70 protein-coding genes and 2 tRNA genes (2 of these 72 cut by a window edge) are annotated in these 56,784 nt (G+C 40.9%); 18 read left to right on the top strand and 54 right to left on the bottom strand.

The features are described 5' to 3' along the window. Window positions 1-214: the beginning of a hypothetical protein gene (locus tag MN869_RS10450; RefSeq protein ID WP_033133645.1), read on the bottom strand. It extends 773 nt beyond the left edge of the window; 214 of the gene's 987 nt are visible here — the first part of the coding sequence; its start codon is at window positions 212-214; its stop codon lies off the left edge, out of view. Window positions 215-574: 360 nt separating this feature from the next. Here MN869_RS10450 and gloB point away from each other — a divergent pair, with 360 nt between their 5' ends. The 10 genes from gloB (at window position 575) to MN869_RS10400 (ending at window position 12,492) form a co-directional block, all read left to right on the top strand. Further along, a complete protein-coding gene (gene gloB, locus MN869_RS10445) occupies window positions 575-1,306 on the top strand; it encodes a hydroxyacylglutathione hydrolase (protein WP_033133644.1) in 732 nt (243 codons plus the stop codon). A gap of 298 nt (window positions 1,307-1,604) precedes the next feature. Beyond that, on the top strand, window positions 1,605-1,811 hold the full coding sequence (locus tag MN869_RS10440) for a hypothetical protein (RefSeq protein WP_004771531.1): 207 nt from the start codon (window positions 1,605-1,607) through the stop codon (window positions 1,809-1,811). Window positions 1,812-2,377: 566 nt separating this feature from the next. Further along, window positions 2,378-3,760 (top strand): adenosylhomocysteinase, encoded by a 1,383-nt coding sequence (gene ahcY, locus MN869_RS10435; RefSeq protein WP_005189859.1) that lies wholly within the window; start codon window positions 2,378-2,380, stop codon window positions 3,758-3,760. Window positions 3,761-3,832: 72 nt separating this feature from the next. Next, window positions 3,833-4,669 (top strand): methylenetetrahydrofolate reductase [NAD(P)H], encoded by an 837-nt coding sequence (metF, locus tag MN869_RS10430; RefSeq protein ID WP_033133643.1) that lies wholly within the window; start codon window positions 3,833-3,835, stop codon window positions 4,667-4,669. A 22-nt stretch (window positions 4,670-4,691) separates the two neighbouring features. Next, entirely contained in the window at window positions 4,692-5,405 is a 714-nt protein-coding gene (locus MN869_RS10425; protein WP_004805905.1) for a 16S rRNA (uracil(1498)-N(3))-methyltransferase, read from the top strand. A 122-nt stretch (window positions 5,406-5,527) separates the two neighbouring features. After that, a complete protein-coding gene (locus tag MN869_RS10420; protein ID WP_033133642.1) occupies window positions 5,528-8,404 on the top strand; it encodes an EAL domain-containing protein in 2,877 nt (958 codons plus the stop codon). 191 nt (window positions 8,405-8,595) lie between these two features. After that, window positions 8,596-10,866 carry an NADP-dependent malic enzyme gene (locus MN869_RS10415; RefSeq protein WP_005204811.1) on the top strand — a complete coding sequence of 757 codons (2,271 nt, stop codon included), beginning with the start codon at window positions 8,596-8,598 and terminating at the stop codon, window positions 10,864-10,866. A 96-nt stretch (window positions 10,867-10,962) separates the two neighbouring features. Continuing rightward, window positions 10,963-12,189 (top strand): multifunctional CCA addition/repair protein, encoded by a 1,227-nt coding sequence (locus tag MN869_RS10410; protein WP_033133641.1) that lies wholly within the window; start codon window positions 10,963-10,965, stop codon window positions 12,187-12,189. Between the two features lie 142 nt (window positions 12,190-12,331). Further along, window positions 12,332-12,407 (top strand) — tRNA-Asn (locus MN869_RS10405). A 9-nt stretch (window positions 12,408-12,416) separates the two neighbouring features. Beyond that, window positions 12,417-12,492 (top strand) — tRNA-Asn (locus MN869_RS10400). 111 nt (window positions 12,493-12,603) lie between these two features. On the opposite strand, the gene MN869_RS10395 is transcribed toward MN869_RS10400, so the two are convergent. The 9 genes from MN869_RS10395 to lepA form a co-directional block, all read right to left on the bottom strand. After that, window positions 12,604-13,260 (bottom strand): tRNA-(ms[2]io[6]A)-hydroxylase, encoded by a 657-nt coding sequence (locus MN869_RS10395; protein WP_033133640.1) that lies wholly within the window; start codon window positions 13,258-13,260, stop codon window positions 12,604-12,606. Between the two features lie 4 nt (window positions 13,261-13,264). After that, window positions 13,265-13,993, bottom strand: coding sequence for a pyridoxine 5'-phosphate synthase (pdxJ, locus tag MN869_RS10390; protein ID WP_005189881.1), 729 nt, complete (start codon window positions 13,991-13,993; stop codon window positions 13,265-13,267). Window positions 13,994-14,047: 54 nt separating this feature from the next. Next, a complete protein-coding gene (locus tag MN869_RS10385) occupies window positions 14,048-14,755 on the bottom strand; it encodes a DNA repair protein RecO C-terminal domain-containing protein (protein ID WP_005189885.1) in 708 nt (235 codons plus the stop codon). Between the two features lie 9 nt (window positions 14,756-14,764). Beyond that, window positions 14,765-14,962 (bottom strand): NF038104 family lipoprotein, encoded by a 198-nt coding sequence (locus MN869_RS10380; RefSeq protein WP_243307490.1) that lies wholly within the window; start codon window positions 14,960-14,962, stop codon window positions 14,765-14,767. Between the two features lie 26 nt (window positions 14,963-14,988). Next, entirely contained in the window at window positions 14,989-16,014 is a 1,026-nt protein-coding gene (gene era, locus MN869_RS10375; RefSeq protein ID WP_005189893.1) for a GTPase Era, read from the bottom strand. A gap of 4 nt (window positions 16,015-16,018) precedes the next feature. After that, complete coding sequence (gene rnc / locus MN869_RS10370; RefSeq protein WP_004805889.1) at window positions 16,019-16,714, bottom strand: ribonuclease III; 696 nt, start codon at window positions 16,712-16,714, stop codon at window positions 16,019-16,021. Beyond that, window positions 16,683-17,060, bottom strand: a complete 378-nt coding sequence (locus MN869_RS10365; protein ID WP_004654518.1) for a DUF4845 domain-containing protein — start codon at window positions 17,058-17,060, stop codon at window positions 16,683-16,685. The genes rnc and MN869_RS10365 overlap by 32 nt, the downstream gene beginning before the upstream one ends. 24 nt (window positions 17,061-17,084) lie before the next feature. Further along, window positions 17,085-17,948: a signal peptidase I gene (gene lepB / locus MN869_RS10360; protein WP_005322098.1), complete on the bottom strand. Its 864-nt coding sequence runs from the start codon at window positions 17,946-17,948 to the stop codon at window positions 17,085-17,087. A 73-nt stretch (window positions 17,949-18,021) separates the two neighbouring features. Further along, window positions 18,022-19,839, bottom strand: coding sequence for a translation elongation factor 4 (lepA, locus tag MN869_RS10355; protein ID WP_005189899.1), 1,818 nt, complete (start codon window positions 19,837-19,839; stop codon window positions 18,022-18,024). A 128-nt stretch (window positions 19,840-19,967) separates the two neighbouring features. Here lepA and MN869_RS10350 point away from each other — a divergent pair, with 128 nt between their 5' ends. The 5 genes from MN869_RS10350 (at window position 19,968) to MN869_RS10330 (ending at window position 23,817) form a co-directional block, all read left to right on the top strand. Beyond that, on the top strand, window positions 19,968-20,648 hold the full coding sequence (locus tag MN869_RS10350; protein ID WP_279324141.1) for an SOS response-associated peptidase family protein: 681 nt from the start codon (window positions 19,968-19,970) through the stop codon (window positions 20,646-20,648). A 127-nt stretch (window positions 20,649-20,775) separates the two neighbouring features. Then, entirely contained in the window at window positions 20,776-21,402 is a 627-nt protein-coding gene (locus MN869_RS10345; protein WP_243307486.1) for a S24 family peptidase, read from the top strand. Between the two features lie 15 nt (window positions 21,403-21,417). After that, window positions 21,418-22,713 (top strand): Y-family DNA polymerase, encoded by a 1,296-nt coding sequence (locus tag MN869_RS10340; protein WP_243307484.1) that lies wholly within the window; start codon window positions 21,418-21,420, stop codon window positions 22,711-22,713. 5 nt (window positions 22,714-22,718) lie between these two features. Further along, the gene (locus MN869_RS10335) at window positions 22,719-22,937 is read left to right on the top strand and encodes a hypothetical protein (protein WP_243307482.1); all 219 of its coding nucleotides are present in this window, start codon (window positions 22,719-22,721) and stop codon (window positions 22,935-22,937) included. Window positions 22,938-22,974: 37 nt separating this feature from the next. Continuing rightward, the gene (locus MN869_RS10330; protein WP_243307480.1) at window positions 22,975-23,817 is read left to right on the top strand and encodes a DUF6236 family protein; all 843 of its coding nucleotides are present in this window, start codon (window positions 22,975-22,977) and stop codon (window positions 23,815-23,817) included. Window positions 23,818-24,249: 432 nt separating this feature from the next. Here MN869_RS10330 and MN869_RS10325 read toward each other — a convergent pair whose 3' ends face one another. From MN869_RS10325 to MN869_RS10115, 43 genes are all read right to left on the bottom strand, one after another. Next, the gene (locus tag MN869_RS10325) at window positions 24,250-24,558 is read right to left on the bottom strand and encodes a DUF6527 family protein (protein ID WP_243307479.1); all 309 of its coding nucleotides are present in this window, start codon (window positions 24,556-24,558) and stop codon (window positions 24,250-24,252) included. Then, window positions 24,555-25,133 (bottom strand): glycoside hydrolase family 19 protein, encoded by a 579-nt coding sequence (locus MN869_RS10320; RefSeq protein ID WP_243307476.1) that lies wholly within the window; start codon window positions 25,131-25,133, stop codon window positions 24,555-24,557. The genes MN869_RS10325 and MN869_RS10320 overlap by 4 nt, the downstream gene beginning before the upstream one ends. A 55-nt stretch (window positions 25,134-25,188) precedes the next feature. Continuing rightward, complete coding sequence (locus tag MN869_RS10315; protein ID WP_243307473.1) at window positions 25,189-25,410, bottom strand: hypothetical protein; 222 nt, start codon at window positions 25,408-25,410, stop codon at window positions 25,189-25,191. Beyond that, a complete protein-coding gene (locus MN869_RS10310) occupies window positions 25,400-25,684 on the bottom strand; it encodes a class II holin family protein (RefSeq protein WP_243307470.1) in 285 nt (94 codons plus the stop codon). Before MN869_RS10310 ends, MN869_RS10315 begins: the two co-directional genes overlap by 11 nt. A 68-nt stretch (window positions 25,685-25,752) precedes the next feature. Further along, window positions 25,753-28,242, bottom strand: coding sequence for a phage tail protein (locus MN869_RS10305; protein WP_243307468.1), 2,490 nt, complete (start codon window positions 28,240-28,242; stop codon window positions 25,753-25,755). Further along, window positions 28,239-28,661 carry an NlpC/P60 family protein gene (locus tag MN869_RS10300; protein WP_243307467.1) on the bottom strand — a complete coding sequence of 141 codons (423 nt, stop codon included), beginning with the start codon at window positions 28,659-28,661 and terminating at the stop codon, window positions 28,239-28,241. The genes MN869_RS10305 and MN869_RS10300 overlap by 4 nt, the downstream gene beginning before the upstream one ends. After that, window positions 28,658-28,816, bottom strand: a complete 159-nt coding sequence (locus MN869_RS10295; RefSeq protein ID WP_243307465.1) for a hypothetical protein — start codon at window positions 28,814-28,816, stop codon at window positions 28,658-28,660. The genes MN869_RS10300 and MN869_RS10295 overlap by 4 nt, the downstream gene beginning before the upstream one ends. Further along, on the bottom strand, window positions 28,813-31,500 hold the full coding sequence (locus tag MN869_RS10290; RefSeq protein ID WP_243307461.1) for a hypothetical protein: 2,688 nt from the start codon (window positions 31,498-31,500) through the stop codon (window positions 28,813-28,815). The genes MN869_RS10295 and MN869_RS10290 overlap by 4 nt, the downstream gene beginning before the upstream one ends. A 58-nt stretch (window positions 31,501-31,558) precedes the next feature. Beyond that, window positions 31,559-32,416 carry a DUF2163 domain-containing protein gene (locus MN869_RS10285; RefSeq protein WP_243307459.1) on the bottom strand — a complete coding sequence of 286 codons (858 nt, stop codon included), beginning with the start codon at window positions 32,414-32,416 and terminating at the stop codon, window positions 31,559-31,561. Beyond that, a complete protein-coding gene (locus MN869_RS10280; protein WP_243307457.1) occupies window positions 32,413-33,063 on the bottom strand; it encodes a DUF2460 domain-containing protein in 651 nt (216 codons plus the stop codon). The genes MN869_RS10285 and MN869_RS10280 overlap by 4 nt, the downstream gene beginning before the upstream one ends. Before the next feature lie 9 nt (window positions 33,064-33,072). Next, the gene (locus tag MN869_RS10275; protein WP_243307455.1) at window positions 33,073-36,057 is read right to left on the bottom strand and encodes a phage tail protein; all 2,985 of its coding nucleotides are present in this window, start codon (window positions 36,055-36,057) and stop codon (window positions 33,073-33,075) included. 119 nt (window positions 36,058-36,176) lie between these two features. Continuing rightward, the gene (locus tag MN869_RS10270) at window positions 36,177-36,683 is read right to left on the bottom strand and encodes a zinc ribbon domain-containing protein (protein WP_243307446.1); all 507 of its coding nucleotides are present in this window, start codon (window positions 36,681-36,683) and stop codon (window positions 36,177-36,179) included. A 69-nt stretch (window positions 36,684-36,752) separates the two neighbouring features. Continuing rightward, window positions 36,753-36,986, bottom strand: a complete 234-nt coding sequence (locus tag MN869_RS10265) for a hypothetical protein (RefSeq protein ID WP_243307492.1) — start codon at window positions 36,984-36,986, stop codon at window positions 36,753-36,755. 26 nt (window positions 36,987-37,012) lie between these two features. Continuing rightward, on the bottom strand, window positions 37,013-37,324 hold the full coding sequence (locus MN869_RS10260) for a hypothetical protein (protein WP_243307444.1): 312 nt from the start codon (window positions 37,322-37,324) through the stop codon (window positions 37,013-37,015). 6 nt (window positions 37,325-37,330) lie between these two features. Next, complete coding sequence (locus tag MN869_RS10255) at window positions 37,331-38,098, bottom strand: hypothetical protein (RefSeq protein WP_243307436.1); 768 nt, start codon at window positions 38,096-38,098, stop codon at window positions 37,331-37,333. A 59-nt stretch (window positions 38,099-38,157) separates the two neighbouring features. Continuing rightward, a complete protein-coding gene (locus tag MN869_RS10250) occupies window positions 38,158-38,601 on the bottom strand; it encodes a hypothetical protein (RefSeq protein ID WP_243307435.1) in 444 nt (147 codons plus the stop codon). Then, window positions 38,594-39,076, bottom strand: a complete 483-nt coding sequence (locus MN869_RS10245) for a hypothetical protein (RefSeq protein ID WP_241333937.1) — start codon at window positions 39,074-39,076, stop codon at window positions 38,594-38,596. Before MN869_RS10245 ends, MN869_RS10250 begins: the two co-directional genes overlap by 8 nt. A 6-nt stretch (window positions 39,077-39,082) precedes the next feature. After that, window positions 39,083-39,274, bottom strand: a complete 192-nt coding sequence (locus MN869_RS10240) for a hypothetical protein (protein WP_005312803.1) — start codon at window positions 39,272-39,274, stop codon at window positions 39,083-39,085. 10 nt (window positions 39,275-39,284) lie between these two features. Beyond that, a complete protein-coding gene (locus MN869_RS10235) occupies window positions 39,285-39,668 on the bottom strand; it encodes a DUF4054 domain-containing protein (RefSeq protein ID WP_243307434.1) in 384 nt (127 codons plus the stop codon). Between the two features lie 8 nt (window positions 39,669-39,676). Continuing rightward, entirely contained in the window at window positions 39,677-40,075 is a 399-nt protein-coding gene (locus tag MN869_RS10230; protein WP_243307433.1) for a hypothetical protein, read from the bottom strand. 13 nt (window positions 40,076-40,088) lie between these two features. Further along, complete coding sequence (locus MN869_RS10225; RefSeq protein ID WP_243307432.1) at window positions 40,089-41,063, bottom strand: DUF2184 domain-containing protein; 975 nt, start codon at window positions 41,061-41,063, stop codon at window positions 40,089-40,091. Between the two features lie 5 nt (window positions 41,064-41,068). After that, entirely contained in the window at window positions 41,069-41,539 is a 471-nt protein-coding gene (locus tag MN869_RS10220; RefSeq protein WP_243307431.1) for a hypothetical protein, read from the bottom strand. Between the two features lie 13 nt (window positions 41,540-41,552). Next, on the bottom strand, window positions 41,553-42,752 hold the full coding sequence (locus MN869_RS10215) for a DUF2213 domain-containing protein (protein ID WP_243307430.1): 1,200 nt from the start codon (window positions 42,750-42,752) through the stop codon (window positions 41,553-41,555). A 45-nt stretch (window positions 42,753-42,797) separates the two neighbouring features. After that, window positions 42,798-43,121, bottom strand: coding sequence for a hypothetical protein (locus MN869_RS10210; RefSeq protein ID WP_243307429.1), 324 nt, complete (start codon window positions 43,119-43,121; stop codon window positions 42,798-42,800). 23 nt (window positions 43,122-43,144) lie between these two features. Further along, on the bottom strand, window positions 43,145-43,435 hold the full coding sequence (locus MN869_RS10205) for a hypothetical protein (protein WP_243307428.1): 291 nt from the start codon (window positions 43,433-43,435) through the stop codon (window positions 43,145-43,147). Continuing rightward, entirely contained in the window at window positions 43,428-44,240 is an 813-nt protein-coding gene (locus MN869_RS10200) for a phage minor head protein (RefSeq protein ID WP_243307427.1), read from the bottom strand. Before MN869_RS10200 ends, MN869_RS10205 begins: the two co-directional genes overlap by 8 nt. Further along, on the bottom strand, window positions 44,185-45,519 hold the full coding sequence (locus tag MN869_RS10195; RefSeq protein WP_243307426.1) for a DUF1073 domain-containing protein: 1,335 nt from the start codon (window positions 45,517-45,519) through the stop codon (window positions 44,185-44,187). Before MN869_RS10195 ends, MN869_RS10200 begins: the two co-directional genes overlap by 56 nt. Window positions 45,520-45,527: 8 nt before the next feature. Further along, window positions 45,528-47,054, bottom strand: coding sequence for a phage terminase large subunit (terL, locus tag MN869_RS10190; RefSeq protein ID WP_243307425.1), 1,527 nt, complete (start codon window positions 47,052-47,054; stop codon window positions 45,528-45,530). Beyond that, window positions 47,032-47,520, bottom strand: coding sequence for a DUF2280 domain-containing protein (locus tag MN869_RS10185; RefSeq protein ID WP_243307424.1), 489 nt, complete (start codon window positions 47,518-47,520; stop codon window positions 47,032-47,034). Before MN869_RS10185 ends, terL begins: the two co-directional genes overlap by 23 nt. 46 nt (window positions 47,521-47,566) lie before the next feature. Then, window positions 47,567-48,214, bottom strand: a complete 648-nt coding sequence (locus tag MN869_RS10180) for a putative metallopeptidase (RefSeq protein WP_243307423.1) — start codon at window positions 48,212-48,214, stop codon at window positions 47,567-47,569. A gap of 2 nt (window positions 48,215-48,216) precedes the next feature. After that, complete coding sequence (locus MN869_RS10175) at window positions 48,217-48,390, bottom strand: ABC transporter ATP-binding protein (RefSeq protein ID WP_243307422.1); 174 nt, start codon at window positions 48,388-48,390, stop codon at window positions 48,217-48,219. A gap of 116 nt (window positions 48,391-48,506) precedes the next feature. Continuing rightward, window positions 48,507-48,767, bottom strand: coding sequence for a hypothetical protein (locus MN869_RS10170; RefSeq protein WP_005144933.1), 261 nt, complete (start codon window positions 48,765-48,767; stop codon window positions 48,507-48,509). A gap of 391 nt (window positions 48,768-49,158) precedes the next feature. Next, on the bottom strand, window positions 49,159-49,923 hold the full coding sequence (locus MN869_RS10165) for a hypothetical protein (RefSeq protein WP_243307421.1): 765 nt from the start codon (window positions 49,921-49,923) through the stop codon (window positions 49,159-49,161). 169 nt (window positions 49,924-50,092) lie between these two features. After that, a complete protein-coding gene (locus tag MN869_RS10160; protein ID WP_243307420.1) occupies window positions 50,093-50,521 on the bottom strand; it encodes a hypothetical protein in 429 nt (142 codons plus the stop codon). A gap of 201 nt (window positions 50,522-50,722) precedes the next feature. Continuing rightward, window positions 50,723-51,226: a hypothetical protein gene (locus MN869_RS10155; RefSeq protein WP_243307419.1), complete on the bottom strand. Its 504-nt coding sequence runs from the start codon at window positions 51,224-51,226 to the stop codon at window positions 50,723-50,725. Next, window positions 51,223-51,750 carry a hypothetical protein gene (locus tag MN869_RS10150; RefSeq protein WP_243307418.1) on the bottom strand — a complete coding sequence of 176 codons (528 nt, stop codon included), beginning with the start codon at window positions 51,748-51,750 and terminating at the stop codon, window positions 51,223-51,225. Before MN869_RS10150 ends, MN869_RS10155 begins: the two co-directional genes overlap by 4 nt. Further along, window positions 51,747-52,664, bottom strand: a complete 918-nt coding sequence (locus tag MN869_RS10145) for a helix-turn-helix domain-containing protein (RefSeq protein ID WP_159725119.1) — start codon at window positions 52,662-52,664, stop codon at window positions 51,747-51,749. The genes MN869_RS10150 and MN869_RS10145 overlap by 4 nt, the downstream gene beginning before the upstream one ends. Next, entirely contained in the window at window positions 52,661-53,065 is a 405-nt protein-coding gene (locus MN869_RS10140; RefSeq protein WP_243307417.1) for an HNH endonuclease, read from the bottom strand. Before MN869_RS10140 ends, MN869_RS10145 begins: the two co-directional genes overlap by 4 nt. A gap of 61 nt (window positions 53,066-53,126) precedes the next feature. Then, window positions 53,127-53,981: a phosphoadenosine phosphosulfate reductase family protein gene (locus MN869_RS10135; protein ID WP_243307416.1), complete on the bottom strand. Its 855-nt coding sequence runs from the start codon at window positions 53,979-53,981 to the stop codon at window positions 53,127-53,129. Further along, window positions 53,978-54,274 (bottom strand): hypothetical protein, encoded by a 297-nt coding sequence (locus MN869_RS10130; protein WP_243307415.1) that lies wholly within the window; start codon window positions 54,272-54,274, stop codon window positions 53,978-53,980. The genes MN869_RS10135 and MN869_RS10130 overlap by 4 nt, the downstream gene beginning before the upstream one ends. Beyond that, on the bottom strand, window positions 54,271-54,633 hold the full coding sequence (locus MN869_RS10125) for a hypothetical protein (RefSeq protein WP_241333914.1): 363 nt from the start codon (window positions 54,631-54,633) through the stop codon (window positions 54,271-54,273). Before MN869_RS10125 ends, MN869_RS10130 begins: the two co-directional genes overlap by 4 nt. A gap of 19 nt (window positions 54,634-54,652) precedes the next feature. Continuing rightward, complete coding sequence (locus MN869_RS10120; protein WP_243307414.1) at window positions 54,653-54,961, bottom strand: hypothetical protein; 309 nt, start codon at window positions 54,959-54,961, stop codon at window positions 54,653-54,655. Further along, on the bottom strand, window positions 54,949-55,188 hold the full coding sequence (locus tag MN869_RS10115) for a Cro/CI family transcriptional regulator (RefSeq protein ID WP_004805010.1): 240 nt from the start codon (window positions 55,186-55,188) through the stop codon (window positions 54,949-54,951). The genes MN869_RS10120 and MN869_RS10115 overlap by 13 nt, the downstream gene beginning before the upstream one ends. A gap of 111 nt (window positions 55,189-55,299) precedes the next feature. Between MN869_RS10115 and MN869_RS10110 the strand changes: the two genes are divergently transcribed. The 3 genes from MN869_RS10110 to MN869_RS10100 all read left to right on the top strand — a co-directional run bounded on the left by MN869_RS10110 (window position 55,300) and on the right by MN869_RS10100 (window position 56,662). Further along, complete coding sequence (locus MN869_RS10110) at window positions 55,300-56,007, top strand: XRE family transcriptional regulator (RefSeq protein ID WP_004805008.1); 708 nt, start codon at window positions 55,300-55,302, stop codon at window positions 56,005-56,007. A gap of 57 nt (window positions 56,008-56,064) precedes the next feature. Continuing rightward, the gene (locus MN869_RS10105) at window positions 56,065-56,364 is read left to right on the top strand and encodes a hypothetical protein (protein WP_004805007.1); all 300 of its coding nucleotides are present in this window, start codon (window positions 56,065-56,067) and stop codon (window positions 56,362-56,364) included. 79 nt (window positions 56,365-56,443) lie between these two features. Then, the gene (locus MN869_RS10100; RefSeq protein WP_004805005.1) at window positions 56,444-56,662 is read left to right on the top strand and encodes a hypothetical protein; all 219 of its coding nucleotides are present in this window, start codon (window positions 56,444-56,446) and stop codon (window positions 56,660-56,662) included. Here the strand turns inward: MN869_RS10100 and MN869_RS10095 are convergent. Further along, window positions 56,659-56,784 carry the 3' portion of a hypothetical protein gene (locus tag MN869_RS10095; RefSeq protein ID WP_004805002.1) on the bottom strand. 90 nt of this gene lie beyond the right edge of the window, so 126 of the gene's 216 nt are visible here — the last part of the coding sequence; its start codon lies beyond the right edge, outside the window — the gene reads right to left on this strand; the stop codon is at window positions 56,659-56,661. The two genes, MN869_RS10100 and MN869_RS10095, sit on opposite strands and share 4 nt — an antisense overlap.

Below are 56,784 nucleotides of genomic sequence, written 5' to 3'. Positions count from 1 at the left end.
ATTCTTCAAAAATACGCAAATCCTGAAACCCGATTGGATCCCGAACTTGAGAAACAAACTCTGCAATAACACGCGTCGCCTGCGTATAACCGCAACCCCGACGTTCAGTCTGATGACTAAAATGCTCATTCAGCATTTCTGTAAGTTTGGCAGAGAGCGGATATAAATACTTTTTAAAGATAACGACCACTTCATGATCGATCAGCTCAGACATAACGCCCCCTCTTGTTCTTCAGATTTATCACTTTTCACTCATCGCAAAAGATCTGTATTTCTCTTTTTAAATTTAATCATTGAAATTATTTAACTTTACTTCAATATTTTTATACGACTAAAGATAAATCATTAACTTATAAAACTTTTATCACATCTTTATTGAAAAAATAACACTTGTCAACGATTAAGATATCTATTGAAAGTGGCTGTCAAAATCTGCCCGATAAAGTCATTATTCAGCCCTATAAATCAGTAGGAATTTTGCACTGAACTGCATTTGCACTTACACTACAAATAGGCACTTATATGAGTACCCAAACCGTAATAACCTCACGAAACAAAGCTTTAGGATTCGGCTATGCATTATAAGATTCATGCAATTGACGTAAAAAATGCCTTAAAAAACTATATTTGGTTATTGGAAGATACAGATACACAAGAAGTCGTTGCCATTGACCCCACTGAAGCTGGTTTAGTTACTGATTTCTGTGAGCAGCATGGTCTACAACTTAAACAAATCTGGCTGACGCACTGGCACCGTGATCACACTGGCGGTGTTGAGGGTTTACTCGCCGATCAGAATATAATGGTCTACGGTCCGCGTGATGAGTTGAGTAAAATTTCACTCATCTCCAGCCCTTTGCAAAATGACGATCATTTTCATTTTAATGACCTCAAAGTTGAAATTATTGCGACGCCTGGTCATACCCTTGGCCATATTACTTATTTTATTGAAAAAATTGAAACGCTGTTTAGCGGTGACACCTTATTTGCAATGGGCTGTGGTCGTCTATTTGAAGGTACAGCGGAGCAAATGTATCACTCATTGAATCGGTTGGCTGCGTTACCTATTCAGACCAAAGTATACTGCACCCATGAATACACACTTGCCAATGCTGAATTCGCTTTAACTGTTGAACCAAATAATGTCGCGCTGCAAGAGCGCATGCAACAAGTCAAAGCACTAAGAGAAGCAGATCAAATTACCCTTCCAAGTACGATCGAATTAGAGCTTGAAACCAATCCCTTCCTGCGGACTGAAAGTGCAGAAGAGTTTGCCCGAATTCGTAGTCTGAAAGATCAATTTTGATTAAATCCCATCGCTTCGACTGATTCATTTTCTACTTTCACAGCAAAGTAGAAAATGAAATCATTTTTTACATTTGCTTCAAGAATATTTTCCCTAAAACTTGATTTTCACCACATTTATAAAAAATATTTTTTATAGTAAATTCAACAAACTAACAAAAACACAGATAAGATTCTATCTATAAAAATTACGCTAAATTTACATTACTTACATGTGGAAAAATAAATCTATGCAATCCCCCTTTAAAAAAATTTAACTGACCCTTATTAATAAATACATGTTCACAAGGAGATCTGTCATGAAAAACAGAGTTGTTAAAGCAAAAAACGTATTGGCTTTCCGTATTTGGTTAGAAAAATTAGGATATTCGGTTAAAAATCTGACAGATAACCGCGGTTTCACATTTAGCTTCAAAAAAGAATATGGTTTAGTCACAGGCGATTTATCTGGCAATGCTTTAGCAATGCAACTGGGTGAAGAGTTTGAAGATCATTTAAAAGCCTAATGGCAAATTTCCCTAGATATCAGGGTTTCAAAGGGATTTGGAATCCTTGATTGATGCTCATAAAAATAATTAAGACGTATCTCTCATTTAATCCTTCATTTTCTAACCATTTCAAACAAAATCCTAGGGTCTGCTGATGTTTCACAGATACTTGCGCCAGAGGATATTTTTTAGACGACACAAGGCGGGTTTTGCGTAACTTAGTATTCTAAGTAAGCGAAACGTAACGTGGTAGCGGCAAAAAATATCCCTGTCCCAAAGGGTTATTGGCTAAAACTTCCCTAAACTGTGTTATGAAACTTGACAAGGGGTCCGCCATTGCCAGCGTTTCATGCCTTGTTTATGTCGTTTTAACCAATAACGCAATGTATGGATGAAACTTCAGCAGCCCCTCTTGGAACAAACGCAATTTCCAAGTATCATTATGCCCAGTCGAGGGATGCTGCGACAATTGATCGGCACTAAAGATCAATTTGCCAGGCTCGACGATCGGTTAGACACTCGTTTTAACCAACAACGGCATCCGCGAACAGAATGATCCATACTATTTTTTCTAGGAGATCCTGATGAACGCGGTGAATGCTTCATTTACAGATTATAAAGTTGCTGATATTTCCCTTGCTGACTATGGTCGTAAAGAGATCAAACTTGCTGAAGCAGAAATGCCAGCTTTGATCGGTTTACGTAAACGTTATTCAGCAGCTAAACCACTTGCTGGCGCAAAAATCTTGGGTTGTATCCATATGACAATCCAAACCGCTGTTTTAATCGAAACTTTAGTTGAACTCGGTGCAGAGGTGCGTTGGACTTCTTGCAATATCTTCTCTACTCAAGACCATGCTGCAGCTGCAATTGCTGCAAGCGGTGTTCCTGTATTCGCGTGGAAAGGCGAAACTGAAGAAGAATATGTGTGGTGCTTAGAACAGCAAATCAATGTCAACGGTCAGCCTTGGGATGCCAACATGATCTTGGACGATGGCGGTGACTTAACTGCTCTTGTTCATGACAAATACCCTGCGCTTTTAGAACGTATCCACGGTATTACTGAAGAAACAACAACAGGTGTACAACGTCTGTTGGAAATGTGGAAAGACGGTTCGCTTAAAGTTCCAGCGATCAACGTGAACGATTCGATCACTAAATCGAAGAATGACAACAAATACGGTTGCCGCCATTCATTAAATGATGCCATCAAACGTGCAACTGACATGTTACTTTCTGGCCGTCGTGCACTAGTCATTGGTTATGGCGATGTTGGTAAAGGTTCTGCGCAATCTTTACGTCAAGAAGGCATGATCGTTCGTGTAACTGAAGTTGATCCAATCTGTGCAATGCAAGCATGTATGGATGGATACGAAGTCGTATCTCCATATAAAAATGGCGTACAAACTGGCAAAAAAGAAGATATTAACCAAGACTTATTAGGCAATACTGATCTTGTTGTCACGACAACTGGTAACTACCATGTATGTGATTCTGCAATGTTAGATAGCTTAAAAGCGGGTGCTGTAGTGTGTAACATCGGTCACTTTGATACAGAGATCGACACTGCATACTTACGTGGTTACAAGTGGGTTGAAGTGAAGCCACAAGTACACCAAGTGTATCGTTCAGAAGACGAAAACAACTACCTCATCCTTCTTTCTGAAGGTCGTTTAGTGAATCTTGGTAATGCAACAGGCCACCCATCACGTGTGATGGACGGTTCTTTCGCTAACCAAGTGTTAGGTCAAATGCATTTATTTGCTGAAAAATTTGCTGACTTACCTGCTGAGCAAAAACAAGCAGCGATTCGCGTAGAAGTTCTTCCTAAAAAATTAGATGAAGAAGTTGCCGCTGCAATGGTCCTTGGCTTTGGTGGTGTGTTAACACAATTAACGCAAGTACAAGCAGATTACCTTGGCGTTCCTGTAGAAGGTCCGTTCAAATCTGACGCTTATAAATACTAAGAAAATCAGGGCAGACGTTTTACGGACTGCCCTTTTTTCTAAAATTCCAAGCGATTTTAAAAAGGATTTGAAATGACAAAACGTGTTCCTATTTCTTTTGAATTTTTCCCACCAAAAACTGATGCGGGCGCGGAAAAATTAAAAACTGTTCATCAAGAATTACAACGATTAAACCCAGAGTTTTTCTCGATTACCTATGGTGCAGGTGGCTCTACACGCGAACGTACTCTAGCTGCGATTAGTGACTTTAACGGCAAAGGTACACCAGTTGCGCCTCACCTTTCTTGTATTGGTGATGACAAAGCACGTATTGCTGAGCTCTTAGATTTATATAAATCTCAAGGGATTGATCGTATTGTCGCTTTACGTGGTGACTTACCATCAGGTCAGGTCGGTTTGGGCGAACTCCCTTATGCCCAAGACTTAGTTCGCTTTATCCGCGAGCATTCAGGCGATCATTTCCACATTGAAGTGGCTGCCTATCCTGAAATGCATCCACAAGCTGATACCTTTGATAGTGATATTCAACGTTTTGTTGAAAAAGTAAATGCAGGCGCGAATGCAGGTATTACTCAATTTTTCTTCAATCCAGATGCGTATTTCTATTTTATTGAACGTATTACTAAAGCTGGCGTGAATATTCCAGTTGCACCAGGTATCATGCCAATTACCAATGCAAGCAACCTGATCCGCTTTGCTGACGGAACAGGTGCAGAAATTCCACGTTGGATCCGCAAACAACTCGCAGCTTATGGCGATGACAGTGCAAGTATCAAAGCATTCGGTCACGAAGTGATTGTGAAACTTTGTGAACGTCTGATCGCAGGTGGCGCACCAACGCTGCATTTTTATTCAATGAACCAAACTGAACCGACTCGACAACTGGTTGTCGATCTTGGTTTAAACTAATTTGTACGAGCACAACCCAAGCATGAATCGTTTTTATATCGAAACCGAATTAAATACTGGCAACACCGTTGAATTAACCGAATCGGTATTTCATCACTGGGTACGTGTGCTACGTGCAAAAGAACAAGAACAAGCCATCTTTTTCAATGGAAAAGGTGGCGAATATATCGTAACACTGACTCAAATCAATAAGAAAAATGCCTTGGTTTCTGTTGATCAATTTGATCCAGCCGATCGTACAGCACCTTTCAACGTTGTTTTAGGTCAAGTGATGAGTAAAGGTGATCGCATGGATTATGCGATTCAAAAAGCCACTGAACTTGGTGTTACAACGATTCAACTCTTGACCAGTGAACGCTGTGAAATGCGTTTAAAATACGATCGTGACCAGAAAAAATTAGACCATTGGCAATCTGTGGCAATCGCCGCCTGTGAGCAATGTGGCATGAATCGAGTTCCTCAAGTTTTGCCACCCATCAGCTTAACTGAGTGGCTAAACTCGGAGTTACCGTCATCACGCTTTGTGCTGGCTCCAAACAAAGACCAAACGAATGTCCTACTTAACAGCCTACCAGACATTGCCCTACTGATAGGTCCAGAAGGTGGCCTGAGTGAAGCAGAAATTAATACTGCCAATCAACATCAATTTAAAAATTGGTGTATCGGAGACCGTGTTCTAAGAACTGAAACAGCCCCAGTAGTTGCTTTATCTATTTTAAATTATCACTTTGCATAGAAGTAATGTCGTGACATTGCTTTCTGCTATGTTTAGCGTTAATTTAAAATAAAACGTTGCTGTGTTTACAAAAAAACAAAGACTGTGAATATAGATAAAAAATGAAAAGGATTATTCTTTGTATGTTAGGGGCTCAGGAAAAAAATTTGCCACAGTTTATCTACACAGATCAAATCGATTATCCAAATCATGTACGCTTATTTGTATTAAGTGTCTTCTGCATTTGTCTTTTAGATTACGCCCTATTTGGTATTTTTTATTCATTTGAATCAAATATTTTCACGACTTGGATGAGCATTACCCTCATCCTTTTATTTAGCTTTACCTGTATCTGTCATTTTTTACTCAAACGCTACTCTTCAGTTCGTTATAGCAACCAGACCAACATCATTTTTCAAGTGATCTGTTTTTTTACTGGTTTACTGATCGGAGTCAATACAATTGTCATTAATCATTACTTGGCTGTCGATATTCCTCATTTGATTGGGTCACATATTTTGACCCTAACTGCGTTACTACTCACTGCATCTCATATCATTGCACTGACCTTTTTAACCCAACATATTCGCTATTTCTTCTTATTTTTTATTCCAAGTATTGCACCTTTAATCGCATCTCAAATTTTACATCGAGATCATGATCACACCCTATTCTACCTTGCATATTACTCTTCATTTTTCGCAACCGTACTCTGCGCGCAAGTCACCTATAAAATTCATAAACGCTTGGCCTTAGTTTTAGATAAAAATAAACAACTGATTGATGTCGCTGAGCAGCACAACCAATGGACTGAAGAATTGTGTCAGCAATTACAGCGTGAAGTGAATAAATCCAAAGATATTGAAGCGCAACTGCAATTCAATAATCACCTATTGGAACAAAAAGTGCGTGAGCGTACATTCGACTTGACGCAAATGAATGAAAGCTTAGAAGAACATCGTCAGAACTTAAGTTTTGCCCATGAAACCGCAGGCATTCGCCCTTGGGACTGGAATCTTGAAAGCCATACCGTTGGAGTCACCAATGCACATAGTCAAGCAGTCACGCGCAATTCTGAAAACCATTACACCCTCCTGCATAAAATCATCCATCCAGATGATATCGAGCGGGTAAAAAACACCTTATATAATCATTTATGTGGCCAAACCAAGCGTTATGAAGAAACCTTCAGAATTAAACGCCATAATGGTGAATGGACCTGGATTCATGATGTTGGTCAGGTGATTTTAAGGGATCCAAAAGATGACACCCCTTTACGAATGGTCGGTATTCACCGTGATATTAATCAGGAAAAGAAAGATCAGGAACGTTTAAAGCTTGCAGCCAGCGTATTTGAGCAGGCCTCAGAAGGTATTTTCATTTTAGATGAAAACTTTAACTATGTTGAAGTGAATCCTAAATATGAACAGCTCACAGGCCTTGATAAACAAGCAATCGTGAGTAAACAGTTATTTGAAATTACCAAACAAAATAAGCAGCATCATCATAATTTTCATTTATCAATTCTTGATACACTGCGTGAAGAACAGGAATATGAGGGTGAATTTCAAGAAACTTATATTTCTGAAAAATCTTGTTTTTTGTGGATTCATATCAATGCAGTGAAAGATGAACAAGAGCGTGTCATCAACTATATCGGTATTGTTTCAGATCAGACTGAACGTAAGCATCAAGAACAACGCTTATCCTATTTGACTAATTACGATACGCTCACCGATCTCCCTAACCGCTTTTATTATCAACAGCAGTTGCATCAATATTTGATCAATGAAGCGTCGATTCAGCATCTGGCTGTCATCCGTTTAAATATCGACCGCTTCCGTGCCTTGAATGAAATCATTAGCAATCAAGCGGGTAATGAGCTCCTCAAACAAGTGGCACAACGCTTACGTATTAGTAATATTGATGCGCTACTAGTCGCCCATTTAAGTGCAGATGACTTTGCGATTATTTATGAAATTTCACCACTACATCCACCGATTCACCAATTGTGTAACAACATCGTTGAAGCCTTTAGCAAACCTTTTTATCTGGCAGAGCAAGAATACTTTGTCAGTATCTCGATCGGTGTCGCCATTTATCCAGAACATGGCCGCCAAGTCGATAATTTAAATACCCATGCAGAACAGGCATTGACCGAAGCCAAGCGCTTAGGTGGTAACACCATTCGCTACTACTCCAATGAAAGAGCCAATTTTGTAGCCAAATACACTGATCTAGAACTTGATCTCAGAAAAGCCATTCAGAATAACGAGCTGGTTGTGTACTATCAGCCAAAAATTAATGCACATAATCACCAAATTAATGGTTTTGAAGCCCTAATCCGTTGGAAGCATCCAACGAAAGGTCTAATCATGCCAAGCATTTTCATTCCTTTAGCGGAAAGTACCAGTCTGATTTCTGATATTGGACAGCTAGTTTTACATGAAGCGGCTAAGCAACTGCAAACATGGCAAAAGCTTGGTTTTAACAATATCAATATTGCAGTCAATATCGTGGCACAGCAAATTTTACGCGGCCAACTACTGCATGATATTGATGCTGTGTTAAATACGTATGAGATCTCAGGAAAAAATCTCGAACTCGAAATTACTGAATCGGCCTTTATTGAAAACACTGACAGTGTCAAAACCGTGTTGTACGCCATTAAAGAACGTCAGATTTCAATCGCACTGGATGATTTCGGTACAGGCTACTCCTCTCTTGCTTACCTCACCGAATATCCAATTGACATTTTAAAAATTGATCGAGCTTTTATCTCGAAAATTGGTAATGCCAAACAAGATGCGATCGTTAATGCCATGATCGCCATGGGCAAGACCATTGGCTTAAAAGTTGTGGCTGAAGGCGTTGAAACCGAGCAGCAGTATGGGTATTTAAAACGACAAAATTGCGACATATTACAGGGTTACTTATTTTCACAACCGCTTACTGCCGCCCATGCGACAGAATATCTGCAAAAACAAAAGCAGCTGTCAACTGCAAGATATTCCATTTAAACGTGAATTTTAACCTTTTTTGCTGTTTATTTTTCACGGAATAGCAACTGTCAATAGGTATGCAGTTCAGTGAAAATAAGCTTTTTTGACTGTGCGAAAGCATGAACTAGTGCTATATTCTTGTGCACTTATCTTAATATCGTAATTAGACAGCTATATGTCTGATTATTATCGGAACAAACGAGACTCAGATGGACGATCAATCTTTAAAACAAGCCGCTTTGTATTACCATGAATTTCCAACCCCAGGAAAAATCAGTGTGACACCTAGCAAGCAGCTCGTTAACCAACGAGATTTAGCGCTTGCCTACTCACCTGGTGTTGCTGCGCCATGTTTGGAAATCGAACGTGACCCTTCTGCCGCTGCCAAATATACAGCGCGCGGTAATCTGGTTGCCGTCGTGAGTAATGGTACAGCCGTGCTTGGTTTGGGAAATATTGGTCCGCTCGCGTCTAAACCTGTAATGGAAGGTAAAGGCGTTCTGTTCAAAAAGTTCGCTGGTGTTGATGTCTTTGATATCGAGATTGATGAAAATGATCCAGACAAGATCGTAGATATCGTTGCTGCATTAGAGCCGACTTTTGGTGGTATCAACTTAGAAGATATCAAGGCGCCAGAATGTTTCTACATCGAGAAGAAACTTCGCGAACGCATGAAAATTCCTGTATTCCATGATGACCAACATGGGACCAGTATTATTGTCGGTTCAGCATTGCTGAATGCTTTACAACTGGTAAATAAAAAAATTGACGAAATTAAAATCGTTGCATCAGGTGCCGGTGCAGCAGCACTTTCATGCTTAGACTTGCTTTGCGCTTTAGGTGTGAATAAAGCCAATATCGTTGTTGCCGATTCTCGCGGTCTGCTCACTACATCACGTGAAGGTTTAGATGAATCGAAAAAGCGTTATGTACAAGACATTCAAGCAACACAATTGCATGAAGTGATGGCTGGTGCAGACATGTTCTTGGGTCTTTCAGCAGCAGGTATCTTAACCAAAGAAATGGTTAAGGAAATGGCTGAAAATCCAATTATTTTTGCACTTGCAAACCCAGATCCTGAAATTCTACCTGAACATGCGCACGAAGTACGTCCAGATGCAATCATGGCAACGGGTCGTTCAGACTATCCTAACCAAGTGAACAACGCACTTTGCTTCCCTTATATCTTCCGTGGTGCACTCGATGTTGGTGCAACCACCATTAATGAAGAAATGAAGATTGCCTGTGTACATGCAATTGCACGCATGGCACATGTTGAAGCGGATGCTGCAACCTATGGTGAAAAATCTGCGTCATTTGGCCGCGACTATTTGATCCCTCGTCCACTCGATCAACGCTTGATTTTGGAAATCGCACCAGCTGTTGCCAAAGCAGCAATGGACTCTGGCGTTGCGACTCGTCCAATTGAAGATTTCTCTGCATACCGTCAACGTCTTTCTGAGTTTGTGTATAACTCAGCATTCTTGATGAAACCAATCTTCTCTCAAGCGAAGACTGATCCGAAGCGTATTGCGTATGCTGAAGGTGAAGATCAACGTGTATTACGTGCTGTTCAAATTGTTGTTGATGAAGGCTTAGCGAAACCAATTCTAATTGGTCGTACTGCCGTGATTGAAGACAATATTCGAAAATTAGGTTTACGCTTACAGCATGGCGTGAACATTGAGATCGTCGATCAGGAAAAGAATCCTTCGTATGATGATTTCTGGAAAGAATACCATCAAATCATGCAACGCAAAGGCGTAACAGTTGAATATGCACAACGTGAAGCACGTCGCCGCTCAACACTCATCGCAGCAATGTTGGTTAAATTTGGCAAAGCCGATGGTATGTTATGTGGTACCTACTCAAGCTATGACATTCATTTAGATTTCGTGAAAAACGTCATTGGCTTAAAAGAAGGTCGCAGCACGTTCTTTACGCTGAATGCATTGATGCTTGAAGATCGCAATTTATTTATTGCAGATACTTATGTAAATACCAATCCAACTGCGACTCAACTTGCTGAAATGACGATTTTAGCGGCCGAAGAAGTTCGTCGTTTCGGGATTACACCACGTGTTGCCCTGCTTTCTCATTCAAGCTTCGGTAGTGACCAAACCGATGCAAGCGCTCAAAAAATGCGTGAAGTCTATCGCCTACTTTCAGAGCAAGCACCTGAGTTAGAAGTTGAAGGTGAAATGCATGGTGATGCAGCATTGGATGAAAATATTCGTCATTTTGCATTCCCGAACTCACGCTTCAAAGGTTCGGCAAACTTGTTGATTATGCCTAACTTAGATTCAGCCAATATTTCATTCAACTTGTTAAAAGCAACTTCAGGTAATAATGTGACCATTGGTCCTATTTTATTAGGTGCTGCAAAACCTGTTCATATTCTGACACCTACAGCAACGACGCGTCGTTTGGTGAATATGACTGCATTAACGGTTGCCGAAATTCAGCAAAGTCAAAACTAAGTTCACTTAAGCCCTGCTTTTCTTGAAAAGCTTCGCTTAACCCTTGAGAAAACCTCTATTCTGTAGCATGATTGTGTGAAGAATAGAGGTTTTTTCATGCAAGTTTATTTAGTAGGCGGTGCTGTCCGAGATCATTTACTCGGCCATCCCTATCACGAAAAAGATTATGTGGTGGTTGGAGCAACGCCCGAGCAATTACTCGCCGAAGGCTATCAACCCGTGGGAAAAGATTTCCCGGTATTTCTACATCCAATAACAAAAGAAGAATATGCACTTGCACGTACTGAACGTAAATCTGGTGTGGGTTATCACGGGTTTCAATTTTTTACCGACACTACAGTTAAGTTAGAAGAAGATCTCATTCGTCGTGATTTAACCATTAACGCAATGGCAATGGATGATGCAGGTACCATCTATGACCCCTATGGTGGGCAGGACGATTTAGATCAAAAAATTCTACGCCATGTTTCAGATGCATTTACCGAAGATCCTCTGCGCGTACTTCGTGTAGCGCGTTTTGCTGCTCGTTATGCGAGCTATGGCTTTAAAATCGCAGATGAAACCCTAGAATTAATGCAGGAAATTGCCAAATCTGGTGAGCTTGATGCATTAACGCCTGAACGTGTCTGGAAAGAAACTTCACGTGCATTGCTGGAAGATCATGCTGATGTATATTTCCAAACACTCAAAGCGTGTGATGCCTTAAAAATCTTGTTTCCAGAGATTGATGCGTTATTTGGTGTACCACAACGTCCTGAATACCATCCTGAGATTGATTGTGGTATTCACACCCTCATGGCGCTTAAACAAGCCTGTTTAGCAAAATATGCGCTTGATGTGCGTTTTGCTGTGCTTGTGCATGATCTTGGCAAGGCACTCACCCCTGTGGACGAACTACCACGCCATATCATGCATGAAGAACGTGGTCTTCAGCCTGTAACGGATCTGTGTGATCGTTTAAGAGTACCCACCCATTTAAAAAGCTTAGCTTTAATTGTGTGTAAAGAACATTTGAAGTGCCATCAAGTCAAGAATCTGAAACCAGGCACTTTATGGCGTCTTTTACAACGCTTAGATGTATTGCGTCGACCTGAAAAAGTGGAAGCTTTTGTTCAGGCCTGTGAGTGTGATGCCAAAGGTCGTTTAGGCTTAGAGCAACGCCCGTACCCACAAGCGCAATACATGTTAGATGCGATGCAAATTGTCAGAAATATTCGTGCGCAAGATTTACCTGAACATGTGACTGGTCCAGAAATTGGTGAAATGCTGATTCAGTATCGCATTGAAGCACTAGCTAAGTTTAAAGAGTTGCACAATAACTGATTAATTTTTAAGTAAATTAAGTCTTTTTTGTACAGATTCGCTTATCTATATGCCAAAAAGATTATTAATCAAGCAAACGATTAATTTTATTTACTATTGTTGTTGACGCATCTGCTTTTCATGCCTAAAATGCGCATCAGATTCTCCAATAGCTCAGTCGGTAGAGCGACGGACTGTTAATCCGCAGGTCCCTGGTTCGAGCCCAGGTTGGAGAGCCAATCTACTAATCTCCCATAGCTCAGTCGGTAGAGCGACGGACTGTTAATCCGCAGGTCCCTGGTTCGAGCCCAGGTGGGAGAGCCAAGATTCTAAAAAGCCCTGATCATTGATCGGGGCTTTTTTTATACTATTTAAAAGAATACCCAATAAAAAAAGACCCGTGATGAACACAGGCCTTTTCACTTATAATTTAGATTAAGCGGCAACTTCTGCTGGCACACCACTATGAAAACGGAATGTATCATCTGGGCTTAAAATCAGATTTTTTTCCACTTCACGAATATGCTCGATGCGTTGCTGGATCGTCTCTTCTGGATCTTTAAGCTTCGCTGTTTTTGCAACATCCAAAGCTAAAGCCAGATAGTCCTCAAAATGACGAGATTCAGACTTAAGCAAGTAGCGGTAGTAACGCCCCAATTCATCATCCACAATCGGTGCTAGCGCATAGAAACGTTCACACGAGCGTGCTTCGACAAATGCACCAATAATCATCACATCAATTAGAGCCTCAGGCTCATAAGTACGGATTTCTTTACGTAACCCACCTGCATAGCGCCCTGCGCTTAAGCCCTTCCACTCTTGGCCACGTTTGTTCATGAATTCCAAAACCTGCTCATAATGCAGCATTTCTTCACGCACCAATTGCGCCAATTTCACTTGCAGGTCCGTAAAGAAACTATAGCGGAACATCAAGTTCATTGCTGTACTCGCTGCTTTTTTCTCACAGTTAGCATGGTCTTGCATTAAGATGTCCAGATTATTAATGGCTTCATCCAACCACGCCTGAGGAGTCGCACAACCCAAAAAAGCGATGACAGGTTGCATCAACTCATCATAATTTACACTACTCATCAACTTATCTCGCAGCAGCCTGAATCGCTGCTTTCATATCTGTTACTGCTTGAGCCAAACCAACAAATACACTATCGGCAATAATTGAATGCCCGATGTTTAATTCATGAATTTGTGGAATTGCTGCAATCGCTGCAACGTTATCCAGATTCAAACCATGCCCTGCATTCACAACCAAACCTTTTGCCGCTGCATATTCAGCACCTTTGATAATACGAGCTAATTCAGCTTGTTGTTGCTCATCCGTTTCCGCATCTGCATAAGCACCCGTATGGATCTCAATGGTTGGTGCACCACATGCGACAGCAGCATCAATTTGAGCTAAATCTGCATCAATAAACAAAGACACATCACTGCCAATAGCTTTGAGTGCTTGGGTCGCCGCTTTGACTTTTTCAAAATGACCAACCACATCCAAGCCACCTTCGGTTGTCACTTCTTGACGACGTTCAGGTACAAAGCACACATGTTGCGGCTGAATCTCTTTGGCAAATGCAACCATTTCATCAGTCACAGCCAATTCAAGATTCATACGTGTTTTTAACAATGGACGCATGCGACGTACATCATCATCTTGTATATGGCGGCGATCTTCACGCAAGTGCAAAGTAATCCCCTCAGCACCTGCCTGTTCACAGACCAAAGCCGCCTGAACTGGATCAGGGTAAGTTGTACCACGTGCTTGCCTTAATGTCGCAACATGATCAATGTTTACACCCAAGATTGCAGCCATAAAAATATCCTATCGGTTTAGCCCTGAATCATTATTTTCAATACATCAGGAATATCAATTTTGTGTACTTTGAATCCAAAGTTGCCTGCTTTTCAGCGGCCGATCACCCAGCAAAGAGCTAATCATTTGACGGTATAGTTTACCCAATAATTGCAGCTGTTCGTGAGAAAAATCCTGCCCATCTTCGTAACTTTGCATGGAGGTAATCAATGCACCATCAAGTGTTGAACGCGAAGCTTGTGAAACTGGTAAAAAGCCATCATTGAGCTGAAATTGATAGTGCTGAGTGACCTGAATGTCTTTTTGGCTCGCATCTACTGAGAAATCAATGGCATAACCAAGTTCAGGTAATAATACATGCTCAAATTGACGTAAAATTTGTCGAAGAAACAAAGCCGCTTGCTCATGTGTAGCCAATTGCTGTAACAGCGCGAGAATCAACTGATATTGTTCGAATGTTTGCGGCATCATCTCTTCTAAAGGACACAGTCGCAATAGAATTTCATTTAAATAAAAACCGGCAAAAAATGCATCACCATGAAAGAACACAGGTTGATTCAGGATTTCTAATTTTGTGAAATTTTTAAGTTCCGACTTACCAGAAGCTTGCAGACGAATAGGTTGGTATTGCGGCGGTGGGATCTGCCTAAGAATCCCATCCACCCGACCATATTCTTGTGTAAATAAATGCACAATATGGCTTTTTTCACGATATTTACGATGATGAATCAAATAGCCATGCAGGACTTCATTACGCATCATAGAACGATACTAGTCCCTCTTTTTCTCATCCTTTTCTTCATCATCGCCATCAGGAATGACTGCACCTACAACCGCAGCCGTCCCTTTAACAACACCTTTAGTGGTCTTATAGGCAACTTTCACAGGTACAGTTACAAGCTTATGAATACAGCCCTGCAACATGAATACACACGTCACGATTGCGAGTACACGGATTGTTATTTTCATACCTGTTTCCATTGTCAACAAGACAGTTAAATATCGCTATAACCTAAGCTTTTTAGTGCACGTTCATCATCAGACCAGCCACCTTTGACTTTCACCCAAAGTGTCAACATGATTTTTTGTTCAAACATCTTTTCCATGTCTGCACGTGCATCCATACCGATACTTTTCAGCTTCGCTCCTTTGTCGCCAATTACAATGGCTTTTTGGCCTTGACGTTCCACAAAGATGGTCGCATCAATATAGGTACAAGGTGGCTTTAAACGGCCTGTTTTTTCGTTTACAGCCGCTTCTTCAGTTTTAAATGATTCAATCTGAACCGTTAAATCGTACGGAAGCTCTTCACCCAACTGACGCATAATTTTCTCACGAATGATTTCACTCGCAAGGAAACGTTCAGAACGATCGGTAATCTGATCTAATGAATACAAAGGTGGTTGATACGGCAGATACTTCTCAATCGTGTCACGTAAATGATCTAGGTTCGCACCACGCAACGCTGATACTGGAACAATCTCAGCAAAGTTCATTAACTTGGCACGCTCTCGAATCAGCGGCAAAGCTTCATTTTTATTTTCGAAGGTATCTAGCTTATTGATCACAAGGATCACAGGCATATCTGCATTTTTAAGCTTTTCCAAAACCAATTCATCGTTTTGAGTCCACTTTTGTGCATCAACCACAAATAAAACCAAGTTCACATCGCGCAATGCTGAGTGAGCAGCACGGTTCATCATCTTATTGATGGCACGTACTTCTTTTTTATGCATCCCAGGAGTATCTACGAATACTGCCTGTGATTTCTCACGTGAATCAATCCCCACGATCTTATGACGTGTGGTTTGTGGCTTACGTGAGGTAATGGATAGCTTCTGACCCAAGATATGGTTCATCAAAGTTGACTTGCCCACGTTTGGACGGCCAACGATCGCAACAAAACCGCTTTTGAAATCTGAAGGAATTGTGCTTCCTTGAGAACTAAAAAATTGATCAACTACATTATTGCCATCTTGCTGTTCAGTTGCTTCTGGCTTATTTTCTTCTGAATGAGACATCAGGTTATTGCTCCAATAATTTTAAAATCTCTGCCGCTGCCGTTTGTTCGGCAAAACGACGACTTGAGCCCTCGCCTATAATTTTTGGCAATCCCGCTACATCACATTCCACTTTGAAATGTTGATTCGGGGCATCGCCCTGAATATCTACAACCTCGTAAACTGGGAGAGGTTTTTTACGTGCTTGTAAATACTCTTGCAAACGTGATTTAGGGTCTTTCAGTTGATCTGTCGGTTCGATATGATCAAGATATGGTTCATACCATTTTAACACAATGCGCTCGAGCAAGTTGAGATCATTACTGTCTAAATAAATAGCACCAATAATGGCTTCAACCGTATCAGCCAAAATCGATTCACGGTGATGTCCACCCGATTTTAACTCGCCTGTGCTTAAAATTAATGACCGACTCAATTGTAAGTCATTTGCAATTTTCCCCAATGCTTCCTGTCGAACCAAAGTCGCACGCATACGTGTTAAGCGACCTTCATTTTCTAGGGGATAGGCATTGTACAAATAATTTGCAACGATCATCCCTAATAATGCATCGCCTAGAAATTCTAGGCGTTCATAATTATGTTTATGGCTGACCGAGCGATGGGTCAAAGCCAGTTTTAACAAGTCAAACTGTTTAAACTGGTGACCTATTCGCCCTTGCAGCCGTGTATCATTGAGCTTGTTTTGCAGATTTTTGGTCAAAAGTCTTCTCAAAGGTCATCACTAAACTGATATTCAGCATGAAAGGCTTACGTATTTCATACTTCTTCATCACCACAAGATCATCTTTATAAGTCACTTGCGCAATATCTTTAAAATGTAGATCGCGAATCCCGTTCATATCAAAACGTTGATCCATCTGAGATGCAAACTTACTCGGTGTAATATTTGCAGGACTATCTTTTAATAGCCCCTCAATTTGAGTATTAATCAGTTTGTCATCCCAGTATGCTGGCCAAATCGCAATTGCTGCTTTCACAGCAACTGCAAATAAGACTACCCCAAATAAAATTGCAATATACGAAGTCCCTTGTTGAGATTTACGCATCTGTCTATTTCCTATATATTTTTATTAGTCAATCTTACCATTTCGGTTGAAACTTGGAAGATTAAAACCAGGTTCTTTATGCATCCATACATAAAAAGCACGACCTGTTAGGTTCGCTTCAGGTACAAAGCCCCAAAAACGACTATCTGCACTTTGATCGCGGTTATCACCCATTGCGAAGTATTGTCCCTTTGGCACTGTTACTTCCCAATCTTGACCGTTACTTTGGATAAATACATCATTCTCTTTTGCGACAAATGGCACCAAAGCTTCAGCACCTCTCAATTGTGCAAACTGGAATTGTTCAACAAGCGGATTGCGTCCTTCCAAGTAGCGGATTAAATGCTGATGTTCACCTAAAGTTTCTTTGAAATAAAGCGCTGTAGGCGTATCTTGCTGATCTTTCTCACGCGAGTATTGAGTCTCTACCTTTGCAACTTGCTGGCCATTAATCATTAATTGACCATTTCTAAATTGAACATGGTCACCTGGTACACCAACGACACGTTTAATATAGCTAATGGTTGGTTGTGGCGGATAACGGAATACAATCACTTCACCCCGTTTTGGCTCACCGACATCAATGATTTTAGTATTTACGATTGGTAAACGTACACCATAATCAAACTTATTCACCAAGATAAAATCACCTGTTTCTAAGGTCGGAACCATAGAATCTGATGGAATATTAAATGGTTCATATAAGAAAGAACGTAGCACCAGCACAACAGCCAACACAGGCCAAAAGTCATATGCCCAAGTAATGACAAAGTTCTCTTGATTACGCCCACGTGTTGCACGCTGTTTCAATACCAACTTATCCAGTAACCACACTAAAAAGAAAATTAGTGTTGCTGGTACCAGAATCAAGTTAAAATCAAAATCCACAAACCCTCTCTTGCAGTTTCACTGCCCGTCATTCGACTGGGTAAAGCGGCATGCTCCCCCAGCCTGATCTTTTTTATCGATCAACTTTCAATACAGCTAAGAACGCTTCTTGTGGAATCTCAACACTTCCCACTTGCTTCATACGTTTCTTACCTTCTTTTTGTTTCGAAAGAAGTTTCTTCTTACGCGAAACGTCACCACCATAACATTTTGCCAATACGTTTTTACGCATCGCTTTTACGGTAGAACGTGCAATGATTTGCGCACCAATCGCAGCTTGAATCGCAACATCATACATTTGGCGAGGAATCAGATCTTTCATCTTCTCAACCAATGCAATACCACGATGACGTGCATCTTGACGGTGACAAATCATTGCCAAGGCATCAACCTTTTCGCTATTAATTAGAACATCAACCTTAACCAGCGCTGAACTCTCGAAACGAACGAAGTTATAATCCAGTGAAGCAAAACCACGCGAACATGATTTTAATTTATCAAAGAAATCCATGACCACTTCAGCCATTGGAATTTCAAACGTGATTGATACTTGGTTACCCAAGAATTTCATATCTTTTTGAATACCACGACGTTCGATACATAAAGTCATGACATTGCCTAAATACTCTTGCGGTACAAGGATATGACATTCAGCAATCGGTTCACGTAAATCTTCAACTGTTGAGCCATCTGGCATTTTTGAAGGGCTGTCGATATAAATGATATCGCCTTTCTTGGTTAATGCTTCGTAAATAACAGTCGGTGCAGAACTGATCAAATCAAGATCATACTCACGCTCTAAACGCTCTTGCACGATTTCCATGTGCAGCATACCTAAGAAGCCACAACGGAAACCAAAGCCTAACGCATCCGAACTCTCAGGCTCAAAGAATAAAGCAGAGTCATTGATCTGTAGTTTTTGCAGCGCTTCACGGAATGGTTCAAAGTCACTTGAATCAATCGGGAACAGACCTGCATAGACCTGTGGTTTAACCTTTTTAAAACCTGGTAAAGTCGCAACATCAGGTGTGTTAGAAAGCGTAATGGTATCACCAACTGGCGCACCAAAAATGTCTTTAATCCCTGCAATAACGAAACCAACTTCACCTGCTTCGAGGATGTCAGTTTCGGTATGCTTTGGATTGAACACACCAACTGAAGTCACAGGATGTGTTTGGCCAGTTGATTTCACCAACATCTTGTCGCCCTTGCGGATACGACCTTGTTTAATACGAACAAGCGATACCACACCAAGGTAGTTATCGAACCATGAGTCGATAATCAATGCTTGTAACGGTGCATCACGATCACCTTCTGGCGCAGGAATCACATCGACCAAACGCTCTAGAACACCTTCAACACCTAAACCAGTTTTTGCTGAACAGGTTGGTGCATCTGTCGCTTCAATCCCGATAATTTCTTCAATCTCGTGAATGACACGCTCAGGCTCTGCTTGAGGTAAATCAATCTTGTTCAAGATTGGTAAAACTTCTAAGCCCTGCTCAATCGCGGTATAACAGTTTGCAACTGACTGCGCTTCTACACCTTGAGCAGCATCAACCACCAACAGCGCACCTTCACAGGCAGCTAGAGAGCGCGATACCTCATAAGAAAAGTCAACGTGCCCTGGAGTATCAATGAAGTTCAATTGATATTCTTGACCATTTGGATGTGTGTAATACAAGGTTACCGATGCAGCTTTAATGGTAATCCCACGCTCACGCTCAAGCTCCATAGAGTCTAATACTTGAGCTTGCATCTCACGATCTTGTAAACCGCCGCACATTTGAATAAAACGGTCCGCCAAAGTCGACTTACCATGGTCAATATGAGCAATGATCGAGAAATTGCGTATATTTTTGATATCTACGGATTTTTTAGCTTGCGCCATGGGTTACCTTAATAATATGTACACAACAATGTACTCAATTAAAAAATTGCTTATTGCTGTGAAAATTAATGTACGAAAAGTTCGGCACAGTATAAGCAGAACAATGTTAAAAATATAGTGTTAAAAGTATGTGTAGTCTTTACTGTATTACCTTGGAGAACGCTATGTGTGCCAACTACGAACCAATAAGAAGAAGTCGTGCTCAATTCCTAAATTTATACGAGCCTACATTTGACTATAAAGCCGACCTTTTCCCAGGTTACGATGGTCCTATCATTATTTCCACTGATCAAGGGTTAGAGTGGCGAGCTGCCCGATTTGGTCTGGTACCGAATTGGGCTGATGATATTAAAAAAGTAAAAAATACTTATAACGCCAGATCCGAGACAGTGGCCACAAAACCAAGCTTTCGCCATGCATGGTCAAAGAATCAATTTTGTTTAATTCCAGTAGAGACAATTTTCGAACCTAAGTACATAGAAGGTAAATCGCATTGGTACGGTATCTATCGAGAAGATGACATGCCTTTTACCGTAGCCGGTATTTATGAACACGCCACATTAAACGGCGAACCGGTTATCTCGATGAGCATGTTAACGATCAATGCAGATGACCATCCTTTCATGAAGCAGTTTCATGCGCCAGACGATGAAAAGCGCTCTATTGTTGTCATACCTAAAGGACGGCGTAATGATTGGCTTAGCTGCAGCCATGATCAAGCTAAAGACTTTTTAGTAGAGATGCCAGTTGATGAGTACACTGCAGCACCAAAATCTGATATGCATAAATTCCGACCAAACACACACTGACTAGCGACAACTTTTGACTTGTCCTTGTTTATCCACAGATAAATAAATTTGAATTTATAATGATAAAAATCTTATCCTAAAAAGGTAAATCAATTCCCAACACGCCTCGTAGCGTAGGAGTTAGAAAATGTCTAAGAAGTTGCCTATTTACTTCTCTGACGGTGCCTGGTCAAGCTTACAAGAGCTCATGGGACCTGATGGGAAACCAAGCCCCACCGTTAATGCTGTTTTTGAACAGATCTCAATGCAAGCAGATCTGATTGAAAAACTCGGGCTTACCCCTATCCTTCCAAAATCTAAAGCATCGATACCGATGTCATTAGAGCGCATACCTGCAGGTCCTGCTTTCGCCACTAAAGATGATTTAGACACTACTGTTGATCTAAATGAATATCTTATTCATAACCCAATATCATCATTTATGGCACGTGTAGACAGCGAATCGATGCTTGGTGCTGGCCTTGAAATTGATGATCCAATTATCATCGATCGCAGCATTGAAGCTGCACACCACGATATTGTTGTGGCACTAATCGATAATAAAGACTCAACAATTAAGCGACTCATGATTACAGCCAAAATGTCGAAAGCTGATATTAAAGAGATCTTTGGTGATGAAGATTATCCGCTGCCTAAACTCTGGCTTAAGGCTGAAAATCCCGCTTATGAGCACATCATCCCTGCAGACAATCAGACTGTAGTTGTATGGGGTGTGGTGACATTCAACTTAAAGCGTATGCATTACCGCTCATAATAAGAAGAATTAAAAATGAAAAGTAATACTCGCATATTCGCCTTGGTGGATGTTAATAACATGTATGCCTCGTGCGAACGTGTTTTTAATCCCGCGCTTAATGATCGGCCAGTAATTGTGCTCAGCAATAATGACGGCTGCGCTGTGGCCAGAAGCCAAGAATCGAAGGATCTAGGAATCAAAATGGGTGTTCCCCTATTTCAAATTGAGGACATCGTTAAAAAGCATAATGTACAAGTGCTATCAAGCAATTACGCACTATACGCTGAAATGTCACGGCGTTTTATGATGCTCTTAGGCCAATATGTTGCACCAGGTGAACAGGAAATTTATAGCATTGATGAGTGCTTTTTAGAGCTCACAACGTTCGAAAAAAACTTTGATCTAACTGCATACGCTCAAGAAATGAGAATTAAGGCCCAGCAATGGTTAGGATTGCCCTGTTGTATTGGAATTGGCCGCAGCAAGACAGAGGCTAAAATTTCCAACCATATCGCGAAGAAAAATAAGTATTTCAATGGGGTGTGTAATTTGGCAGACATGGACCCGTGTTCTGCAGAGCAATTACTCGCACACGTGGACGTTGGTGAAGTTTGGGGCATTGGCCGACAAAACTGTAAGAAACTTAACTTAATGAATATTAAGTCTGTTCTGGATCTGATTGAGTCAAATCCGAAAGAGATTAAAAAATCATTTTCTATCGTAATGGAAAAAACCGTCCGTGAGCTGCAGGGCGTTTCATGCATTGATATCGAAAATGAGAACCCATCAAAACAGCAAATTATAAGTAGCCGGTCTTATGGCCAGCCAGTTTATGAGAAGGATGACATTAAATCATCGGTACGTTTATTCGTGACTCGTGGTGTTGAAAGAATGCGTCATGATGGCTCTATCTGCAAGATGATTGGTGTGTTTATTCAAACTGGCCGCTTTAATAAAGATGAGCGTTATTCACCGTATATCATTGTTCAGATGCCTGAGCATACAGATGATTTGTTAGAAATTACCAGGGCAGCAATGAAAGGAATCGATCAGATCTACAAGAAGGGTTTCAAATACAAAAAGGCTGGCATTGTTCTGCTCGAGTTAATTCCCAAGTCAAAATTTGTTCCGGATCTCTTCACGGACTACACACATCGAAATCAACGTGAAAAGCTTTCGCAGACCATGGAAGCAATCAAAGAGAAGTATGGAAAAGATCATGTCTCCCTTGGCCTTTGTAATGATACCAAAGCCATCTGGCAGATGAATCAAAATCGCCGCTCACCTTCATATTTAACGAATTGGAACGAACTTTTTAGAATCGGGTAACCACTATGCATATTTTTAAGCTAACGAACGAACAACTTGCACAGATCCTTATTCCAAAGCGGTTTGTTCCTGAAAGGCCTGCAGATTTGGAAGGAAAGAATGTCGAGTATGTTTTTGATAGTGAAGATAAATTCGAATTATCTTATGATGAGCTTTTAGAGATAATTGGAAAAGCTAGATTAGCTGGACCGCAACTAATACCAGTAATAGGCACCATTGCTTGATGCCTATGGAAAATTTAAAAAATATAGGTTTTTTACAATGAAAAGAGCAATTATTACAGCTAACTACGGATCGTTTCATAATGAAAGAGGTCAAGCCACTGAGAAAATAACCATAGATGACTTGCTGTATTACTCGTTATATTGGGACCAAATTGTTATCCCGTGTAACCATTCTTTTTATAACGAACTACCTCAGGAAAATGATTTTGTAAACTCTGGTATAGTAATTAGACCAGTAGCTCAATCAAATTGGATGATGGGTGGCGATTTCCAAAGTATTGCAACTCAGGAACTTATCAACACCTACAAATATTTCAAAAAAATACAAACTGATTCAGATTTTACTATACATCACAATATTATAAATACATTTGATGGTTTCAGTGGGGCACCTTTCATCAAGCAATCTGCTATAAGGGTTGGATTAGCAAATTGCTTACCTTACCCAACTAATATAAATATCTATGATCTTTTGGAATTTAAAGAAAAAAGAAAAGATGAATTGGCAAGTTTGCACAAGTATCTTACAGAATTATATTTAGATATAGTCAACACGCAACATTCACAAGATTTAAAACAACTACAAGTTCTCAATGATTTTGAAAAATCAATTAACGACTTAAAACAGTCTATGAATGAAAAATTCCCTAACAAATTATTTTTCAAAAATTTGATTTCTGAGCTCAAGTTTGATATTGCAGAAGTTGGTTCAGTAGCGACTGCAGATATTGCATTGTCAACGTTCCCGAACTTAACTGTTGTAAGTGGAATAACCGTAACAGCTAAAAGAGTAATTACTACAATTTTAAAAGAACAGACCGCAGATACACACTTAAATTATATTAAATCAAGTATTAAGGATGGAATAGTTCCTAGGTAATTTTTCTGTACGGAATTTTACTATTTTCAGAGTATTCCTTTAATTTAGTAAAATTCTGTTCATTCAGAAGTACAATTAAAGTTCCATGCTTTAGGCCTAAAAATACTTTATAGATTGGTTCTTCAATTTTAACCACGTCCGAAGCTACTTCCGAAAAGCTATAGAAATCTAAACCAGCCACTATAAATAGTTTTCCTGTTAGGTTTCGAAGAAAAAGTCTATTTCGTAAAAGTCTTTCAAAAAATTTCATATTGTCTCCGAATCTCAGTATGTACTGCCCTCATCAGAGGGCTTTTACACATACGCCGATATGAATATTGCTGTTGATAGTGTGAGCGGTACAACCAGGTAATACACACAAAACAAAAACGCTCAGAATCAATGATGAAAATGAGCGTTTGCATTTAACTTTTTGGATCTGACCTTTCATAATCACCCATCCTCAATAGGTACCATTTCAACTGTTTTACCTGCCAATTCGTGATGACAATCAGATAAGAATTGAATCTTTCCATCTGTTAGAAAAAGATGACAACGACTTTCTGGATGGTGATCATTTACGAGTAATGACGGCGTGAATGTTGGTTTATTGACATCACCATTAAAATTCCATTTGCTGCCGTTTGGATGAGACTTGACATGGAAAGGATGTAAATATTTACATCCAGGGCACTTAAATAAGTACATCCCACTACTCCAATACTCAAGATATGGGGTTAATTCAGTAACTGTTACGCTCATGACAACCAGCCTTTAATTTTACTTAGTTGATTTCTGCGATCTGAAAGCCCATTAACACCACCATTGATGCGCCGTGTGATTAAGTTAATATCATCTTTATCTGCCAGCTCATTTAGCCTATTGTCGTACCAGTACTTACAAGCAACCAGCATCCCAATACTCGGCAATGCTACGATCTGCGGATTATTTTCAAAATCAATTCCTAGTGCGCGCCCATATTCACGATAATTTGCACGGCCAGTTAATTGAATTGGTCCACGGCCTTTGTATCGAGTACCATCCCCTTTTTCTGTGTTGCCAAGATCCTTACGACCTTCGTAGGCCGCTCCACTGGCGATCTCCTCCATGTAGCGAAAATTACCAGACTCATGCGCCAGTTGAGCCATGAAATGTGCCAGGCGCAAATCATTATCTAAAATATGATATGTACGCATGTGTACGTTCGCTGCAAGTGCAAGCTCTTCCGCACGTGCCTGAGAAGCGCCTAGTTTTTTGAATAAGGCGGTTAAAGTTCCACGGCCAACGATACCATCATCATTAACACCTAATGCTTTCTGTAATTTTGCAATACTCATCATTTTTCCTTATGCGAAAAAACCGCCCGAAGGCGGTCATGTTGCTAAAAGTTAATTACTGACTTGGGGCATCCTTGTCCCGCTTCTTTTCCTGATCTGAACTACCGAAATAGAAACCACATGCAGTTGTCATTGCCCCTGCAATAAAACCCAAAGCCGTGTTTATTAAGTTACTGTTTTCCCGTGGCATATCGACAAAGAATAATGCGATTACCAGGACAAACATTAAAGCAACCAAGGCAAAGGCCAAATAAGCCCTAGTTTGTTCACTTGTCATCACAATCACCTTTTAAACGTTCTTTAGTTTGCTCATATTGCTTCTTACGCAATTCGTGGATTTCCTCTGCTCGCTTGTCATCACGCCGTTTAAAATACAACGTCATGAAAAAAGTGATTACACCGATAAAGACCGAAAACCAAACGGCCCAATCTACACTTGCTGCATACGCTGCCACTGATGTCACCCCTGATACATAAGGTACTTTTGGTACTACTGCTGCTGCGATTGTGTTTGTAGCAGCTTCAACCGCGCTTGCTGCTTGTTCTTGCATTTTCTGTCTCCAGAAATAAGAAAGCCTCCGTAAATAGGAGGCTAATTAATTAGATTAAAATCTATTTTTTATGCTTCAGATGTACTTTGAGTAATCTGATTTGAATAGTTCCATGTTGTTTCTTTCCATACGTCTCTCGCTGCGAAACGGATATAATATGGCGTTGTTGCTTGTAAACCTCCTAAGGTGGTTGTTAATGCTGTACCCGTCCAAGACGGCGCTGTTGTTGTTGGATCAAAGTCTGCAGTCGCACTCAACCAAACTGCATAATCTTTAAGATCAGGTACATCACTTGGCACCCAATTGATCGTGATTGAATTGGCATTAGATGCAGTATAGATATTGCTCAATACAGGTGGTACCGGATTGCTAATACTCAACTCAGCAAAGGTGCTTAAATTAGAACCTCTTTTACTGGCCACTCGAATTGTATAAGCACGTTGAACGCCATCGACTTTGGCCTCTTCAATTGAATAACTATAATCCGTGTTAGTGTTTTCAACCTCTCGCAACTTCACACCATTGGACCATATCTGAACAATATAACTATTTGCCCCTGCAGAGCTTTGCCACTGAACTTTAAAAGCAGTTCCAACAAATGGTGATTGTAGCGATAAACCAATCACACCAGATGGACGTCCACCGTTTAACGTGTAGCTATAAGCAGTGACTTCATCCAAAGTTTGTTCTTTCTGCTCAAGTCCATTAAAGCTGGTGAACTTTAAATAGATCTGTTTACCAACAAGATTACTGTTATAACTATGTTCAAAAATCGCCCGGTCTAAACGAATAAAACTTTCGCCTGCATTGTGATTTTGAGCATCATTAAAACGGCCACGCAAAACATCACTTAATGTATATAGTCCAGATCCATTCAAAGTTGCTTCTTGATAATTGAAATACTCGTCACCTACTTTGCATATCGTCTGATCTGTTTGTGCATCAAGCAAGGTGCCACTGAATAACTGACTTGCTGTATTTAACTGGATCTGCATGGATGTGGCATTATTTGTTATTGGTGCAACCAACTGACCGTATCGAGCTGAACCATACGCCGTTCCGATGAGTTCATACGTGGTGTTATCGAGACTGGCCCATACATTGCAGCCGCCCCAATTCAAGCCACCAGACACCGCCATCCATACTTCATTCTTACCATCTGTCATATCTAATGGCGGTTCAAATATAGCTGGTGCATTTACATTGCCTGGCTCTTCATTACCGCCTTGATAACCATTGGATGCCTGCAGGTCATATTCAATTGCTGATCTGGAACCCTCTGCGACTTCCTCTGCAGTAATGGTTAACACCCCATCATCATCTTCTTCCACCCGAGTGATACGAACAGCAAACTGATTTAAGCCTAATGATGCATCTGTGATGGTCACTATATCCATCGGCTCAAGCAGGCAGTACTTCCACCCAAGTTGAAACTCATATTCATTACGAACATACAGCAAGCGCTGTAAACGTAGTTGAGCCACATGCCTAGCGATCTTTGGCTCACAAAAAAACGTTAGCTTTTTTGGCTCTTCCGATCGTAAACCAAACATTTCAATATTGGCCTGATCTTTGGCTTCAACCGTTTCCGTGTTGTACTGGTTGTATCGATTAATGTACTCAATCTGGACGTGATTATATGCATCTGTGTCACGACTACGGCGAACCTTAACAGGCTCATCTTCACCCAGAAAATCATCATCAGTTAAATGGTAAACTGGTGTAAGATCTGGTGTGAACGTTACTCCGTGGCCAGTCAAAGCAGCATCTCCAAATGACTTAATTTTTAGCCCATCGGGGCTTGGTACCACAGCACAATTAACAGACTCAACGATCTCATTAATAATCTCATGTGCTTCTCGTTGCTCTGTAAATGCGGGTGAAATTAAAAGGTTGGCTGCTCGGCAATAGGTTCTAAACTCGTCCAAATTGGAAATATTAAGACTCGGTGCAGCCCCATATCGTGGATTCTTAATAAAATCTTCGATCACATCCGCTGGATTGGCATCATGTATCGTTGAAGATAGGGTTATAGTGCTAATCACTTCAAAATTATGATTAGACAAACTGGCACTACCACCCAAGTCATAGTTTGCTGCAGCAACATAACCAAGAAACGGATAATTCAAAGCCTGGTTAGGGTGAGCGCTCGAGATATAACCCCACATCGGATTGTTATTGCCATCAAACAACTCGAAGCCAAGTTGATCGATCGGCTGAAGAATTACACCACCTTCTTGCTTGGCTACAAGCTGATCTTTATCCACCCATATCATGCCAATATCCTGAATTTGGTTTTCACACAGACCAAGCATTAATGAGGCGCTATAAGTATATGTAGTATTCTTGGTTTTAGTCTTGCCACCTTTACCACCAGATTTTGTCGTGGTGGTATGGGCGATTGCTTTAAAATCGCCATACCAGAACATATTCGCGGCCACACGGGTTTTTCCATAAACCAATGGCTGACACAATCCATAAGCTGATTGTTGGATCCGCATTGAATTAATACGGGTATCTGACATGCTGATTGTGGTACTTCCAAACACTCCACTCATTCTTTCAGCCTCTTCATACGAAAAAAGCCCGCACAACGGCGGGCTAAACTTCCTTTTGTGCCATCCTGCAGGATGACGCCTAAATGAATATAGGAATGGATAATGGTTGGCCATTCCACAACAATTGCACCATGACTGATGCATTTGCCAAAATGATATAAAACCAGATCACCTGGTTGAGGTTCTTCCACTTCATAACACACGCTAAGGACATGTTCTAAATAGCGCTGTCCCATCTGATGCATGTGCCAATCTGGAGGATATGGCCGAGGATCTAAGTGATCCATCAGCCCTACTTTCTCATAAACCTCACAAATCAAAGTACCGCAATCAACACCAACACCTTTGACGCGGCCCTGATGATGATATGGCGTGCCAAGCCAGGACATCGCTTCTTGAATGACTTTTTCCAATATCATTGATTAGCTTCCATATATCCTATGATTGGATCTTCATCAATACCGCAGACAACCTCATACTCAGACTCTCCATCCGTGATGATGCATCTTTTTTGAAGTCGACCTCCGACAGTAAACGGAAACTCATAAATCACTCTGTAATCTTCATAATTCATAACACATTACCTTTTACGAGATAAGAGATTATCATAGAAGCACCTGTTTGATTTGCAATGTAAATATTCCCATCCGTGTGAGTAGAGAGAATTAGATTACCAGCAGTGCCGTTCGAACCATCTAATGGTCCTGTTGTTACAGAGAAATTCGTGTGTCCACTTATTTTCTGTGTATTTGCGCTTGTACCTGCTCTAAACCATGCCTTTCCTGAGATAGCTGTTGCTGAAGAACCAAAAATTTCAATTTCACCAAACACATAAGCTAAAACAGAGGATTTTCTTAAAGCAACAACACTGCCATTGGTAATCGTTGTATATCCGGTATGAATTGCACCATTTAACTGAAGTGATGCTGTTGTGCCAAAACCTGAAACAACCCCTCCCTGCGTTGTCACAACATTGTTAGGACCATAATTGCCTTGCGCATAACCATTTGTTCCAATAACTTGAGCTAAATATTGCGCACTAACACCAGACTGACCATTTTTGCTAGTGTAAAAATTCCTTGCGGCAACACGCGCAGCATCTAAAGCAAGAATGCCGGCACTCGGATTGCCAGTGGTTGTACCTGCAAACAAACCGACTTGCGAATTATTTGCTACTACGCCAGAACGCCCAGATAACGCCCCAGATCCAGAGCCTGAAACCCAACATTGCCCAGCTTCCACCATTGAAGCTGTAAACGACATCCCATGGTTTTTATTACAAACTGCCAAGTTTCGAGTATATCGTCCTGTGCCACTATTTTGAGTGTTGATGCCATTACCGCCGTTGCACATTGTAAAACCATCAACAAATTGGCCACCACTGATGTTAACAGCCATAACTCCATGCGAAGCACAACCGTAGATAAATCCACTATCCGAGTAATAAAATCCGCCCGCATCGGACCTTAAAGCTTGTAACTTGCAACCGATGATTCTGCATGTCGATAGTCGAACGAAATTACCAGCAATAAACGACCCCATTCCGCCCGCACCAGCGATAACTGCCCCTCGCATATAACCAGACCCACCATCACCAAGATGAACCGCATGTGAAGTAGAACCAACAAAGTGTGCAGAAGGCGAATGTATATGAGAGCCATTAAACCCCCAAACTGAATAGTTAAATCCCCAAACCGATACGTTATTTCCAAGCCTTAACTTGGATACTTTTGCATCATAAGCACCACCTTCTCCTTTTAATAATAATCCTGTACCAGTAGCTGTACCCTCTAACACCATGTTATCAAGAAACTGTACATGCCCTCCTTGCTCACCTGCAAAGCCATTTCCACCGTTTTTTGTTTGGCGCAATACAGTTTTCATTACTTTAACTTCTGCGCCCATCCAACCTTTTGTCGTTGGGGCGAATCCTGCAAATTTAGGCGCTACAGTGTCGCTGTTTGCATGGTATCCATTCCAGCATTTAAGCCAAACCGTGACATTATTCCCAGACTTAGCTGTAACTTTCCAAGTACCCTCATGTACAATGAGGCCAGATTTGATAACAGAATAATCTGTAGCAGCAATATTATGAAAACTTAGATTGATTGTAAGCTGAGTATTACTATCAACAGTTTTAACCTGAACAAAACAACCATTTACTAAAACAACATCTCCTTCATTGACGACTGACAAAAAGTTAGTCCCAATTCCAGTAATCGTGCTACCCGATATGCTAATTGTTCCAGCATTAGGCTTTGAGTAATACCACCACTGGTATCTTAATGAATCAGTATCAAATTCATCATCAGCACTACCTGATTCAAATGCAGATGCAACCGTAATTGTCCTTGCTGCATTATCAAACCCTGTAACTTTACGTGTTTGACCTTTAAAGTGGATAAGATCACCAACATCTAACCAATTCCCTGGCACACCATCGGGACGAGTACCGCCTAGGGTGATGGTATTTCCTGATGTTGTCGCCGTACCCATTTTGTTCATACCTACCGAGATTTCCCCCACATAGGCTTTGCGGACAGGACTCGCTTCGAACCAAGCTGCGCCACAAGCTACTTTATCAATTTTTAAGAAATCACCTACATTGATATTTGATGCATCTGCAAATTGATAGGTTACATCCCAAGAACCATCTCCCCCCACAGCACTTACTACAGAATTAATGGTTGCAGGGATTGGTTCTGCACCTTTGATAGTCAGTAATGCGTGATCTTGTGTGTATTTAGCGATGTAATCTGAATTAAAACTGATAAGAGTTGCAGGCAACACGATTGTAGTCGGTGAGCGGATGATTAGATTTTCTAACTTGCTCAACAAAGCTGATGCTTTCAGTGCATCAGTATACACAGCTACGATTGGCTCCCTAATCTCAATCAATCGATTAGAGGCAAGTCCAGTTAGCAAACGTTCAGAAATATCCGCACCATTAAAATCATTAACGGTTGCATACTCTAAGTTTTTATCTCTTTGAGTACGATTTCCTGATGTAGAAACTAATAAGTCTGACCAACCATTAGATCCTGCCGATATTTCCGAGATTAATTCTAAAGCACGCTCAAACTCTTCTAAATCGTTTTCGTAATCTCGTCTTAAATTTTCTACTGCTTGATATAAATTAGTAAAATCGTATGATTTTTCACGAATATGAGCTAAAAGTTCAACAAAGGATTTCTTAAATCCCCCCTCTGTAACATATGGATCAACAAAATCCTTATCAAGTGGCACCTCAGTTACCATAGTCCGCTCCAGGCATAAAAAAACCTCGCATAAGCGAGGTTTAAAAATAGAAATAAATTTAAATGGATGTTTCTGGAATAGGCACGAATGGCGCCCCTCTGAAACGTACTCGGTTGTTAAAACGGTTTTGACAGGTCTCTAAGCGTTTATCACAACCAGGATAAACCTTGATTTGCTCACCAATGGTTGGCATCTCTAAAAGTGGCAAAGTCAATAACAATGCACCAGATTCATGCAATCGCACAGTTCGTTTAATTCCACGGTTCACACCTTGGGTAAATTCGACCACACCTTGGGTAAACCAACCTTGCGGCTGGTTTAAGGTACAAGTGATGCGACTTGGAGTGCTGTTTGCTTCAATTATGGAATTGACCACATAGGACGAACTCAATAAACCACAACCACTATCAAACAGAGTGTTTAAACAACCTGGCTGATAAAGATTTCGCGGCATTTTGACGTTGAGAATGTCGGTATCTGAGGCAGCATTAACATGGATCTGATTACGATCCATTTCAGGCTCAATCAAACTTCCTTCAAACAATGTAATTGCACCGGCACTGGTATCTGTTGGAGTATTACTATCCATAAAAACTCGCTCCAATTTGAACCGCACCCCATCCAGAATGCCGTTGTGAAATGCCTGGACAATAGGTACATCACTAAAATGAGTATCATCATTCACCATGATAGTGATAGATAAGCTATCCACCTCAATGCCAAGGTTTTGGGTGATGCCTTCACGCTCAATGATGGGACCATCAGCTCGGTACACTTGGCTGGCAATCGTCAGATCAAAATCAAAGTTTGTATATCGATATACATCACCTTGAATGGTAGTAAAGGTGTACAAGTCAGCCATTAAAAACTGACCTGCATCAAGTAATGCTATTAGTTTCGGTGAGGCTTGTCTCATATCTTATTCCCCAAGGAACCCACAAGCTCAACTTTGCTTGCTTTCCAAAGTTTATGCATAAAATTAACGTATTGCTGTTCATCATCTTTGAATCTACAGCGATAGTAATAAACACCAGTGATATGAAGCCCAACACCCTCATCTAAAGGCTCAGACAATATTAGTTTTCCATCATGGGTAATATGAGCTGTTGTATTGTTCCACATTGGCTTATTTTGATTTAAGTCCCACATCTTTTTGGTTGCTTGTACATTCCACATATCTGGATTCGCAGGTTTCCAAATTTCCTGTGTATTAAGTAAAGGAATCTGTAAATTATGCATCTGCTTGTACAACTGAAAAGTTGTAGTAACGCCATCACCAACGAAATAACACTCAAACTCGAAATCACCTGGCATCTTAAACAGAAATGAATCAAAGGCACCACGGCGTTCAAGAAAAAAACTCTCAAGGATCTGAAACTCTTTTCTGTTCTTATTCTCTCGGAGGAAGGCATAAGACAAAGAGATCTCATACTTTGGCACCGCCTGATAACTGGCCCGCAACTCACGACCGTTGACTGATGTCATGATCTTGGTGTTAAAAGTGGGTGTCTTCGTTAGATCCCACTCTAAACCGGGTAATTCTGGAAATAATTCATTCGACATGCTTCATCCTTATTTACCAAAGTTACGGTTATAGCCTTTTAAGCCACCTGCCAATTCACGCCCATGTTTTTTCATGAAACGTTTTAAGTCTCTTGAATCCCATGCTTGAATGTTGATTGACGGCGGTGCGCCGACATCTGAATAAGCCATATCAGGATCTTGACCACCACCCGCCATAGATCTACCTAAGGCACGAATAGTATTCGCATGTTGCTTAGGTAATACCATTTCCTCTTCATGCAGCTGAGTTACTGGATTAACCCCTGATGGAATGTCATAACCTCCTCGAGCAGATTTGATTTTGCCTGCCAGTCCACCCACCAATGCTAAGGCCGATGCGCCTGCAGCAATTGCAAGCACTGGACCCACGTATGGAATTGATACCATGGCTTTAAATGCCCCTGCCATCGCTTCCCATGCATACATCATAATTGACTTGATTGCCTCACCCGCTTTTAGCCCTAATCGCGCCAAAACACCCATACCTGTTGCCGCAGTTTTAGTGGTCTCACCAGCAACTACTGCAGTGGTTTGTGCCGCTTGGCCAGCAACCTCCATGGTGGTTTCAGCCTTAATAAAACCCATACGTACCAATAACCGTTGAGCTAAACCTTTTGCATAAAGCTTAATAGGCTCACTAATCATTTTCTGGATAAAGAAACCAGCCATATCAGTTAAAACAGCATTGGTTGCATTACGCCAGGTTAATGTGCCATTCATCATGGACTGTATGCCTTGGTCCCATAGGTTAGACATACGAGATGTAAAACCGCCAAACATAGATTCAAAGTCCTTAATCTGAGCTTTATTGATTAACTCAGGAGTTTTGAGATTTGCAACAGTTTGCTCTGTATCTAAACCAGATATATTGTTAAGGATCTGATTTTGATTGCCCTGCTTTCCAGACTTTTCACTCATCTGGTTTTCCAGTTCAAAACGTTCCTCCAAACCTTGGCGTTTCAGTGCGCGTAATCTATCTTCAGCCTCTTTTTCTAGCTGATACATTTGCACATTTGAAATCTTTTTGGCATCAAAGGCAGCTTGTATTTGCTCCATTTCAATTTCATAACGGCGTTGGGCTGCAAGTTGCTCATTCTCTATCCGTTGTTCTTGGAGTTTTTTTACTTCCTCAAACTCCTTGACACGCAAAGCTTTGGTTTTATCACTGGCTTCCTTTTCAGCAACGATTCTAAATTTTGCCTTTTCAGCATCAATTGCTTTTGATTTCTCAATTTCGCTTAAGGCTTTTTGTAGATCCAGCGCAATCTTTTCTTCTTCAGTTGCGTACTTGTATTGAATGTCAGCAAGGGCCTTAGCTGCCTGTTCAGCTGCTCTCTGTTTCGCCTTGGCATCTGCATCCGCTTTTGCCTTAGCTGAAGATCCACCGGATCCACCTGCATTTTTAACACCGGTACCTATACCAATGTTTGGGTTAAATGTTGGTAAGGGCGCCTGCATAGTTTTGGGACGATTTGCAGCAGGGAAAAATAAATTAGTAAGTTGATCATTACCTTTGGTTGCAGATTGAACTGATTTATCTCTGAATGAGCCCCAAGAGTTTTGGGTGGTCATAACACCTGCATTCCATGCGTTCTTGGCCTCGGTAGCTCGATTTTTCATCTGAGATGTATATCGATCTGTTATAGACCCAATCTGTGATAGCCCACTTTCCCATGATGCTTTCGCACCAGAAAAATTAAAACTCAGAACGTTACTGACCACATTACCAAATGATTGAAATTTCACCGACAAAACATCTAATCCATATTGGATAGTGTCTCTAAATCCTCCAAACACATTGATAACTGTATTAATGGCAATATTAATTGCCTGACATACAGTTGATACAACCGCCCGGATTGCTGAAAATGCAATCTCAATACTGACTCTTAAACCTACTGCTACAGCAGCAAATCCTTTCATTGCACCAGAAACCAAGTCCATAAAGGTTATTTGTGCAATTGCACCATCACTAATATCTGCTGTTAAGTCACTCCATATGTCAGAAATCAATGTAAATACTGATTGTACAATTCCAAGCAAGTTTTCAAAAATCGTGATAATTGCTGTTACGGATCCATCAATTTCTTCTTTAACTCTCGCAGCAAAATCGAGAAACATGTTGACTAGTTCAGTTAATATTGGTGCAGCCTGTGCAGCCATATTATTCAATACACCCTGCATAGTTGCCTGAACAATTCCAAGCGCAGAACTAAACTCTTTTGTGGCGCGAATGGCTTGCTCGTCCATCACCAAACCTAGGTCATGCGCTTGTTGAGAATATTCTTTTAGTTTTTTGGCATTATCTTCCAACAATGGAGATAATAAGGTTGCGTCATCTGCTAATTTCTCCATTTGCGTAGTAATTTCGGCTTGAGAAAGACCCGCTTTTTGTAGAGCATCATAATATTTACCAAGAATTTGCGGACCTGACAGCCCTTTAAACTCTCTGGCAGTAATACCGATCTTTGGTGCAATTTTCTCAAAGAAGTCAGCCATTTCCCCGCCGCCAGTAAGCATGAATTCACCAAACTTATCATTTACATCCTTCATGATGTCTGACAGTTTTTCTTGCTCAACTGAAACTTTCTTTGAAGCAAAGGCCCATTCTTGAAATTCTTTCGTTGTAGCATTGGCTAATCTAGCTTGATTTTCCAACTCTTTTGAGGCTTCACCAACTTGATTAGTTAAATTTGCCAAACCAATCATTGCTGTGCCTACAGCTGCAGTGATTCCAAGCCCAACCATGGCAAAGCTACGGGTGAAGCTTGCTGATATTGATGTCCCTACCTCTTCAAACCTTGTAGTGACAAGTTGAGAAATTGAATCAATGCTACTTCTAAAACTTGAAAAATCAGGAACAAAATCAATATTTCTTCCTGTGTCCTCAATATTGTCCGCCGCATTATCAACGATTTGCTCAGCATCATTCATGCCTTGTTCGAGTTCTGAGGTTCTGGCGCCAACACGCACCTCAATACGATTGTCTGCCATTTCACTTTTCCTCAGGCAATAAAAAACCGACCTAATAAGGTCGGTTATAGAAACCATTAATAAACTTTTGTTTTATATAGGGCTACATTCGTTAAAAATGGACCATTAGAAGTTTTGAATTACATAACAACGAGATCTATTATTCCACAGCTAGATGATGCTGCCTGACTATGAATGAAGCCCATATTAAATTCTTTCATTTTTTTAGTTTCTCCAGCTTTGACAACTTCATAAACTACACGTTTATTACTGTCAATTTTGGTACCACTATTTGATGAATGATCGCATTCAACTGTAAAATCTTTTATATCATTCGTTCCATTATTCTTGATTGTCATATCGATCATCATAATGTTTCCAAAACCACCTTTACTCCAATCAAATTTAAATTCTAGATCTTGAAGTGCCTGTTCTTTTGGTGATAATGCAGGTGCAGTTGATGCGGTATTTCCATTAGAACCATTACCACCGCCAAGCATTGCGCCAAAGACGCCAAAAACTACTAAACCTAAAATAATCCAAGTGAGAACAGATGTGGGCTTTTTAACTTTTGCTCCACAACTTGGGCAAGCTTTTGCTTGTGTGCTGACTTGTACCCCACATTCTTTACAATTAATTAATGCCATTTTTTAAAACCTAATATTAATAAGGGTAAAAATGCATTATACATTTAAATAAAAAAACAGGATGGCTTATTAACCACCCTGGGGGAAATTATTTAGAACTTCCATCAGTTCATCTTCATCATCTGAGATATCTGACATAGGGGTATTATCTTCAATCCCCATGAATGCCTCTAAAATACGGCAAAGCCTTTGAACACCAATATTTGTGGGAGGGTATTCTCGTTGATACGCATTTAGTGCTTTAAGCCTTATTAAATCGACCTCATCTCGGACATAATCATAATCGCGCCCTAACGTAAGCACTAAATGGGTATACAACTCCTCCCAATCTATTCCCCCTGCTGGTCCTCTTTAACCTCTTTGCTTTGCAAACCAGATACCGACATTACAGCACCCATTACCTCTTCTAATTGGTCCATATAGATGAGATCTGCAACATCATCACGGGTGATGTCGGGATAATTCCGTTTAAGTGATTTATGCGCCACATCGATCACTAAACCAACATCGGAGGGCTGAAAACCTTGCAATGCAGGTAAAAGCTTTTCAATCGCACCCAAGGATAATGGTGCAAACATCAATGGTTTTCCGTCAATAAGGATCTCTTGTCCACGTGGATTATCAACTTGTTTAAATTGCATCTTCTGTTACTCCGACAATGTTGCTTTAAATACGCGGCCCAGATCATCGGCCATGGGTTGAAATTCAAACTCAGGGATATCGTAATCATCCTGCTTTGAACTAAAACCAAGCTTGTTACTAACATTACGGAAGAACTCCATGCCCATAAACTTGCCCTTGAAATCACGCTGCAGGTTTACGGCGAACTCTGGCGTATACCCCATATCAAGGTTAGATACGGTGATCTGCTTGGCACCTGCCACCGTTGCCGAGTATTTAAAGCTGATAAATACCGTTTTACCTACGTCTGCAGTAGCAAAGGTATATGCACCTGTTGCAGCATCAACACTGTATTGCCCTGTTGTTGGTGCACTTGCAACGCGCTTCATTGGTACCGCTTTTGAATCAGTAACACCTAAATCTTTAACGTAAGTTCCGGCATTCGGTACCACCGGAGTAACCAAGCCTCCTGCAGGGATAATTTCGCCGTTAATGGTTTGCGCAATAGTCTCAATACCACCCTCGGCAATTACACCACCAAAGAAAATCGAGTTAAGTAATGCACCATTGATACGTCCAAAACTGGCCTTACACTTAATGGAACCTTTGCCACGCGCTGCATCAACAGCAAATTGGCCACGGCCAAAGAGTTCCTTTAAGTCATAGCTAATATCTACAGAAACAGACTGTAAGACGCCAACTTCAACGGGTGTGGGATTACTGATCGGCTGACCATATACATCTTGAATTGGCGTGGCAAAGATCTTGCCAGCACCGAATAAATACTGAGCCATTATTTTGACCTCTCAAAAATGACAAAACCGCCAAACGGCGGTCATTGAATGAATTGTGTTTAATTGGTTGTAAGGATCCTGACAGGAATAATTGCAATTGCCTGGTCATCAAGCATATTCTCAACCGCCTCATATACTTCAATTGTTCCGTCAATCCAACAATGCTCAACCAATCCTCCTAAGGTCTGGTATTCACACATTTCAGGGAAATCTGGTTTAATTGCAGCACGCACACGATCGACAAATACATTTAATTGCGCAGATGGTGGTTTATCCTTATCTGCTTCATGAATATAGAGATATAACTCAGCAGCAAGCTCTATCTTTGCATTTAAGCCCTTTACTGGTCCCTCTTGTTGGTTGCCCTGGGTGATAAACAATGCAGGGCGTTCAATAGGCTGAACGTTATTAAAATGACGTAAACGGCGGCTGATCGTCACCACCCCATCAACATGGGTACTCAATCGATCAAACAACGCTTGATATATTGCTTCACTATCCACCTGCTAGACCCCTTTGAATTGCGGCATCAATATTACGTGGCGCAATCCGACCAATCATGTCCAGTGAATCACGCATAAAACGCAACTCCCTAAATCTGACATTCCTAGAATGCGCTCGGACGCTGATCTGCGTTGGTGATATCGGTTGACCAAAAGCTTGTTTAATCATTCTCAAGTGCGCTTTAACGCCTACGGAACCATTTAAACCAAACTCATGCACAAATGCATAAGGAACCAATGCACCTCCTGCTCCAACTGTACCCTCGATCCAGTCTTTATCCTCATCCACTTTGGATGAAACAGATCCACGCAAGCGACCAGATTGGACCTTTAGCCTCTGGCCACTCAACATATCTTCCTGAATGGTTCGCTGCAGTCTTAAAGTAAGAGCGTTAATCGTGCGTCTTATTTCAAATCTAATGCGATCATTCATATTGTCAAAATTGACATGGACATCAACACGAGTATCGCTCATAGCTTTTTACTCTTTAGCTGCAGCAGTAGTTTTTTTGGTTTCTACTGCTTCAACATAACGCTCAAAACCTAAAGGCTTAAGAAACTGGATGATGTCATCCTGTGATTCAACAACGCCGTTATTAACTTCCAGATCTTGGCCTGCAATTGCTAATGTAGTTGCTTTATATCCTGGCGGTGCTTGATATTTAAAACGCATGTATTTTCTCCTACACAACAAAGGCACCTACACCCAAACGGTTTGGATTGGTACCTTTGTCATCAATTGGAATGGAATTTTTTAAGGCAAGGTAACGCTGGCCATAAATGCTCTGATCAAAGAAGGTTTCTTTTTGCGATCGTGAATAACTCACACTCTGGCCAGCAATGGTCATGCTGGATGCATTTGAAAACGCACCACCGCCCTTACTGTTGGTTTCAACTTTAAGAATATGTGCTGCATACAGACCTACAGCACGCTCCTTTAATGCGCCAAATTCAAGCTGTGACACAACCAGCTCAGCCTCATCCAATGCATCCTGAATCACAGGATCTGATAGGTTGACTAAGGCTGTATCATTAGCAAACTTTTGGCGAAACGTTTGTACGTCCATAACACACCTTATTCCTTGGCTTGATCCAATTTAGCTTGCAGTTGTTCAAGTGATTCATCATCGCTGAACGTTACTCCAAGCGTTGCAAGCTCAGCTTTCACCGCGTCTAAGGTGGCTTTCTGTGCATCATCTGCAGCCTTAGCAGCATCTGTGGCTGCATCATTTTGCTTGCCTTTACCACCCGTACTACGCCCACCAGTGCCGCCAGTTGATTTAGACTTGCTTGGCTCATCAATTTCTTGAACATCAATTTCACCTGACTCAATCAAATGCTGTGCGAATTTGTTGTCTTGAAGTTTCTTATGGATATCAGCATCAATTGACGTGGGTACACCTGAAGGTAAAACAGCAAGGCCTGAAAAAACAAAAGCGGCCTGAGAGCCGCTATAGATATATAAATATTTCATGTTGTTTTAATCCTTATACGTGGTCCAGATAACGAAGTGAATCAACGCGCTTCAACCATACGCCCTGATATTTGTAATGACCAGGTACTTTGATATCCAGTCCTACAGGTTGGGCAGCCAAGAAAGTCACATCATTACATTTCATTTGAATGCATGATGGATCACGGCGGTAAATGATAGAACGGTCAGCACCTGCCGTACCCTTGCCATTGGAGCGACCTAAACCACGGATGGTTAATGGCTTATTTTGGGTGGCAAAAATGTTATTTTCTTCAATGAACTTTAAGAAAGTTTTACCACCAGAATCTGGAACGATTCGGGTTGAAAGGTGCTTATATTGATTTGATGCCATCAAATAAGTATCGGGTTGTACTGAGACATCCCCGTCGATCTGATCTTCAGCATCGGCCAAGCTTGAGTTAAAATCGCTCAGAACTTCTTCAATTGTTGCGGTGGCCCAATTATGTTGAGCTGTAACAACGGTTACCCCTGTTTGATTCAGAAACCCCTTTATACCCGTATTTGCATTGCCATACCAAGCAATTTGACTTAAATGTTTCTCTGCTGCCAAACGCGCTGCCTGAACCTTGTCCGCTTCAAGCGTTAAATTCATTTTTTGAGCAGTTTCCAACTCAAGTATAGAATACCAATAACTAATGGTACCGACTTTAATTGGTAATGACACGGTGTCATAGTCAACTTCAGCCACTGGAATATCATTACCAGTTCCAGAATACTCCTTACCGATACCAACGCCCTTTTTACGGGTTAAGACTTCGCCACCACCGTAAACGCCGCTTACAGCTTTAACTGGTATGTACTTTGCATAATCCATGACTTGCTGAAGCTGTGGATCCATGTCGTTAAATTCTTCCAACTTAACGAACAATTGAGCCAAAGCATCAATGTTAAAAGCATCGCCAATATTAGCCTGAACCATTTGAGCTACGGGTGTTAAACGTAGCTTCATTGCTGCCAATTTACTCATAATAATTAAGCCCCACGTAAGCGAACAGCTGCTAAGCCCTGTTCATTTGAAATTGTTTCCCAAGATGCGTTTGGTAACTCTGTACCGTCTGCTGCAGTTGGAGATAATGAACCTAAAGGCGCTGGTACTGTGCCATTGGCGGTTTTGACATATACCTTGGCGTTGATGTCTGTTACTGGCGCTATGGTTTTCACCCAAATTGAACCAATGGTCATGACAGGTGCTACATCAGTTGCCTTATAGGCTTCTTTGCCGTCGGTGGTTTTACCCGACTTGCCCACGCCGTGGCGCAAAATAATTCCAAATTTGGTATTGGTCGCGCCGGTTACAGAAGATACTGTTTTACCATCAGTACTGCGGACCACCACATCACCATCATTCAGCAAGACTGAACCTGCAACTGGTAGGGATAAAATATCCTCTGGTCCAATTAAGTGTAATTTCATGCCTGGTGCGGCATCATATTGCTTAACCATGATTTACATCCCCTTAGATTGTTTTGTATGCATCTTCTTTACTGTAGGTCTTTTCTTCCCCATCGCCTGCAGGCTTACCATCACCAACTTTTTTGTGTTGTTGATCATTTAAGGCATCACCCACGGAATTGGTTGGTACCGTACCTTTAACTGCAGACAGTGCACGGAAAGCGGTATCAATCTGCTCAGACTTGGCGTCACCTACTGAAACAGATCCCAATAATGCACCCACCAAAGCATCACCGGCTTTAGCTGCAATCACATCACGCTTGATCTGCTCACAACTGCAACCATCCGTTTTTATCGTTGGTACCAATGCTTTGGCATCGGCAACTACGGCGGCGCGTTCAGTTGCAGCCTGTTCCAACTTTTCAGGTGTAATCTGGTTTTTTTCCAAATCCCCAACTTTTTGCTCAAGCGTGGCTTTATCGGTATGGAGTTTATCTACAACCGCTTGAACGGCCGTTAATTCATCCCCAATCGAAAAATGTTGATCACCTACTTTTAATTTTGCAGCCTTAAGATTCTTCAACTGCTCTTCTTGAATCTTTAATGCATCTGCCAAGGCTTTATTATCGCCAATGTCAAAACGCATGCCGTTTACTGATACTTCCATTGTTTTATCCTCGTTTGGATGATTGTGATTTTGGTCACCGATACGACAATCACCACCGCAACGGCCGTATTTAACCAATGCCATGTGATCTCCGTAAAAATTGATAAACTTGGCTTGATAAGGCGTGCCATCTGGTGCCGTACCTTGCTCAAGAATTAAAATTGCTGCGTAACCGAGTGACATCTCGATACGCTCATTACTTTGAATAAGATCGATACTGATCTTGTCCTTGATGAGTAAATCCCCGACCAGGTAATCACCCTCTTGGCGCACGTTCTCACAGTAGCCGATGTGGTAATCCTTCCAGTTAGATGCATTAATCTCATTCTTGGGTGGGTGGTAGTCAGTAACATCTACGCCATTGAAACTTTTAATAGTCTCGGGCTTAAAGAGCTCCTCAGCTGGTGTATAGACATTAATGTTCTGATCAGGGGTAAACCCTTCCAGACTAGGAAACTCGTATGCGTAGTACTGGCGTACCTGAGGTGCTTTGGCCAAGCGAACATTGACGCATTTCAAATACCCTTCTTTGGTAAATGAACGTGAGGATTCGCTTGGCGCAAAGTCACCAACTTTGAGTTGATAAATTATTTTCATGAATTGCGCCCAATAAAAAACCACCCGAAGGTGGCTTGATTGATATTACATCCGAATCTTAATGGTTGTTTCAGAACCACATATTCCAAAATCTTCAACTCGGCCAAAATCACAGCCATCCACCAAAAGATGTGTACGTCCTGTTTGAAATTTGCTAACCATCGACGCTTCAAGTGCTTCACCTACCTTCTTCAGCCTTTCTGCTGCTTTACCTGCTGCTTTGGAAAGATCAGGAAATCCCGAATATTGCAGTTGCCAGATTGGTGGAAACCTTCCACCTCGAACATATCTACCTGCCGCATACTTAGACAATTGTTGAGCATTTAAACGGCTGTAAAATCTCACTTTTGAAAACTTTTTACGTCTCATGACTTTAAATCCTCAATTTAAAATTAGGCTTTAAAAGCCATGATGATTGAATCTAATTTCCAAATCAGAATAGGAATTGAAATTAAAAGAACTGACAAGAAAACCTTTTTCAAAGTTAGTTCTCGGATCTGGTACATTTGTTCAGGTGTCAATGTTTTAGAGCTTTCGATACCATCAACTTTAACTAATGGAGGTGTACAAACGATTGGTGGTGTCGGTTTTCTTTCCGTATTGCTACAAGGCTGGTAACCACTACCATCATTTGAGCCATGGCATTTCCCACACTTCCAGCATTTCTCATTTGAATTAGTCAATTAAAATATCCTCATAGTTAGGCAATGCAGTACAACGGCAGCGGATAGGCTCACCAGGATGGCCACCAGCTGGAGGGTCATCCCATCTAAATGTCTCACCCTGCTTATGTCGATGATCTAATCGCACTCGCTCATCTTTGGCCGTTTGCCATGTGTATGTCTCAACCCCCATGGATAACTGCCGAGCCTTGTTGATCTGGCCATTAATCTTACCCATCTGATCTGCTGCAATTAAACGCGCACGGTAATCGGTAGTTTGGCCGAGCTTTGCAATTTCCTTTGCTAACTCCTCATTTGTCTGGCCTGTCTGTAATGCATTTAATACAAGAGCCTCAACTTTGTCCGAGTATTGCTGTGGTATCGATTTGATTAAAGCGACATTGGCCTCGATATTGGTATCAACCACATCTTGAATATCTGCAGCACGATAAAACGGCGTTAGGTCCACCCCAATAATAGACTTGGTATGTTCAGCAATTTGCTTGTCCACTTCTTTGCTTGTGTCACCCACAACTTTCTGAGCAATTGGCCTAGCAATCTCGATTACATACTTAGTAAGCTTTCCTTTAAATGCCGCAATCATGTCAGAAAACCAAGCATCACCAATATTTTGACCAACTGTTGGAATTACTAATTCCTTAGTCTGATCCTGACAATATTTAGAAATGGCCAGTAATTGCCGCATATAGTAAAACTCAATACGGCGATTTACTTTTACTGACCTTGGCTTGGTTGCCTTACGCCCCTTTTTACGTTTCTTCGTTTCCTGCAGGTGGGGTTTCAGAATCTGGATTATTGTCGTCATCTGGTGTCACCATTAATTCAAGCTGTTTAATATGCTGCTCATCAATGACTGAATAAACCTCGTCAATTAAAAGCTGCCGTGCGATCTGAGGCTCTGTTATAACGCCCATTTCCAGATATTTAGCATCTCGTTCCGCATTGGCCTTTTCTACCTCAGCACGAACTTTTGCATCAAGCTGCCACAATGGATTAAACACAATGCCAAGACCAGGTATCTGGCGGCCAAATGTTGCCTGACAGATCACTGCCAATAGTTGCAACATGAAGGGTTTAAGCGTCCAAGTCTGCTTTGTGGCTATGCTGTCGTAATAGTTGCGGGTGTCGTGCTCACCTGTGGCATTCATGCCTGCAGGTGATTGACCAAATAAAATCGTGTATGGCATTTCGGCAGCACCAGACGTTTGTATTGAGAACTCACGCATCATGTCTGGCAGACCTGCAAAGTTATATGTCTTAGAGTTATATTCCTCTTCCTTATCTAAAACGATCATGCCATTCAGGCTCTTTAACAGGCCTACACTTAAGAATCGCTCGGCTACTGCCTTCATATCCTCTTTGATCTTGACCACTAATCCAGGTGTACTAATCACATCGATTTTAGATTCATGGACCAAACTTGCTGATGCCTTTTTAACTGATGCGTGGTCTAGCAGTTCCTCATACACTTCCTGTAGTACACTTTGTGGCTCTTCATTCACCACATCGGCATGGCTAAATTTAATAAGGCGAGTGTGGTGGATCCGTTGTGTCGATTGCCCATCTAGTTTGAGCTTGTAAAACTCAGGTTGCTTAATGAGCCCCCCACTTTTACTCGGGGGTAAATATTTAGTGGTGTCTGCCTCAATGTACTTTTTCTTAAGGACAGTGAAGAACTCTAAACGGCCAATGCCTAACTTATTTAAGTCAAAAGGCTGATCAAGATCACCACCATCAACTGTACCTAGCAGAATGTATGCAACGCCGTACAAGCGAGATAAAACCAAACTAGACAATAGAACATTGTCAAAATTAAACCGCTTACAGGCATCTTCTAGCTTGGTCAGGTCTTTATCCTGAATCCCTTCATAGAACCATCCTGCACGCAACATATCACTGGCAGGACGGTTTACAATTCGCTTGGCTAACCAATGTTGATAGACCGCTTCAAGTTGATCATCGAGAATAACTTTCTTAACGAAATGTCCATGTGATGCCTTGTCACGCTCAGTACCAATGTTGGAAACAAAATTTGTATAAGCCCCTGCATCGCCAATAGCATCGGGCTTTTTAGTCTCAGACATAAATTTTCCTAATCAAATACAGTTGGCTTGCTTGCTAATGAATCATTAATCGCATCAATGGTCGGGTCCCATTGGTCATCATGGTCATGTGTCCAATCAGCGGTTAACCCTTCAATCTCTTCTATGTAATTCAAAAGCCAAGATGCGTTTGCAGGCAACCAGACACGGCGATCTTCAACATAGAGAATAACGTCCATAGTCCGTGACAGCTTATCTTCATCACGCTGAATCGCTCGAATAGGCAATGTCGTCTCTTTAACAACAGTCTGAATCAATCCAGTACCACTGGCTTTATCCTCAACTGCCATATATCGAAGCTTGCCTATTTTGGTATTGCTTTCCTTGTGTTTATTAATAAAGGACTTGGCCTCTTTTAATAATTGTGGGGCTTCCCATTTGCCGCGCTTTACATCAATGATGTATAGGTTATTGTCATAACCAAGACCAGCACATAGGAACACGGAAAAGTCATTATGTTTTTTAACCTTCTGTGCCGTATCTGCCCAGATCCCACGCCATTTAAGTACTGGTAATTCCACATAACGTGGGAACCACTCAGCCTTAACAAGATCACCACCCAGCTTTTTAGGTTGCTGCATATACTGGCTAGCAAACGTATAACGGGAAACAATAGCGCCGTCTTTATCCTCACCACCCTTTTCAAGCTGCAGTAATGATTGAAGTGATTCTTTTAATGGCCAATAGCTTTGGCGACCTTGTTCATCACGTTCTACATCTCTTGGGACCTTGGCTTGTATATGCTCAGGTAATTGGCTGATGTAATCGTCATCGATCAAAGCAGGAATGCAGATCTGCTCCCAATCACCAGGCACATTACCCGTCATCACAAAATTAGTCGGATCTTCAACGTGTAATCGCTGCATGATCAAAATAATTGGTGTATCGGATTTTGCTTTACGTGAATTGACCGTGTTTAGGATCTTACGATTTGCTTTCTTACGTGCCGACTTACTAAATGCATCCTCAGGCTTTAATGGGTCATCAAGAATGATTGCACCCGTAAAGCCATCATTAGCCAATGTACCCGCACGGCGACCTGTAACCTGCCCACCCATCGAAGCAGAATAAACATGGCCTGCATCGTAACCATCTACTGTTGTTTTCCAACTCGACTTAGCATCCGTACTGGATGATATCTTAACTGGCCAAAGGCTCTGGTAATCTACCGATTTGACAATGTTTCGCGCTGTTGCTGATACATCTTCAACCAGTGACTGTGAATAAGACAAATACAGAAAGCGGGAACGTGCGTTACGAGCCAATCCACGGGCAATTAGATTTGTTAGTAGTTCTGTTTTACCCGAACCTGGTGGAACGTTAATAACAAGGTTCTTAACCTTTCCAGATATGACTTGATCAATCTTGTCAGCAATGTATTCATGATGCCAATTGACTGAAAACTTAAAGCCCATACGCGGCAAGAAAAAACGCCGTGTAAAGAATAAATGCTCTTTCTCACAGCGTTCTTTTTCTAATTGCATATCAAGAAAGCTAGTATTTACTTTCGAGTTCATCCATTGCCTGCCTTATCTGTTCAGGCGTTGCTACAACATGGGTAACATGCTCAGGGTTAAGAGGTTGACCGTCTGCGCCAGTTAATTGGGTTTTGGTTGTATTGGTATATAACCCACCTATTTCTTTCGCGGCCTGTTGCAATAAGTTCGGAATTAAAATCGGGTTTTCTTTGTACTGTGGATGATCAATTAGTTTCTGCAGTCGCTGCAATCGATAGAAAATATTCGCAATTGGTATTGAATCAAGATTTTTGTTTATTTCTTTGCGAACTCGATAAAACTCAGTTTTTAGATCTTCACTTAAATCCTGTCCAGTTTTCTTAGTTGGGTCATATGCTTCACATTGCTGTTTTGACACAGTGATCCCAAATTCTTCTTGGACGGCCTTTACTGTTTCTGTGGGTGTATCAAACATCGCAAGCGACCGTACTATATAGAGTTTCACCCTCTTATTAAGTCTTGCCATTTATCTATATCCGTCCAAGTACGTCCAAGAAGAATGGCAAAAAAATTTAAACCACTCTCAAAAAGCATGTTCCACACGCATTGTAGATATCAGCCCGAGATACCTCAGGTCGTTGCTTAGCTGCATCAATCATCTGCTGAACTTCCTTGTTTGCCCCATAACGGCGAACTACACCAGTGAACTCTTCCACATCATGGGCTTGCATTGTTAGATTAGGTTTGCCTGTCTCACGATTGTATGAAGGGATACCATATTGATCTTTTTTATGGGCAATATGATAAAGCTCATGTTCAATTAAGGCGCAGAAATCAATATCATTTGCCTGTTGAGCGTATGTAGCATCTATTGTTATTAGATAATCTGGCAGATCATTGAACCATTGATAAAACTGTTCTTCCTGGCGTTCCTTCTTCCAGCCACTTGCATTGATCATGATTTTTTCAGCCGTGCCAGCAACATTTCTACCCTGCTTTTTATATCCAGCTCTTGCCCACATAACTGCTATCTGTGGATAGCGGAATAAACCTAAATGGCTGTGATCTGGATTAAATAACTGACTTTCTGGATTTAAAAAGTTGGCTTTAATCCATCGCCAAAGTTCTGGTGCAGGCACAAAGTCTGGTGTATCCATCAAAAAAATATGTTCAGGTGGATATGGCCTTGCCTTAACCACGAAACCAATTTCATTTTTCATAGTCAAACTCTGATATCACGGCGACCTTTCAGCCAGGATAATTTTTCAACGGCTAAAAAAAATCGCTCGTCTAATTGAGCGATTTGTTCAGATGTTAAGCCTTTGGTTGTACAACTACCTACATGCTTTAATTCTTGTTCGGTTTCCCGAATCTCATTCTCAATATTTCGATTCATGGTTTCTCCAAACAGGAAAATAAAAAGCCCCGCAGTAACTAGTATGTTAGCGGGGCTTTCATGTGCCGAAATACGCTCGGCTAGTTGACTCGCATTGCGCTAATGCGAGTGAGGGTTTAGTTTAAAAACTTAGGAATATCGTCTAGGGAAAAGCTCTGATCAATATGCTTATGTACTAACTTAAGAAGTTCGTCAATAATTCGCTGATTATTTTCTAACTGAGTGTTGCTATCTTTCATTTGCTTAACAGCATCAACCGCAACAAAAGTTAATTTCTCGTTTTCTTCTTCTAGGTCTAAATAATCTATATATAGAGACTTATATAATTCCTCTAACTCTTCCCTAGAAAGATCTTTAAGACTTGGTAACTTTGCCATAATTGTTATTCCTGTGTTTTTCCACAAGATAGCATAATGATATGACAGAAATAAAAAGCCAAACATAAAACAGCCCAGCTATCCAAAATGAACAACTGGGCTGAGTGGTACCGTAGTTTAAGGCTGACTGATGTGTTAAGGGGTCGCCAATCCGCAAGTAAATACTCACCTCTTTAGGTGGTCAATCCAAGGGTAGTGTTTTATCTATCAAAACTCCGCACCCCTCTCTCACCCCATTGACCAGATAAGATGCCTATTAACTTAAAGATCCCTAATAGGTAGGACCAGAAACGTAAAAAGCCCGCATAAGCGAGCTTTGGAAACCTTAGAGGGCATCTAATTAATAAAACGCCCATTATAGAAACACTTATACTGAACCGTTCTGTTTATGTCAAGTCACTGCAATATAATTGGTTTGCTCTAAAGTAATGTCATAATCACTTTCTTCATAGTGAAATGATCGCTTTAATTGATCTCGTATTATGTGCTCCCAAATTGTGATTTGGGATTCAGCAATAAGTTCAAATCGCTCATAACGTTCCGAATATCCCGATTTAGAAACATCCAACTTAGCTATCGTTATTTTTTCAAAAAGTGTGTAAGGCCTCTTTCCTGTCGCATTACATTTATTGCATGGTTTCGCACCGCATGGATATCCTTTTGAATCGTATATTTCTAACTTACCCAGTCCTTGACACCCACCACACATACTTTTAACAAATAAATGACCACGTAAAACGACCTCTGCGATACCTTTGGCCACATTGGTTAAATCACCTTGACAATTGTTCGGTTTAAAATTCTTCTTAATCATTTCCTTGTGAATCTTACCTGCAAGTAAATTCCTAACACGGAAAAAACCTGCTGAGTTAATGTTTCCTTTCTTTATTTCTACTTTGCCTGGTATCTCATCAATACGTTTTTTTACTTCAACGCCGTTTATGATATTTGTTTCATAAATCTTTTTAGCTTCTGTAACTATTGCAATCCTCTCAAAATCAACACGTTCAATAAGTAGTTCAGCCCACAACTTTGCACCAGGTGATAATAATGCCATTTCGCCCAAAACAATACTTTTAGTGATCTTTCCCTTACCCTCACTTTGAGCAATAGCTAGTCGCAATAATTCTAAAAAATCAAACTTTTCAATCAACATACTTTGCGCTCCTATTACTTCAACCATCTGCAGCTGTACTGGGTCCCTTTAACCCAGTAAACATCTGCTGTCTTACAAACCTGTACGGCGTTATATGTATTTAGTGCTAGACATAAAACCGCCAATACAATAAAAACCGCTATGTAAACCCAATCGTTATTTTTCTGTCTCATTTAAACCGCCCATGCACAAGCATTCCTGCATCACGGCCGTGCTCGCTTGTTCTACCGAGCCAGCCAGTAATTTTTTTAAAATAATCACTCTTTGTTTTTGTCATATTTGCAGCGGGATGAACCAATTCATATTTAACTCCCTGCTCTATACAGAATTGCTCCCAAATACTGCAGTCACGTTTAACAGATCCAACACCTTCACGTACACCAGCCCCCGACTTAGCTTGTCGCGCATCTGCAGATCCGAACCAGGTGCGTAATCGTGCATCTTCAATTCGAACAACTAAATCAGGATCTTGGGCATGTAATACTTTGACCTCATCCATAGCTTGCGTAATCGTTAATGTTTCTACACGAGTTAGAACACCATTTACCGCAACGGCGAAGCCAGTCTTAACGCCGCAATCGATACCAACTCGAATCATGCTTTATCTCCCATCACGTAAACGTATTGTTCTAATTGCTTGGACCAGTAAACTGTTTTGCCTTGCTTGCTTAATTTGCGTTTACGTCTGCGGGAAATTGGGCGTTCTTTAACTTTTACACCGTATTCACATTCCTCAGGTCCAGCGTATCCCCAAAAACATGGCAGGTCGTTTGAAATATTCACAAGACAATCTGATCGATTACATTTCATTGGCTTTCACCTCTTTGGCCTGAAGCTCAGAAAATGCTTTTAAGTAATCACTGGGGTTGTTTAATTTTCTACTTAAAATCCAATCAAAATTAGGGTATCCATCCTCATCCTCTGTACCTGGAATAGCTTCATAGCAGCCAATAACATTAAACACATGAACACTGAAATAATCCCAAGTGGTTTCTTCCTCCCATTCAGGTTCGTAATACCCAGATGTCCAACCAACCATTTCAGTATTTTCCCAAGGATGGATGTATCGCTGGCTAAGCAAGACAAAGCCCTCGCCATTTCTCACTTTTGATTTGATATCTCGATGGCTTAGTAAATCACCATGTTTTGAATGATTTCTTTCCCAGTGTTTTCGATCGTGTCTACCTGTGTTTGTGTAGTTATAATCTTTCTCAGCCTTAAACAACGCATCAGGATCCTTGATTAAATCAACCACCAACGGCGCAACACGTTTTGAAAGCTTTTTTAAAATTCGTAAATTCATAGCCCATGCTCCTTATAAGCCGCCAACGTCTTAACCTGGCTTAATAGCCCTTTCCTACGGATCAGCATGTATTGCTTGTTTGCTTTCTTCGCCTCAGGTGATCTATTGCCCTGCACATATGCACTGCGCAAAACCATCATTTCTGCATAGCCCTTTGGTTTGTTGGCCACAGAATCTGGATCTAGGAAATCGACATCAGAAATAAAACAACAAAATGGTCTGCCGTCATTCAGGCGGCCGAATACCCGACCATCTTCACAACGATCGACAACACCATGCCCCTTGAATCGAATACGGCGCATCCCCTTATCTGGTTCGTTGTAGAAATCAACTTTGATCTGGACCCCTTTGCGCAATTCAGCCGCTTTCACTGCATCACGTATTTTTTCAATGTCTGACTCGCATTGGACCAGCGTGTAGTGTTTATCAAAGAAATAATCGCGCTCGACATACAAACAATTATCAAACTCTTGAATGATCGCTTTCAGGTTTTGAATACCTGCAGGCGTGTTTAAATTAATCATGCTGCAGCTCCTTTTTGTTTAAAGCCAACTTCCGTTAAATATTCAGACCACTTTTCGAGATTCTTTGGATCTTTCAGCATGGTCTCTAGACGCACCGCAAGTTGTTCATGTGATTCGTTACCCACGGCGTATTTACCGAAGTCAGGCAAGCGAGATAATTTTCCTGCTAAAAACTTGATTTGTTTTTCAGTGAGGGGGGCTTTAGATTCTGGTTTGTGGTTTGGCTGAGCCGAACGGTTCAGTCGGTCCATTTTTGCTTTGGCTTCAAGCAACCAGTTTGCAAAGTGGTAAATCATCAGATCGTCACACATGGTTTTTTCAGCATTGAAAATCTCAAAAGCTCTGAACTCTCGATTAAACCAAGTTGAAGAGATGACCTCATTGGGATTGATTGCTGGATTTGCTTGAGCAATTTCCAAGCTCAATTTTTTTGAGCAAAGCCAATGTTTTTTATTTATAGATTCTATTGGTAAGTTCATTGGGAGGTTCTGTGTCCCAATATTGGTACTGGTTGCAGTACCGTTTTCGGTACTAGTTGGCATCCCAATATTGGTACTAGTACCGTTTTTGGAACCAGTGCCTAAATTGGAACCAGTTCCGTTATTGGTACTAGTTCCATTTTTGGTATTGGTTAAAGTCTCCTCTTCTCGACCTAAAACACCAATTAGCTGATAAATTTTTACGCCATTACCTGCCGTTTCACCTGTAAATTTAATTAATTTTCCAGACTCAAGTTCATCCAAAACCTTGATGATTGTCTTACGGTTTAGCTTGGTATCTTTCTCCATACGCTTAAGGCTGGGAAAACACTTATGGTTTTCGCCAGCTCTATCAGCCAAAGTTAAAAGGACAAGACGTTGACTGCTGTTTTGAACTTCTGCTCGCCACGCCCAAATTGTTGCATCTAAACTCATTCGCCCCCCTCGTCAGGTTCATCGTATTCCGTGCCTTTCGATGAATTACATGACTTACACATTGTTTGGAGGTTTTCTATTGTTGATACCCCGCCCAAAATCTCTGGCCTAATATGATCAAGTGTTAAATTTTTCTGAACACCACACGTCACGCACTTGAATCCATCGCGCTCATAAACCTCAAGGCGAAGCTTCATACCAATTTTCTTTTTGATATATTTTTTCGGTGTTTTTTCAGTTTTCCGCCCAAAAACGTCTCGGCCATATTGCGCCATAAGCACAGCATCCAAAATCATGTTTGCACATGGGTTGCACAAAATAACTGCTGGATGAATTTTGCTGTAATAATCGACCGCATACTCTTCTTCACAATATTGGCAAATTACATATTCATTTTTCATGTTGTAGCTCCTGTAAAATTAGCTTTAATTACAACATGAAAGGTATTCGGGGTGTATTTACTCATGCTGCAACCTCCAGCACTGGAATACGTTTTCTGTAAGAGCGCGTATTTAAAAATTTTGAAACTAGATCCTGGTATTCCATCAAAAGTGAATAATCTGGCTGAATACCAGTTAGATCTGGCAGGGTTCGCATACTTGCGTGTAATGCATATCCTGTGACCTGTTCTACCAGGCACATCAATGCATAGACTTGTGGATTTTGACTTGCACCATGGATGAGATCTGCAGCACTGGCCATGATGCAGGTAATGCAACTCAGTCGATCGTTATCCTGGTATGCCCAGTGCGGTTGTTGGCCATCTTCTTGAATGGTCCTAAAAACCGCACTCATACTAAAATCATGGATCGGCAGATAATTAAACCAAGCACGGCCAGCTTTCCCATTTTCTGCAGCTGGCTTATAAACTTCCTGCTTTGCACGGCCGACTGATTCCTCGGCACGTAACCCAATGCAATTTACAATGCGATCAAACCCATTAGCCTTGGCGTAACGGCGCACTTCCCGCTTTATTGGATCTCGCTTTAAGTCACTGGTGCACTGCCGGTATTTTGGTGCGGGAAAAGATGGCACCTCAGGACGTTCCTGGAAACGTTTGAGGACCATGTCAAGAAATGACTTTTTAGATTTGGCCACAATGAATGGAACGCCAGCTGCAGCAGCTTGATCACAGGCCAGTGCCATTGCACCTGGCCACTCCATAAAGCCTAAACTGGCATGTACAACAAGGATCTGCTCCTTAGGTACACACTCAAGTAGCTTTATCATCATGGCTTGGCTATCCTTGCCGCCAGAATGATTAACGACAAACAAAGCACCTTGTTGAATTTCAGAAAGCGCTGATTCATGTATCATGCTTCACCGCCCTGGTCTTTAACCTGGATAAAGCGGCCGAACATGATGATTTTGTCAGCTCGATGTAGACTTGAGATGATTTGGCCAGCATCGTAATAACTTATACGGTGTGCCTGGCTCAAAGACTCGATAAACTCATCACGCGTTACTGCAGCATTAGCCTCATCACGATTGATTTTTCGCAAATTAGCTTTTCGCACATCAAGCAAACTATTTAGAGTTCTTAATGCTGGCTCATACCAAGACTGGATCTGCTGCGTTTGTTTATGCTCAGGAAGTTTAGCGGTGTTCATGAGACCTCCTTTTGAGCTGCAAGTGCTTTACTCAAATGGATCTGTACATCATTGGAAATTGATTTGTATTGAGGAGAGATTCGATTTTCAATAAATTCATCATCTCCAAAACCTAATGCATCAAAAAGATCATCAATTGTGGTGGTGTGACGTTTTTTAGCTAATACTTCAAAAACAGTGGCGTGACGAATCAAGTGATTAAGTGCAAAGCTGTTATTCCCATCCAATAACACGCCATTTTTCTGAACTTGATAAATAGTCATTAAATGATCGGGCTTACTTGGATCTATAAAAACAACTGTGTCGCCTTCTATAAAATCAGTGTTGTTTGGTTGATTGGGTTTTGATATATTTGTCATGTTCTTTAGTCCCATTAAATTAATGAACATTGCCAAAAGCTCGAATCGCAACTTCGGGCTTTTTGCTTGTCTGGAATACAGAAAAAATACTTTTGAATACATTCATGTATTCGCTTGAATACGTTGTATTCTTTGCTTTCTTAAGCGCTTCAACAGATGATTGGCCTAAATCAATTTGAAGTTTTAAAACTATGGCCTCTCTTATCCACCCCGCCCTATTTCCATCTGCTAGATCGTCAATTAATTGCTTAACTTCAATAGGCACACGGGTAGTCATAGGCTCAAGTAGTTTTTCGCCTGGTTTAATTTGCATATTTACGTCTTGCATGGTTGATCCTGTGCGTTTTCTCTTAATTCAATCCAAATATCTTGATAATTATCAGGAAATATTTCTCTCCGTGAGCAAATGCCACGATCTTCTGCAATTACAGCTAAACGAATTTTTCTATCGTCGGGGATATTCTTCCATCCGCTTACCGAGGCGCTAGTAATCCCCAAAAGCCTAGCGACCGCACTGCATCCGCCTAAAGCTTTAATTAGTTGGGTGTCTTTCATGTGTCTCTCCTAATATTTACATTAATTATTAGGCAAACCTTATAATTAATCAATAGGTAAACCTAATTTTATTCATGTTAGGATTGCCTAACACTTTGGAGTATCTACTATATGAGTTCTCTTTCTGATCGCCTTCGATACGCCATGGAAGTTTTGCCGCCAAAAAAAATTAAAGGGGCTGATCTTGCGCGCGCTGTTGGAGTAAAGCCACCCTCTGTCAGTGATTGGTTAAGCGGGAAGTCTAAGACTATGGAGGGGGAGAATTTAATTAAAGCATCTAAATTTCTAGGTGTTAGTGCTTCATGGCTTGCTAGTGGAACAGGAAAGCCTGTAGTGGCGAATGATGAAGCTAGAAGTAAAAATGACTTAGGTAACACCTCTCCGGTTAATGCAAAGATGGCACCTGTTTTATCATGGGTGCAGGCTGGTGAGTTTACAAACGTTCAAGCTGTTGATTTATCCCAAATTGAAGAATGGTTGCCTCTTCCTGATGATTGCGAGGATTGCTTTTATTTAAAAGTACAAGGTCTTAGTAATTATCCTATTTTTCACGAGGGTGATTACATTCTTGTTGATCCAACAGTTCAATATTGTGATATGCAGTCTGGTGATGTGATTGTGGTACGGAAAAATGAAGATGCTACCTTTAAGAGACTTGTGATTGAAACCGACAATACCAGGTACCTTCAGGCACTTAACCCTGAGTTTAAGCCCAATATAATCCCACTTGATGAAGAGTGTATCTTTGTTGGAGAGGTGGTTGATTCAATTAGATATGTTTATAAATCTAAAAGAAGATCAAAAATTAAACCGAGTTAATAAATATTAAACCTTAGGAAAGCTGCAAACCCTATAGAGATTCACAGGAATAAAACCATGATCGCAACACTCAACAAATCAAAAACTGCTTTATCTATTAACAAACAAGAATTTAAAGCAGCATTATCCAAAATAGGTGATGGTATTGATAAGCAAGTGGCGTCTCTTAAAAAGGCGAAGCAAAGCTATGATGCTGCGGAAATGGCGCAAGAGATCATTAATGAAGCTAATATTTTTGAAGCCATTATTGAGGGTTTTAACGAAGCAGAAAGTACCAATTTAAAACTGGCGGATATAAGCAATTTAGATCAGGCGCAAGGCTGGATTGATGAGTTTTTAGAAAAGTATGGCGCTTAAAAGGTATTTACTTCAATAACTGGAAATTAAAAAACTGTGAACCCGACACAGTCCATAGAATGATCGGGTGGAGAAAATAATGAGCAGTGATGTTGAAAAACAAATAGCTTTTGAGATGACAAAATCTATTGTTCTTGCAAGAGATGATGTAAACACCATGGGATCATCATCTCTTCAATTCCAACAAAAAATTGGGGATGTTGATTATTGGCTTGAGATTTACCACCAATGTCTTGATGGCTTAAAATCGCCTAAGAAACCCTTAAAAATTGAAAAGGATGTATTGGGTAGTATTTAATTATCCCAAAAGCTCTTGATATGTTTAGCAAGGGCTTCTTTTTCAGATTCCATACATGCAACTTCTATTTGTTCTTTCTCTTGAAGAAAAATGAACTGCTCTAAAATTTCAACGCTTTGCCT

The sequence above is a fragment of the Acinetobacter sp. NIPH1876 genome (assembly GCF_022808535.1).
GTDB lineage: Bacteria > Pseudomonadota > Gammaproteobacteria > Pseudomonadales > Moraxellaceae > Acinetobacter > Acinetobacter higginsii.
The sequence above is the reverse complement of the archived record's forward strand: the minus strand, read 5'-3'. Positions and strand labels throughout refer to the sequence as shown.

Coding starts and splice junctions, on each gene's coding strand:
- MN869_RS10195 (WP_243307426.1), bottom strand. CDS start 45,519: ATGTCTGAGACTAAAAAGCCCGATGCTATTGGCGATGCAGGGGCTTAT.
- MN869_RS10410 (WP_033133641.1), top strand. CDS start 10,963: ATGCAAGTTTATTTAGTAGGCGGTGCTGTCCGAGATCATTTACTCGGC.
- MN869_RS10140 (WP_243307417.1), bottom strand. CDS start 53,065: ATGAAAAATGAATATGTAATTTGCCAATATTGTGAAGAAGAGTATGCG.
- MN869_RS10110 (WP_004805008.1), top strand. CDS start 55,300: ATGAGTTCTCTTTCTGATCGCCTTCGATACGCCATGGAAGTTTTGCCG.
- MN869_RS10175 (WP_243307422.1), bottom strand. CDS start 48,390: ATGAATCGAAATATTGAGAATGAGATTCGGGAAACCGAACAAGAATTA.
- MN869_RS10305 (WP_243307468.1), bottom strand. CDS start 28,242: ATGAGTGGAGTGTTTGGAAGTACCACAATCAGCATGTCAGATACCCGT.
- MN869_RS10260 (WP_243307444.1), bottom strand. CDS start 37,324: ATGCAATTTAAACAAGTTGATAATCCACGTGGACAAGAGATCCTTATT.
- MN869_RS10185 (WP_243307424.1), bottom strand. CDS start 47,520: ATGGCAAGACTTAATAAGAGGGTGAAACTCTATATAGTACGGTCGCTT.
- MN869_RS10350 (WP_279324141.1), top strand. CDS start 19,968: ATGTGTAGTCTTTACTGTATTACCTTGGAGAACGCTATGTGTGCCAAC.
- MN869_RS10290 (WP_243307461.1), bottom strand. CDS start 31,500: ATGGTAACTGAGGTGCCACTTGATAAGGATTTTGTTGATCCATATGTT.
- MN869_RS10310 (WP_243307470.1), bottom strand. CDS start 25,684: ATGCAAGAACAAGCAGCAAGCGCGGTTGAAGCTGCTACAAACACAATC.
- MN869_RS10170 (WP_005144933.1), bottom strand. CDS start 48,767: ATGGCAAAGTTACCAAGTCTTAAAGATCTTTCTAGGGAAGAGTTAGAG.
- lepA (WP_005189899.1), bottom strand. CDS start 19,839: ATGGCGCAAGCTAAAAAATCCGTAGATATCAAAAATATACGCAATTTC.
- MN869_RS10160 (WP_243307420.1), bottom strand. CDS start 50,521: ATGATTCGAGTTGGTATCGATTGCGGCGTTAAGACTGGCTTCGCCGTT.
- MN869_RS10120 (WP_243307414.1), bottom strand. CDS start 54,961: ATGCAAGACGTAAATATGCAAATTAAACCAGGCGAAAAACTACTTGAG.
- MN869_RS10320 (WP_243307476.1), bottom strand. CDS start 25,133: ATGAGTATTGCAAAATTACAGAAAGCATTAGGTGTTAATGATGATGGT.
- MN869_RS10330 (WP_243307480.1), top strand. CDS start 22,975: ATGAAAAGAGCAATTATTACAGCTAACTACGGATCGTTTCATAATGAA.
- pdxJ (WP_005189881.1), bottom strand. CDS start 13,993: ATGGCTGCAATCTTGGGTGTAAACATTGATCATGTTGCGACATTAAGG.
- MN869_RS10255 (WP_243307436.1), bottom strand. CDS start 38,098: ATGGCTCAGTATTTATTCGGTGCTGGCAAGATCTTTGCCACGCCAATT.
- MN869_RS10150 (WP_243307418.1), bottom strand. CDS start 51,750: ATGATTAATTTAAACACGCCTGCAGGTATTCAAAACCTGAAAGCGATC.
- MN869_RS10315 (WP_243307473.1), bottom strand. CDS start 25,410: ATGACAAGTGAACAAACTAGGGCTTATTTGGCCTTTGCCTTGGTTGCT.
- era (WP_005189893.1), bottom strand. CDS start 16,014: ATGTCTCATTCAGAAGAAAATAAGCCAGAAGCAACTGAACAGCAAGAT.
- MN869_RS10285 (WP_243307459.1), bottom strand. CDS start 32,416: ATGAGACAAGCCTCACCGAAACTAATAGCATTACTTGATGCAGGTCAG.
- MN869_RS10130 (WP_243307415.1), bottom strand. CDS start 54,274: ATGAACACCGCTAAACTTCCTGAGCATAAACAAACGCAGCAGATCCAG.
- MN869_RS10135 (WP_243307416.1), bottom strand. CDS start 53,981: ATGATACATGAATCAGCGCTTTCTGAAATTCAACAAGGTGCTTTGTTT.
- MN869_RS10340 (WP_243307484.1), top strand. CDS start 21,418: ATGAAAAGTAATACTCGCATATTCGCCTTGGTGGATGTTAATAACATG.
- MN869_RS10180 (WP_243307423.1), bottom strand. CDS start 48,214: ATGAAAAATGAAATTGGTTTCGTGGTTAAGGCAAGGCCATATCCACCT.
- MN869_RS10270 (WP_243307446.1), bottom strand. CDS start 36,683: ATGGCATTAATTAATTGTAAAGAATGTGGGGTACAAGTCAGCACACAA.
- MN869_RS10295 (WP_243307465.1), bottom strand. CDS start 28,816: ATGAATTATGAAGATTACAGAGTGATTTATGAGTTTCCGTTTACTGTC.
- MN869_RS10245 (WP_241333937.1), bottom strand. CDS start 39,076: ATGAGCGATACTCGTGTTGATGTCCATGTCAATTTTGACAATATGAAT.
- MN869_RS10220 (WP_243307431.1), bottom strand. CDS start 41,539: ATGGTTAAGCAATATGATGCCGCACCAGGCATGAAATTACACTTAATT.
- MN869_RS10275 (WP_243307455.1), bottom strand. CDS start 36,057: ATGGCAGACAATCGTATTGAGGTGCGTGTTGGCGCCAGAACCTCAGAA.
- MN869_RS10210 (WP_243307429.1), bottom strand. CDS start 43,121: ATGAGACGTAAAAAGTTTTCAAAAGTGAGATTTTACAGCCGTTTAAAT.
- MN869_RS10200 (WP_243307427.1), bottom strand. CDS start 44,240: ATGACGACAATAATCCAGATTCTGAAACCCCACCTGCAGGAAACGAAG.
- MN869_RS10105 (WP_004805007.1), top strand. CDS start 56,065: ATGATCGCAACACTCAACAAATCAAAAACTGCTTTATCTATTAACAAA.
- MN869_RS10125 (WP_241333914.1), bottom strand. CDS start 54,633: ATGACAAATATATCAAAACCCAATCAACCAAACAACACTGATTTTATA.
- gloB (WP_033133644.1), top strand. CDS start 575: ATGCATTATAAGATTCATGCAATTGACGTAAAAAATGCCTTAAAAAAC.
- MN869_RS10235 (WP_243307434.1), bottom strand. CDS start 39,668: ATGGACGTACAAACGTTTCGCCAAAAGTTTGCTAATGATACAGCCTTA.
- MN869_RS10335 (WP_243307482.1), top strand. CDS start 22,719: ATGCATATTTTTAAGCTAACGAACGAACAACTTGCACAGATCCTTATT.
- ahcY (WP_005189859.1), top strand. CDS start 2,378: ATGAACGCGGTGAATGCTTCATTTACAGATTATAAAGTTGCTGATATT.
- MN869_RS10385 (WP_005189885.1), bottom strand. CDS start 14,755: ATGATGCGTAATGAAGTCCTGCATGGCTATTTGATTCATCATCGTAAA.
- MN869_RS10395 (WP_033133640.1), bottom strand. CDS start 13,260: ATGAGTAGTGTAAATTATGATGAGTTGATGCAACCTGTCATCGCTTTT.
- MN869_RS10155 (WP_243307419.1), bottom strand. CDS start 51,226: ATGAATTTACGAATTTTAAAAAAGCTTTCAAAACGTGTTGCGCCGTTG.
- MN869_RS10425 (WP_004805905.1), top strand. CDS start 4,692: ATGAATCGTTTTTATATCGAAACCGAATTAAATACTGGCAACACCGTT.
- MN869_RS10225 (WP_243307432.1), bottom strand. CDS start 41,063: ATGAGTAAATTGGCAGCAATGAAGCTACGTTTAACACCCGTAGCTCAA.
- MN869_RS10215 (WP_243307430.1), bottom strand. CDS start 42,752: ATGAAAATAATTTATCAACTCAAAGTTGGTGACTTTGCGCCAAGCGAA.
- MN869_RS10145 (WP_159725119.1), bottom strand. CDS start 52,664: ATGAGTTTAGATGCAACAATTTGGGCGTGGCGAGCAGAAGTTCAAAAC.
- MN869_RS10420 (WP_033133642.1), top strand. CDS start 5,528: ATGTTAGGGGCTCAGGAAAAAAATTTGCCACAGTTTATCTACACAGAT.
- MN869_RS10100 (WP_004805005.1), top strand. CDS start 56,444: ATGAGCAGTGATGTTGAAAAACAAATAGCTTTTGAGATGACAAAATCT.
- MN869_RS10345 (WP_243307486.1), top strand. CDS start 20,776: ATGTCTAAGAAGTTGCCTATTTACTTCTCTGACGGTGCCTGGTCAAGC.
- metF (WP_033133643.1), top strand. CDS start 3,833: ATGACAAAACGTGTTCCTATTTCTTTTGAATTTTTCCCACCAAAAACT.
- MN869_RS10115 (WP_004805010.1), bottom strand. CDS start 55,188: ATGAAAGACACCCAACTAATTAAAGCTTTAGGCGGATGCAGTGCGGTC.
- MN869_RS10280 (WP_243307457.1), bottom strand. CDS start 33,063: ATGTCGAATGAATTATTTCCAGAATTACCCGGTTTAGAGTGGGATCTA.
- MN869_RS10365 (WP_004654518.1), bottom strand. CDS start 17,060: ATGCGTAAATCTCAACAAGGGACTTCGTATATTGCAATTTTATTTGGG.
- MN869_RS10165 (WP_243307421.1), bottom strand. CDS start 49,923: ATGTTGATTGAAAAGTTTGATTTTTTAGAATTATTGCGACTAGCTATT.
- MN869_RS10230 (WP_243307433.1), bottom strand. CDS start 40,075: ATGAAATATTTATATATCTATAGCGGCTCTCAGGCCGCTTTTGTTTTT.
- MN869_RS10415 (WP_005204811.1), top strand. CDS start 8,596: ATGGACGATCAATCTTTAAAACAAGCCGCTTTGTATTACCATGAATTT.
- MN869_RS10325 (WP_243307479.1), bottom strand. CDS start 24,558: ATGAGCGTAACAGTTACTGAATTAACCCCATATCTTGAGTATTGGAGT.
- MN869_RS10380 (WP_243307490.1), bottom strand. CDS start 14,962: ATGAAAATAACAATCCGTGTACTCGCAATCGTGACGTGTGTATTCATG.
- terL (WP_243307425.1), bottom strand. CDS start 47,054: ATGAACTCGAAAGTAAATACTAGCTTTCTTGATATGCAATTAGAAAAA.
- MN869_RS10300 (WP_243307467.1), bottom strand. CDS start 28,661: ATGATATTGGAAAAAGTCATTCAAGAAGCGATGTCCTGGCTTGGCACG.
- MN869_RS10440 (WP_004771531.1), top strand. CDS start 1,605: ATGAAAAACAGAGTTGTTAAAGCAAAAAACGTATTGGCTTTCCGTATT.
- MN869_RS10240 (WP_005312803.1), bottom strand. CDS start 39,274: ATGCGTTTTAAATATCAAGCACCGCCAGGATATAAAGCAACTACATTA.